A 56772-nucleotide genomic window follows, 5' to 3' on the forward strand; every position below is an offset into this window, starting at 1 on the left:
GCGGGCAATGCACGAGGCCGCGGCGTTAGATTTGGTGGGGTTACAAGAGAATGACCCCAGCCGGGGTAGTGGGGGGGCGGCAGGGGGGGTGCCCCCCCGCCCCCCCCCCGCCCCCGCCGTACTCTGGACCGACCTCGTGCCGCCTCCGCACGTCTCCTAGAATCCGCACGTATCCCCACGTCAGGGCCGCTCCATCGCCGCAGCGCCCACCGCACCGCCAGGACGAGGAGCCCTCCCTCATGGCCGAACACCCCGCCTACCCCGTAGGCCTCCGCCTCACCGGCCGTCGCGTGGTCGTCCTCGGTGGCGGCCAGGTCGCCCAGCGCCGCCTGCCCGCCCTCATCGCGGCGGGCGCGGACATCCGCCTCGTCTCCCCGGAGGCGACCCCGTCGGTGGAGGCCATGGCGGACGCGGGCGAGATCGCCTGGGAGAAGCGCCCGTACGCGGAAGGCGACCTCGCGGACGCCTGGTACGCCCTGATCGCCACCAGCGACACCGAGGCCAACGCCGCCGCCTCCGCCGAGGCCGAGCGGCACCGCGTGTGGTGCGTCCGCTCCGACGACGCCGACCGGGCCACCGCCTGGACCCCGGCGACCGGCCACAGCGAGGGCGTCACCGTCGCCGTGCTCACCACGAACGCCCGCGGCCGCGACCCCCGCCACACCGCCGCCATCCGGGACGCGGTCGTGGAGGGCCTGCGCGACGGTACCCTGGTCGCCCCGCACCACCGCACCCGCACCGCCGGAGTCGCCCTGGTGGGCGGCGGCCCCGGCGACCCGGACCTGATCACCGTCCGGGGCCGCCGTCTGCTCGCCGAGGCCGACGTCGTCATCGCCGACCGGCTCGGCCCGCGCGACCTGCTCGCCGAACTGCCGCCGCACGTGGAGGTCATCGACGCGGCGAAGATCCCGTACGGCCGTTTCATGGCCCAGGAGGCCATCAACAACGCGCTGATCGAGCACGCCAAGCAGGGCAAGGCGGTCGTACGCCTCAAGGGCGGCGACCCGTTCGTCTTCGGCCGGGGCATGGAGGAGGCGCAGGCGCTCGCCGAGGCGGGCATCCCGTGCACCGTCGTCCCCGGCATCTCCAGTTCCATCTCGGTCCCCGGCGCGGCCGGCATCCCGGTCACCCACCGGGGCGTCGCCCACGAGTTCACCGTGGTCAGCGGGCACGTCGCCCCCGACGACGAGCGCTCCCTGGTCGACTGGCCGTCACTCGCCAAACTCACCGGCACGCTCGTGATCCTCATGGGCGTCGACAAGATCGGCCGGATCGCCGAGACCCTCGTCGCGCACGGCAGGTCGCCCGAGACCCCGGTGGCCCTCGTCCAGGAGGGCACGACGGCGGCCCAGCGCCGAGTCGACGCGACCCTGGCCACGGTCGCCGAGACGGTCGTCGCGCAGGAGGTCAGGCCGCCCGCCGTCATCGTCGTCGGCGAGGTCGTCGGCGTCGGCCCGCACGGGACGGCGTGACATGGCCGACCTCATCACGATCGACGAGCCCGACGACCCCCGCCTGCACGACTACACCGGCCTGACCGACGTCGAACTGCGCCGCCGCCGCGAACCCGCCGAAGGCCTGTTCATCGCCGAGGGCGAAAAGGTCATCCGACGGGCCGGCGAAGCGGGCTACGCGATGCGCTCGATGCTGCTCTCGGCCAAGTGGGTCGACACCATGCGCGACATCATCGACGAGGCCCCGGCCCCGGTGTACGTCGTCGACCCCGCGCTCGCCGAACAGGTCACCGGCTACCACGTGCACCGCGGCGCCCTCGCCTCCATGCAGCGCAAGCCGCTTCCCACGGCGGCGGACCTGCTGCGGACCGCCCGCCGTGCCGTCGTCATGGAGTCGGTCAACGACCACACCAACATCGGCGCCATCTTCCGCTCCGCAGCCGCCCTCGGCATGGACGCGGTCCTGCTCTCCCCGGACTGCGCGGACCCCCTGTACCGGCGGAGCGTCAAGGTCTCGATGGGCGCGGTCTTCTCCGTGCCGTACGCCCGCCTCGACACCTGGCCGACCGGCCTGGAGACGGTCCGCGAGGCGGGCTTCACGCTCCTCGCCCTCACCCCCGACGACCGCGCCAAGGCCCTCGACGAGGTCGCCCCACACCGGATGGACCGGGTGGCACTCATGCTGGGCGCCGAGGGTGACGGCCTCTCCCGGCGCGCCCTGGCCGCCTCCGACGAGTGGGTCCGCATCCCGATGTCCCACGGCGTCGACTCCCTCAACGTGGGCGCGGCGGCAGCGGTCGCCTTCTACGCGGTGGCGACGGGCCGACCTTCGGCATAGAACCGGCAGGCCGACCGGCCACCGGGCCCTACGCGTCGGCCACCGGGCCCTACGCGTCGACCACCGGGCCTACGCGTCGACCACCGGGCCCTACGCGTCGACCACCGGGCCCTACGCGTCGACCACCGGGCCCTACGCGTCGACCACCGGCCCTACGCGTCGACCACCGGCCCTACGCGTCGACCACCGGGGCCTACGCGCCGGCCACCGGGCCTACGCGCCGATCACTCGGCCCAGGCCTCGGTCACTCGGGCAGGCCCCGGTCACTCGGCCGAGGACCACGGGCCGATCGCCGTCCGTCCGGACCCGTCGGTCCGCAGCCCGTCGACCGTCCGCACCCCGTCCGTCTACAGCTCGTCAAAGGTCTGCACCCCGTCGATGGTCCGCCCCACCCGACCACTGCCCGTCGACGGTCCGCCCCCCTGTCCCGTCCGCAGCCCGTCGACGGTCCGAACCCCGCCCCGTCTACAGCCCGGACGCCCGGTGTCCGGAAGCATGGTTCCCTACGGCCACCCGCTCCTGCTGCGCCCGTACGCCGCCCCGTTCGTCGCCGAGCCCCCGCGCCGGCCCCTGGCAGCCCTGCGCGGCGGCGATGCCCAGCGCGACCAGCAGCGTCACGACGACGAACACGAACAGACGCTGCCGCAGCAGCCGCGGGTTGGCGGGCCGTCGCCAACGGGTTCCCGTGGTCCTCGGCGCCGTACGGCCGGCTCCGCTGCGCGGCGCGGACCGTCCGCCGCTGTCGTTGCGGGAGGAGTTCCGGCCGGTGGTGTTGCGGGAGGCGGGAGTGGGCCGCGACCCGGACCGCGCCCCCGCTCCGCCGCCGCGCGAGGCGCTGCCGCCCCGGGCGGCGGACCCGTTGCGGGACGGCGTGCCACCGCGCGAGGGTGAGCCGCCGCGCGACGGGTCGGCACCGCGCGACGGATCGCCGCCGCGTGCCGGAGCCGGGCCCCGGCCGCCCCCCGGAGCGCTCCGCGGCGCGGGCGTGCCCTGTGCGCCCGGCCGGCCCTGCGGACGCCGCTGAGCACGCTCCGGGTAGGTGTCGGCGAGCCGCCCCGTGGGCAGGTCCGCCTCTCCGCTGCGCGGCGCGGGCGGCCGTACGTCGGCCAGGCCCTGCGCCTCCCGGGCGGCGATCTCCTTCAGCCGCAGCGACAGTTGCAGCGTGCTGGGGCGCTCCTCGGGGTCCTTGGCCAGGCACGCCCGTACCAGCGGGGCGACGGCGTCGGGGATGCCGTGCAGCTGGGCCTCCTCGTGCACCACGCGGTACAGCATGACCTCGGAACTGCCGTGCCCGAAGGGCGAGTCGCCCATCGAGGCGTACGCCAGTGTGGCGCCGAGCGAGAACACGTCCGTGGCCGGTGTGACCGCCGCCCCGCGCACCTGCTCCGGCGCGAGGAACCCGGGGGAGCCGACCGCGGTGCCGACGTGCGTGAGCGTGGAGGCGCCCGTCGCCCAGGCGATGCCGAAGTCGATGATCCGCGGCCCCTTCGGGGACAGCAGGATGTTGGACGGCTTCAGGTCCCGGTGCACCACCCCGGCCTCGTGCACGGCGACCAGTCCCTCGGACAGGGCGGCGCCCACGGCGGCGACGTCCGCCGCGCCGAGCGGGCCTCCGTCGGCGACCTTGTCGTGCAGGGAGGGGCCGGGCACGTACTGCGTGGCGAACCACGGCCGGTCCGCCTCCAGGTCCGCGGCGACCAGCCGGGCGGTGCAGCCGCCGCGGATGCGCCGGGCCGCCGAGACCTCACGGGCGAACCGCGAGCGGAACTCCTGGTCCTCGGCGAGGTCCGGCCGGATGACCTTCAGCGCGACCCGCTGCCCCTTCTTGTCGGAGCCCAGGTAGACCACGCCCATTCCACCCGCGCCGAGCCGCCTGTGAAGCCTGAACGAGCCGACGACGCGCGGGTCCTCGCGCCTCAGGCGCATCATCGCCATGTTCATCCCCGCTGCCCGGTCCCTGTGACGAGCCACAGCTTACGTTTCCACGGCCGCCCGCGCGCAGAGGCCGCGCCCTCTCGGAACGACGGATTGTCAGTGCCGGGTGCGAGAGTTGAGGAGCGGTCAGGGACCGTGTGAGCGGCTCGGTACCGATCCGACGGTGATCCCAACCGCCCGCCATGGGGCGGGGATTGGACCGGGGGAGGAGGAGCGGGTGGGGGTGGCGGAGGACACCGGGGAGGCGCCCCGCCTCCGCGGCGTGGCGGCGGACGAGGTCGTGCGCGGGGCGGAGACGGGGGTGCGCCCGGACCCGGCGGAAGTGAGCGAAGTCACCGGACGGCGCGGAGATACCGGGGCACGGCGGGCTCCCCCTCCGGGAAGACCCCGAGACCGGGGAGCCGGTCTCCACCCAGGGGAGTACACCGCTGGTGATGGCTCATCCTCCGGGAGGCCCGGCAATCGGTACGAGGGCATGACGTCCGAGGAGCGCCGGACGCCTAGATTTGAGGTCAAGCGGCGGGTGCAGCACTCGTCCCCCGAGGTCAGACGCCCGCCGCTGCCGGAGACAACGGAATCGGTCAGGAGAGGGACCATGGCCCAGACGGTACCGCGGACGCTGGTCCGCACGCGGCGAAGCCGCCGTCAGGGACGTCGCCACCCCGCGGTGGCGACGCTCATGGCCCTGCCCCTGGCGGTCCTGCTCCTCCTCGTCTTCGACGGGTGGGAGACAGTGGCCACACAAGCGTCGTCCGTGGGTGTGATGCTGGGGCGCTGAGCGGCGACCCCAGGCCCGGAAGAGCGGTCCGGGCGGGGACATCCATCCATGAAACCCCGTGGGGACGGGGGTGCGGCGGACGGCAAAATGCCGGCGCAGCTGGGGAGCTGCGCCGGCATTGCTTTTGCCCCCAGGGCTGAGAGGCTGCGGCGGGCGGACGCCTGCGTACCCTCACCCCGTGACAACGGACCACCTCCTGCCCGCCCTGACGGCCCGCGTCAGGGAGACGGCCCACGCCGGCGCCCCGGACTGCCCCTGCGGCGCTGCCCCCCTTGCCGACGCCACCCTCGCCGACCGCCCCGACGCCACCGTCGTCCGGCACGCCGGGATCGTCGCCAAGGCTCACGCGGCGGACGCCGACCCCGCCGAGCTGGCCCTCCGCGTCACCGTCGCCGCCCGCCTCCCCGGCATCCTCCTGCCCCCGCTCGCCCCGGCGCCGGTGGCCCTGCACGGGCGGCTCGTCACGTCCTGGCCGTACGGCACACCCGTGGACCCGGACGATCCGGACGCGGCGCCCTGGGAGGCCGCGGCCACCCTCCTCGCCCGCCTCCACCGGACTCCGGCCCCCACCGCCGTACCCCCCATGCGCGGCCCCGCGAAGGCCGCGCAGGCCGTCGCCCGTCTCCGGACCGCCGCCCCGCACCACCCCGCCACCGCCCCCGTGCTGCACGCCTGGGCCACCCTCCCCGCCTGGGCCCGCGGGGAGGCCGCCATGCCGGACACGACCACGCTCTGCCACGGCGACCTCCACCTCGGCCAGTTCATACGCCACCCCGCGCCCGAGGGGCCCTGGCTGCTGATAGACGTCGACGACCTCGGCACCGGCGTCCCGGCGTGGGACCTGGCCCGCCCGGCGGCCTGGTACGCCTGCGGACTGCTGCCGCCCGACGACTGGCACCGCTTCCTGGGCGCCTATCGCGCGGCCGGCGGCCCGGCCGTCCCGCCGCACGGCGACCCCTGGCCGGCCCTGGACGTCCCGGCCCGCGCCCTCACCGCGCAGACCGCCGCCCGGGCGGTCGCCAAGGCGGTCGCGGCCGACCGGCCCCTGGACGAGGTGGAACGGTCACTGGTCGACGCCTGCGCCCGGATGGCCGCCGTCGGCCCCTGAGCCCCACGAGGTTGAGCCGAAGTTTCGCGAAGTAGGGTGCAACCGACCCGCGGCCGGACAGAGTCTGTCCTGGCGAAACGCGAAGCAGGACCGACCGGCGAGGAGTTGAGCCGAGCATGCAGTGCCCCAAGTGTCACGCACCGATGCACACCTACAACCGCAACGGCGTTCAGATCGAGCAGTGCAGCGGTTGCCGCGGGATCTTTCTCGACTACGGCGAGCTGGAGTCGCTGACCCGCCTGGAAGCCCAGTGGTCCCAGTCCGCTCCGCCGCCGGCCCCGCCCGCCGCGCCGCAGGCCTACCCGGCCGCTCCGGCTCCCGCCTGGGGCGCCCCGCAGCACGGCCACCACGGGCACCACGGTCACCACCGTCAGAAGGGCTTCGGCCGCATGCTCTTCTCCAGCTGAGCGAGCGGACGCACGACGAAGCCCCGACCGTACGGAACGGCCGGGGCTTCGGTGTGTGGACGATACTGGGATTGAACCAGTGACCTCTTCCGTGTCAGGGAAGCGCTCTCCCGCTGAGCTAATCGTCCTGGGAGTGGTGCGAGTGCTGCGTGCGCGATACTGGGATTGAACCAGTGACCTCTTCCGTGTCAGGGAAGCGCTCTCCCGCTGAGCTAATCGCGCGGGGTCCATACGGATCGGTGATCCATACAGGTCGATGATCCTTGCGGATCAGTGGACGATACTGGGATTGAACCAGTGACCTCTTCCGTGTCAGGGAAGCGCTCTCCCGCTGAGCTAATCGTCCTTGGAGGTGGAGACGGGATTTGAACCCGTGTAGACGGCTTTGCAGGCCGTTGCCTCGCCTCTCGGCCACTCCACCAGGAGTGTAGGGGACCCGGGAGGCCCCCTGTTCCTGCGAGCGGACGACGAGGTTCGAACTCGCGACCTCAACCTTGGCAAGGTTGCGCTCTACCAACTGAGCTACGTCCGCCTGTCGGTGCGGTCCGCTTGCGCGTCCCGGCGACGTCATGAACTCTAGCGGATTCCGGGGCCAGTACAAAAACGCGTTTGTGCAGCGTGCTGCGGTGCGTCCGCTCGCGGACCTGGTCAGGGCACCCGGAAGGACAGGTTCGGGTCACCTCCGGGACACCGGCCTAGACTCGACAACGTGCTCGACCTCCCTCCCCTCGCCCGCTTCGGCGACCGCCTCGCCACCGGTCTCCTCGACGTCACGAGCGATCCCGCCGCCCTCGACTCCACGGGTTTCTGGGCCGTCTGCGCGGACTTCGAAGGCCGTCTGACCTGCGCACGCTTCGCCGAGGTGCGGACCGCCCCGGTACCGGCGCCGGTACCGGGCGGGTGGCGGGGACCCGCCGTCGGTGACTGGGCGTCCTCCCTCGACCGCACCGCGTACACGGCGGCCGTACGGCGCATCCGCGAGCACATAGCCGCCGGCGAGGTCTACCAGGCCAACCTCTGCCGGGTCCTCTCGGCGCCCGTCGCCCCCGGCGCCGACGTGGACGCCCTCACCGCCCTGCTGGCCCGCGGCAACCCGGCGCCGTACGCGGGAACGATCCGGCTGCCCGGGCACGGCGTCGAGATCGCCACCGCGTCGCCCGAGCTGTTCCTGCGCCGGGACGGCCGGGTCGTCGAGTGCGGGCCGATCAAGGGGACCGGGCGGACCGAGGCCGATCTGCTGGAGAAGGACTATGCCGAGAACGTGATGATCGTGGACCTGGTCCGCAACGACATCGGACGGGTCTGCGCCACCGGGACCGTGACGGTGCCCGACCTCTGCGCCGTCGAGAAGCACCCGGGTCTCGTGCACCTGGTGTCGTCGGTACGCGGCGAGCTGCGCGCGGGCGCCGGCTGGCCGGAGCTGCTCGACGCGGCCTTTCCGCCCGGTTCCGTCACCGGCGCGCCCAAGTCGAGCGCCCTGCGGATCATCGACGCCCTGGAGACCGCGCCCCGGGGCCCGTACTGCGGGGGCATCGGCTGGGTCGACGCCGACCGGGGGAGCGGTGAGCTGGCCGTAGGCATCCGTACCTTCTGGATCGACCGTGCCGCGGCACTCCTGCGCTTCGGCACCGGCGCCGGCATCACCTGGGGGTCCGACCCCGAGGGGGAGTGGCGGGAGACCGAACTGAAGGCGTCCCGGCTGCTCGCGGTAGCGTCGGGCGCGTACGAGGTGAACGGAAGCGGAGAGGCGCTACTGACGTGAAGATCTGGCTCGACGGCGGGCTGCAGGACATCGAGTCCGCCCGCGTCTCCGTCCTCGACCACGGACTGACCGTGGGCGACGGCATCTTCGAGACGGTGAAGGCGGTGGACGGCAGGCCGTTCGCGCTGACCCGGCACCTCGACCGGCTGACCCGTTCGGCCCGCGGCCTGGGTCTGCCCGATCCCGACCTCGACGAGGTGCGCCGCGGCTGCGCCGCCGTCCTCGAAGCCAACCCCATGCCGCTGGGCCGGCTGCGCGTCACCTACACCGGCGGCCACGGCCCGCTCGGCTCCGACCGCGGCGAGCACGGCCCGACCCTGGTCGTCGCCCTCGGCGAGACCGGCCGCCGCCCCGACTCCACGGCCGTCATCACGGTGCCCTGGACCCGCAACGAGCGCGGCGCGCTCACCGGGCTGAAGACCACCTCCTACGCCGAGAACGTCGTCGCCCTCGCCCGCGCCCGTGAACGGGGCGCCTCGGAGGCGCTGTTCGGCAACACGGTGGGGCAACTGTGCGAGGGCACCGGGTCGAACGTCTTCGTCGTCCTCGACGGCGAGATCCACACCCCACCGGTCGCCTCCGGCTGCCTCGCCGGAATCACCCGGGCCCTTGCCGTCGAGTGGACCGGCGCCCGCGAGACCGATCTGCCGCTGGACGTCCTGGACCGCGCCGACGAGGTCTTCCTGACCTCCACGCTGCGGGACGTGCAGGCCGTGCACCGCGTCGACGACCGTGAACCGCCGGGCGCCCCGGGACCGGTGACCGCGAAGGCCATGAGGATCTTCGAGGAGCGGTCCGGGGACGACCTGGACCCGTAAAGCACGGATATTCGGCTGCACTTCGCACCCCCCGCGGGTAGAACACCCGTGATGACCACGACCCTGCGGCCGACCGAGCCGCTTCAGCGCGCCGCCGACGGAACGCGTTCACGCCACTACCAGGTGTGCGTGAACAGCCGTCCCGTCGGCGCGATACACCTCGGCACCTCGAAGGCCTTCGGTGACTCGGTGGCCGTGATCCACAAACTGCGCATCGACGAACCGGACCGCCGGCGCGGCCGTGGCACGGTGGCCGCCCTCGCGGCCGAGGAGATCGCGCGGGGCTGGGGCTGCGGGCAGATCGAGGCGAGCGTCGCCCCCGACGCCGTGGCGGGCCTGCGGCTCGCCCAGACGCTCGGCTACGTCCTGCGCACCCGCGGCATGACCAAGCCGCTCGGCGACACCCCGCCCGCCCTGCCCGCGGACAGCCGAGCGCGGCCCATGACACCGGACGAGTTCGGCGCCTGGCACGCCTATGGGTCGGAGCAGTACGCCCGGACCTGGATCGAGCGGGGAATGCCCGAGGCGGAGGCCCACGAGAAGGCGCGCCGTGATCACGAGACGCTGCTGCCGCAGGGGCTGGACACGGAGGACATGCTGTTCAGCGTGCTGGAGCACGAGGGGACGCGGGTCGGTGTCCTGTGGCTGGCGCTGTACGAGGGCCGGGCCTACGTCTTCGACGTCGAGGCCGACGCGGCCCACCGGGGCCGGGGACACGGCCGCACGCTGATGCTGCTGGCCGAGGCGCAGGCGATCGCGGCGGGCCGGGCACTGATCGGGCTCAACGTCTTCGCGGGGAACACCGCGGCCGAGCGCCTCTACGAGTCGCTCGGCTACGGGACGACGCGGTACAGCTTCTACAAACCGCTGCTCTGACAGCGGGTGGGGGTGGGGCCGAGGGGAGTGTGCCCGGCTCAGTCCCGCTGTTCGGCCAGCAGCCGGTCCGCGATCTCCTCGACGCGCTCGCGCAGCCCCTCCTGGCTCTTGCCGCCGTCGAGGCGCTCGCCGCCGATCACGTACGTGGGGGTGCCGGTCACGCCGATCGCCTTGCCCTCGGCCTGGTCGGCGTCGACGATCAGGATGTGCCGGCCGTCGATCAGCGCGGTGTCGAACTCCTCCGCGTCCAGCCCCAGATCCCGGGCCACCTCCACCAGGAGGCTTTCCCCCTTGCGGTCCAGCTCCGCCACCCGGTCCAGCACGGCCTCGGCGTACGGCCACCCCTGCCCCTGGGCGACGGCCTCCTCGGCGGCCTGCGCGGCGGCGAAGGAGTGCTTGTGCTTCTCCAGGGGGAAGTGCCGCAGCCGCAGCTCCAGGCGGTCGCCGTAGCGGGCGCGCAGGGCGCGGAGGTCGTCCAGGGCGGTGCGGCAGTCCGGGCACTGGAGCTCGCACCAGACGTCGAGGACGGGCGCGGCGGGACGGGCGGGGGAGGAGTCGCTCATGCTGTCATTCTCCCAGCCGGCGGGACGGCACCCCGACCACCGTCGTAACGGTGGTCGGGGCACCGTCGTACGACGGCCACCGGCACCTGGGGAGGAGCCGACCCCGAGATCTCCCTGATCTCGGGCCGGAGCATGGCCCCACGGCGTCCGGACGGTGCAGGATGGAAGGGACAGAAGTACTCATGCCCGACCGAGCCCAGCCTGGAGGACCGGATGATTGCCGAGACCGTCTGCTCCGCGGTGTCCGCGGCAGGCCTGGGCATCGCGGCGGTCACCGCGTACCGCAGGCGCTTCCTCACCGCGGCCCGCATCGCCGCCTACTCCCTCGTCCCGGTCGGCCTGGTGATGACCGGGGTCGTCGAGTGGCTGGCCGACACGGCCTTCAGCCCGGTCGCCTGGGCCGGCTTCGCGGTGCTGGGTGTGTCCTGGGTGCTGTTCATGACCACGCGCACCGTGGAGCGCCGCCGCGGCGGCACCCGCAAGGAACGCAAGGAGGCCCGCGCCGCCGCACAGCGCGACGCGGTCGCCCCGGCGGCCTCGGAGCCCTCCCTGGGTGCCGGCTCCCGCCCGGCCGCCCGGCCCGAGTCCCGACCTGCGACGACGTCCCGCGGTGAGGACGACTTCAGCGACATCGAGGCGATCCTGAAGAAGCACGGGATCTGACCGTCGGCTGACCGCCGACCGGCCGTCGACGTCCCGGACTGAAACGACACAGCGGTCCGAGGCCGTCAGAGCGTGCTCCGGAATGATCACGATCCGACCGGACAGCGCGACATTCGACGAACACCCGGTCTTTACGGGCGTGTTGATCGCGTAGGCCCGGCGTGCTGCGTCATCATCGCGGCGAGATGCCGGACACCACTCAGCTGGATACCCAGCTGGACCCGAGACAGAGCGAAACCGCGCGGACGCGGAGCGAACCGCGCGGCTGCCTCTTCGCCCTTTCCCAGCCACCGCTCATGATCTTCCTTGCGGTGATCGGGTGTCTGCTGCTCATGGCTTCGTTGCACGATCTGCTGTTGCTGTGAGCCGTACCCGCGTTCCCCGGCGCCACCCGCCGGGGACCGCGTCGCCACCAAGGGCATCGGAGTCCGCGCCGGCCAGGAAGGGCGGCGTCAGCCCGCCGCCTCTTTGCGCCGTGCTCGGTACGCCGCCACGTGCAAGCGGTTTCCGCATGTGCGGCTGTCGCAGTACCGTCGCGAGCGGTTCCGGGACAGGTCGACGAAGGCGCGCCGGCAGTCGGGCGCCTCGCACCGCCGCAGCCGCTCCTGCTCCCCGGCGACGACGAAGAACGCCAGCGCCATTCCGCAGTCGGCGGCCAGGTGGTCCGCGACGGAGGCGCCGGGCGCGAAGTAGTGGATGTGCCAGTCGTAGCCGTCGTGGTCGGTGAGCCGGGGCGTGGTTCCGGCGGCGGCGACCAGGTCGTTGATCAGTCCCGCCGCGGCCCTGGCCTCGGGGGCCGCGAAGACCGCCGCGAACCGACCGCGGATCTTGCGCACCGCCGAGAGGTCGAGCTCCGAGAGCACGCCGACGTCGCTGATTTCGTGCGTTCCCACAAATTCCTGGAGGGCCGCCACATCCGGCAGTCCGTCCGGCGCCGATTCGTCCTCCGGCACGGTGTTCACCAGATCCACCACGGTGTCGAGGGCGCACCGGGTGTCGTGGGTGATCAGCACATTTCGCTCCCTGGCCTGGGGTCGGGCGGGCGCCCGCCGATGCTGGCCGATGGTAGTGGCTTCCGCGGCGGGCCAACCGGCTCCGATCGCGGTCCCGGCCGTCGGTCGCCGGTACAACGGCGACCGGCCTGCCTTCGTTCCCCGGAGAGGCGGCAGGAGGCGGCAGGAGGCGGCGCGAGGCCGGACGTGTGCGGTCCGGGCGCCGCACGCGCACCGGCGCCGCCCCCGCGGAGATCCGCGGCGACGACGCCGGTGTGTGCCGTATGCGGTTGTCCGGGCCCGTGCCGTCACCCCGAGTCGACGGCGACGGGCGGCTTCACGGTGCCTCGCCCTAGCTTTCCGCCAGGATGTGCGAGAGCTCCTGATCGAGATCGAAGTGCCGGTGTTCCGTGCCGGGCGGCACGGCGGCGTCTGTGCGCTTCAGGAAGGACTCCAGGGCCCGTGCCGGGGCCTCGAGCAGCGCCTCGCCCTCCGGGGAACTCAGGGCGATGCACACGACGCCCTGGCCGTGACTGCGCGACGGCCAGACACGGACGTCGCCGGTGCCGGTGGGGCGGTGGAGACCTTCGGCGAGGAGGTCGCGGGCGAACACCCACTCGACGGTCTCCTCGGCTCCGGTGTGGAAGGTGGCGTGCACGGCGTAGGGGTCGGCCGTGTCGTACCGCAGGCCTGCGGGGACAGGCAGGGAGGACTCGCTCGACACAACGAGGCGCAGGTGCAGCTCGCAGCTGACCGTGGTGTTCATAAGCGCCAGGGCCTTTCGCTCAGTGTGCGCTCGGGGATTCGCACGTCGGCGAAATCGACATGCCACCTACGGTGCCGTTGTAAACCCCTCTGAGTGTTTTGCGTGCGTTTACGTAACTCTTCCGGCCGAGAGATCGTTCGGGTCGTGCGCCCATTCCGGTGACAGGTTTCGCTCCGGTAGTGTTTGGCTGTATGAACACGGGGAGTAACACGCCCGGCGAGGCAGTCGTGGCGGAAGACCGTACGGGGACGGACGAGGCCGCGGCCGACCGCGCGCTGGGCTCGCGGGCACCGGAATTCATCAAGGCGCGCCGCGCCCTGCACCTGAGCTGGCAGGTCGGCGTCTTCATCGTCGGCCTCGCGGTCGTGGCGGCCGGCGTCGCCATGCTGGTGCTGCCCGGACCGGGCTGGGTCGTGATCTTCGGCGGCATGGCGATCTGGGCGACCGAGTTCGTCTGGGCCCAGCTGGTCCTGCGCTGGACCAAGCGCAAGGTCACCGAGGCGGCGCAGCGCGCTCTGGATCCCAAGGTGCGGCGCCGGAACATCATCCTGACCTCGATCGGCGTGGTGATCGTGTGCGTGCTGGCCGCGATCTACCTGTACAAGTTCGGGCTCCAGATGCCCTGGAAGATCAAGGACCAGTGATCCGCGGCGGGGGCCCGGCGACCCGGCCCCCGCTGGTCACGGGCACCCCCTGACATGGGGTAATGTTCTTCCTGCGTCCGGGCGATTAGCTCAGTGGGAGAGCGCTTCGTTCACACCGAAGAGGTCACTGGTTCGAACCCAGTATCGCCCACCGGATCATCAGACGGCCCGGCTCACCATCGTGAGCCGGGCCGTTCTGTCGTGCGTGCGCCCGGGCGGTCCCGAGGCGGTCCCGAGGCGGTCCCGATGCGTGCCCGAGCGTCACGCCCGGCGCGACCCCGGCCGGCTCTGCGGCCGTTCCGCTTCCGCGCCTCTTCACCCAACCGTGACCTTCCGTGCCGCCCGCCCCGACGGCCCCATCGGCGTTCGGTCCGTCGGCCACGCCGCGTCGACCTCGGCCTTTTCCGGCGCTGCCGACGGCGCGGCCGGGACGGTCGTCCGCGCCGTCCGCGCCCGGTGTCCATGAATTCCTGTCCGAATCATTGACGCGCCTCCGGGCCCTCCGTAACTTGTGCCAGCAAGCGCTTACTTGAAACGATTCATGAAGCGGACGCGACGTCGCGGGGAGGCTCGTATGCAGCAGGGCGGGAATGCGGAGAGGCGGACCGGGAGGCGCACGATCCTCAAGGCGGCGGGAGCCTCGTTGGCCGTCGCGGGGCTGGGTGCGACGGCCACCGCGTGCGGCGGCGGCAGCGGCTCGGGGGACGGAACGGTGACGATCCGTTACTCATGGTGGGGCGCCGAGGACCGGGCCGAACGTATCAACAAGACCATCGCGCTCTTCGAGAAGAAGTACCCCAAGATCAAGGTCAAGACCGACTTCCAGCCGTACACCGACTTCTGGAAGAAGTTCAACACCCAGGCCTCCGGCGGGAATCCGCCGGACGTCTTCCAGAATGCCATCGGATTTCTCCGGAAATACGACGCCAAGAATGTCCTGCTCGACCTGAGCGAGCAGGCCGAGGCGGGAAACCTCTCCATGGACGGCTTCCGGGCGGGCCTTGAGAAGTTCGGTGAGATCGACGGCAAACTCCTCGGCGTGCCCGTCGGTTCGAATTTGATGGCCCTCGTCATCGACAAGCCCGTCTACACCAGGGCAGGCAGCAAGCCCGAACAGGGCTGGACCTGGGACGACTTCGACGAGGCGATGACGAGGATCCGGGACAGGACCGGCCGCGCCGGGGACAGCGGCATGTACGGCGTCATGTACCTCTACGACCTGTACCTGCGACAGAACGGCAAGGCCTTCTTCACCGAGGACGGGCTCGGCTTCTCCGAGGCCGACCTGACCACCTGGTGGACGAAGGCGGAGAAGGGCGTGAAGTCCGGTCTGTTCGCCGACCCGAAGAAGGTCGCCCAGATCAAGCCCAAGTCGGCGCTCTCCGCGGAGCTCGCCGGCAGCGAGTTCACCTGGGACAACTTCACCGTCCGCTACACCTCCGAGGGCAAGAGCGAGTACGGTCTCGCGCCGATCCCCACCACGGACGGCAAGAGGACGGGCCAGTACCTCGGCTCGCTGATGCTCAGTGCCTACAAGCGCACCGAGCACCCCAAGGAAGTCGCCCAGTTCATCGACTTCATGGTCCACGACCCCGAGGTCGCCAAGATCATGGGCTACGACCGAGGCGTCCCGACGACGCAGGCCCAGTACGACGCGTACCAGCCGACCGACCCGGTCAACAAGGCGATCGCCGCCTACGAGGCGTCCCTCGTCGAGGCGGGCGTCCTGGAGCAGATCACCCCGCACCCGAACGGTGCCGACATCTGCGAGGCCGCCTTCCTGCGCATCGCCGAGGAGATGGCGCTCGGCGAGCGGTCGGTCGAGGACGCCGTGAAGCAGTTCTTCAGCGAGTCGAAGACGGCTCTCGCCGGCTGATGGGAAGCGCAGTGACACACGCCCCTGCGACGGAGGACCTGGCCGAGGACTCCGAGCCGCGGCACGGTCCGGTGAAGCCCCCGCGCCCCGCCGAACTGATGCGGCGGGGCCGCCGGGAGAACCTGGCCGGCTACCTCTTCATGTCCCCCTGGATCGCCGGTTTCCTGCTGCTCACGGCGGGACCGATGGTCGCCTCGCTCTACTTCGCGTTCACCGACTACAACCTGTTCGACGCTCCCAGGTGGATCGGCCTGGACAACTTCTCCGAGATGTTCGGCGACCCGCGCTGGCGCCACTCGGTCCAGGTCACCCTGTGGTACGTCGTCGTCGGCACCCCGATCAAGCTCATCGCGGCGCTCGGCGTCGCACTGCTGCTGGCGCAGAAGCGGCGCGGACAGGCCTTCTACCGGGCCGCCTTCTACGCCCCTTCACTGATCGGCGCGAGCGTGTCCGTCGCCATCGTGTGGAAGGCGATCTTCTCGGACGACGCGGTCGTCGACCGTACGCAGCGGCTTTTCGGGATCGGTGCCGGCGGCTGGACGGGCGACCCGGACCTGATCATCTACAGCCTGGTGGCCCTGACCGTATGGCAGTTCGGTGCCCCCATGGTCATCTTCCTGGCCGGGCTCAAGCAGGTGCCGCGCGAGCTGTACGAGGCGGCCGACGTCGACGGGGCGGGCAAGCTGCGGCAGTTCTGGAACATCACGCTGCCGATGATCTCCCCGGTCCTCTTCTTCAACGTCCTGCTGGAGACCATCCACTCCTTCCAGATCTTCAGCTCGGCCTACATCGTCGGCGGCGGTGCCGGAGGCAACGCCTGTGGTCCCGCGGACGGCACGATGGTCTACACCTGTTATCTGTACGTCCAGGGCTTCGAGAACAGCCGCATGGGCCTGGCCTCCGCCATGGCCTGGATGCTGCTGGTCGCGGTCGCCCTGGTCACCGCGGTGCTGTTCTGGTCGCAGAAGCGCTGGGTGCACTACGAGGAGGGCGGCCGATGAGCGCGCAGGCCACCGACGTCACGCCCGCCCCGCCCGCGAAGGGGGCCCTGCGGCGTAGACTGCCACGCTCGCTCGCCTGGCACATCGGATCGCTGGCGATCCTCGCCGTGATCCTCTACCCGGTGCTCTGGGTGATCGGCGGCTCCTTCAAAGAGAGCGGAGACATCGTCGGCAGCCTGGACCTCTTCCCGGGCGACCCGATCCTCTCCAACTACACGAGCCTCGCCGACGGCATCGCGGACATCTCGATCTCCACGTTCTTCTTCAACTCACTCTTCCTCGCCGTCGGTTCGGTGATCGGGATCGTGGTGTCCTGCTCACTCACCGCCTACGCCTTCGCGAAGATCAGGTTCGCGGGCCGCAATCTCCTGTTCACGCTGATGATCGGCACGCTGCTGCTGCCGTACCACGTGCTCCTCATCCCGCAGTACGTGCTGTTCCGCAACATGGACATGATCAACACGTACACCCCGCTGCTGCTGGGGAAGTACCTGGCCACGGAGGCGTTCTTCGTCTTCCTGATGGTGCAGTTCATGCGCAACCTGCCCAGGGAACTGGACGAGGCCGCGCGTCTCGACGGCTGCGGGCACTTCCGCATCTACTGGTCGATCGTGCTCCCGTTGTGCAGGCCGGCCCTGATCACCAGCGCGATCTTCACCTTCATCAACTCGTGGAACGACTTCATGGGCCCGCTGATCTACCTCAACGAGCCCGGCAAGTACACCGTCTCCCTCGGCCTGAAGATGTTCGTGGACCAGGAAGGGCTGGCGAACTACGGCGGCATGATCGCCATGTCGCTCGTCGCCCTGCTGCCCGTCCTCGCCTTCTTCCTGGCCTTCCAGCGTTATCTGATCGACGGCATGGCGACGTCCGGTCTGAAGGGCTGAGGTGAACCGATGGTGACCGATGCACGCGCCAAGGCCCGCACGGAGCGGGGGGAGTCGCGGTTCGCGCAGGGGTTCGCCCTGTTCGCCGAGTGCCTGCTCACCGGAGTGTGGATCGCGGTGGCCTCGCTGCCGCTGGTCACCTACCCCGCCGCGTTCGCGGCCGGCGCGCGGCATCTCGGACGCCGACTCGCCCACGAGCGCGGTGGCTGGCGGGAGTTCACGGCCGACTTCCGGGCGGCGGTGCGCCGCGGGTGGCTCGTCGGGCTCGCCGGGTGGGCCGCCCTGGCCGCGGTCTGGGTGGATGTGCAGGCCGTACGCAGCGGTCTGCCGGGCGGCCCGTTCGTGGGCGCCGTCGGGGTGCTCGCCCTGATCGGCGCGGCCGTGGCCGGGCTCCGTGCGGCGGCGGCCTGGCGGCCCGGCGCCTCCTGGCGGTCGCTGCTCGCGCAGGCCGGGCGCCGCACCGTGCTCGACCCCGCGGGTTCCTTCCTGATCGTCGGCGGGCTGGCCGTCGTGGTCTGCTCGGCCTGGTTCAGCGCGCCGCTGGCGGTCGCCGTCCTCGGCGCCGTCGCGGCGGCGGCCGTCGCCGTGGAGGAGCGCTACCGGCGCCGCTGACGGCGGCGCGTCCGTCCCAGGGCCGGCGCCCCGGCGCCGCGCCTCTATCTGTCATGCCCTTGACATCTCAGTCGCACGTCAGAGCCATGCCCTTGACACCCCCTGCACCCGCCCCGCCCCCCTCCCTGCCCCGCACGGAACGGAAAGGAAAGGCCATGTCCCCCATCCCCCGCAGGTCCCTCCTCAAGGCGGCCGCCGTCGCTGGCGCCGCCGCCCAGTTCAGCTGGGCACTGGGCGCCGGAAACGCCCAGGCCGCACCCGCCGCCAAGGACGCCGACGCCGACGCCGACGCCGACCCCGTCACCCTGACCTGGCTGGAGGACGGCGGCCTCGGCGCCGCACCCGGCTCCACCGTCGGCGTCCCCTGGCCAAAGGGCACGTACCGGGAGGACCAGGCGTTCGCCGTCACGGACGCGAACGGCAAGGCCGTACCCGCCCAGTCCTGGCCCCTCGCCTACTGGCCGGACGGCTCCCTCAAGTGGACCGCGCACGCCGTCGGCTCCGGCAACGGCAAACTCACCCTGACCGCCGGCACCCCCGCCGCGCCCGCGAAGAAGGTCACCGTCGACCGGCGCGGCGGCACCATCGACATATCGACCGGTGTCATCACCGCGAGGATCGGCAAGTCGGGATCGACGCTGATCAAGTCGGTCACCAGAGGCGCCACCGAGATCGCGAAGAACGGCCGCCTCGTCCTGCTGCGCCAGCCCGAGATCGAGGACGGCGACCAGGGCACGGTCAAGTACGAACGCTTCGACGGCGCCATCGACGAGGTGAAGGTCGAGCAGGACGGCCCGGTCCGCGCCGTCGTCCGCATCGACGGCAAGCACCGCAAGGGAGGCCGCGGCTGGCTGCCCTTCTCCATCCGCCTCTACTTCTACGCGGGCGCCGACTCCTTCCGCATGGTGCACACCATCACGTTCGACGGGAAGCAGGAGCCCGGCAAGGCGAGCGGCGACTTCATCCGCGGCCTCGGCGTCCGCTTCACCGTCCCGATGCGCGACGAGTCCTACGACCGGCACATCCGCATCGGCGGCGAGGGCACCGGCCTGCTGCGCGAGGCCGTCAAGGGCATCACCGGCCTGCGCCGCGACCCCGGCGCGGCCGTGCAGGCGGCGCAGTTCGCGGGGGAGCGGCTGCCCGACCCCGCCACCTGGGACCAGCGGGTCACCACCCGCCTGAAGTACATCCCCGAATGGGGCGACTACACCCTCTCCCAGCTCTCCGCCGACGGCTTCTCCCTGCGCAAGCGCACCAAGAAGGGCCACGGCTGGATCGGTGCCGGCGGCGGCCGGCGCGCCTCCGGTTTCGGCTACGTCGGCGGGACGAGCGGCGGACTCTCCTTCGGCCTGCGCGACTTCTGGGAGAAGCACCCCGCCCAGCTCGACATCCGCGACGCCCAGACCGACGAGGCCGAGGTCACCCTCTGGCTCTGGTCGCCCGAGGCCCAGCCTATGGACCTGCGCTTCTACCACGACGGCATGGGACAGGACACCTTCCCCGAGCAGCTCGAAGGCCTCAACATCACCTATGAGGACTACGAGCCCGGCTTCGGCACCCCCTACGGCATCGCCCGCACCTCGGAACTGCTGTTCTGGGCCAACGCCGCCACCCCGAGCGCCGAGACACTCGCCGAACAGGTCGAGGTCGTACGCGTACTGCCGCAGCTGGCCGCCCCGCCGAAGCAGCTCATCAAGTCCAAGGTCTTCGGCCCCGGCCTCTACTCCGAGCCCGACCGCTCCACCCCCGCCAAGGCGAAGATCGAGGACCACCTCGACTTCCTCTTCACCTACTACAAGGACCAGGTGGAGCAACGCCGTTGGTACGGCTTCTGGGACTACGGCGACATCATGCACACGTACGACACCGCCCGGCACCAGTGGCGCTACGACATCGGCGGCTACGCCTGGGACAACTCCGAACTCTCCCCGGACCTCTGGCTCTGGTACGCCTATCTGCGCTCCGGCCGCGCCGACATCTTCCGCTTCGCCGAGGCCATGACCCGGCACACCGGCGAGGTCGACGTCTACCACCTCGGCGAATGGGCCGGCCTCGGCACCCGCCACGGAGTCCAGCACTACGCCGACAGCGCCAAGCAGCAGCGCATCGCCAACACCACCTACCGGCGCTACTACTACTTCCTCACCGCCGACGAACGCGTCGGCGACCTCATGCACGCCAACGTCGACTCCGACGAGACGTTCCTCGCCCTCGACCCGCTCCGCAAGATCCGCACCGAGCCCTACACGCCCGACCGGCACGCCCTGTCGGTCGGCTTCGGCACCGACTGGAGCGGCCTGGTCTCGGCGTGGCTGACCGAGTGGGAACGCAATGGCCCCAAGTGGGAGAAGGCCAAGGCCCGCGTCCTGTCCACCATGGAGACCATCGCCGCCCAGCCCAACGGCTTCGTCCAGGGCAGCGGCCTGTACGACCTGGACACCGGGAAGTTCGCCGTCGTCGACACCCCGAAGGTCGAGGTGTCCCACCTGTCGGCCGTCTTCGGCCTGAACGAACTGTGCGCCGAACTGATCGACCTGGTCGACATGCCGCAGTTCAACGAGGCGTACTACGACTACTGCCGCTACTTCAACGCCTCCAAGACCGAACAGGCGGCACGGTACGGCAGCAACTTCGGCAGCCTCATCCTCTTCCAGGGCCACTCGCGCCTCGACGCCTACGCGGCCGTACAGACCGGGGACGAGAAGCTCGCCACGCGCGCGTGGCAGAAGTTCTACGGCTCCGACGGCTACAAGGAGTCCGCGCCCTGGCGGACGGAGAAGCTGAGCGGCCCCACCACGCTGGTGCCGGGCAGCGAGGCGAGCTGGGTGTCCACCAACGACACCGCGCTCTACGGCCTCGCGGCGATCGAGAACCTGGCACTTCTGGGGGACAGGATGCCGTAGCCGGCACGTGACGGACGCGGGTGCGGGCACACTCCACAGGTGGACTGGAACCATTACCGCTTCCGCAGCCTGTGGGCGCTGCCCGCGCCCGTCCCGGCCGTCTACCGCGCGCTGGAACGGATCGAGGACTACCCCCGCTGGTGGCCCCAGGTGCGCGAGGTCACCCGGCTCGACGACACCAGCGGGATCGTCCGGTTCCGCTCACTCCTCCCGTACGACCTGACCGCCACCCTGCGCGAGGGACGGCGCGATGCGGGCGCCGGGGTGCTGGAGGTCGCCCTGACCGGCGACATGGAGGGCTGGGCGCGCTGGACGGTCACCCCGCGCGGCTCCGGCGCCCTCGTCCGCTACGACCAGGAGGTCGGCGTACGCAAGCCGCTGCTGCGCCGCCTCGCCGTGCCCGGGCGGCCCCTGTTCCGGGCCAACCACCGGCTGATGATGCGGGCGGGGCGGCGCGGACTGGCCGCCCACCTGGAAAGCGGTCACCAAGCGGTTTGAAGGAAACGTGCCGGGCCCTGTATTGTTCAGTGCGTTCCGGGCGATTAGCTCAGTGGGAGAGCGCTTCGTTCACACCGAAGAGGTCACTGGTTCGAACCCAGTATCGCCCACGTTCGCGAGAGCGACGTGTGTCCGCAGACAACGCGGACCACGTCGCTCTCGTCGTGTTCTGCGCGGCTTCGCCGCGCGAAGTGGGGGCTCCGCCACCCACACCCCCGTGCCCGGCGTTGCTCGCGGCCGGGGTGGTTCGCTCACGCCGCCGCCGGCAGGTCCGGCCGCAGCGGCCAGGCCGGGTCCACCGCCTCCTCCGTCCCGTTGAGCGCGAACCACGCCTGCAGCCCCCGCGCCTGCCCCGCGTGCCAGACCGCCTGGAGCGTGTGCAGCTCGGCGGCGGACAGGCGCTCCAGCCGCCCCGGGAAGCGGCGCCCCACCGCCCGTACGACCTCCAACGCGGCCTGCGCGTCGGCCGCCGCGTCGTGCGCGCCCTCCAGTTCGACGCCGTAGTGCGCGCACAGGTCGGTGAGGGTGCGGCGGCCCTTGCGGTACCGGTCCAGGTGTTTGTCGAGCACACGCGGGTCGAGGACGAGCAGCGACGTCCGCTCCACCCAGCGGCCGAGGGAGGAGGCCCGGTGCCGGCGCAACTCCCGGTCCAGCAGCGTGAGGTCGAACGGCGCGTTCATCACCACGAGCGGACGCCCGGCGCGGGCCTGCTCGGCCAGTGCCTCCGCTATCTCGTACATCACCGGCGCCGGCCAGCGGCCGTGGCGCCGCACATGCTCCTCCGTCAGCCCGTGCACGGCCGTCGCCGCCTCGGGCACCGGCACGCCCGGGTTCACCAGCCACCGGGTCACGCGCGGCCTCAGCCCCGGCGCGTCCTGCACGACGAGGGCCGCCGACACGATCCGGTCGCTCTCGACGTCCACACCCGTCGTCTCCGTGTCGAAGGCCGCCAGCGGCCCCTCGAACCAGCTCGTCATAGGGCACTCAACTCCTCGTCCGAGTACGGCAGCTGACGCGCCGTCTTCTGTCCCGATTCGGTGATACCCGGGCTGTTTGCGGCGTACGCCGGAAGGACACAACAGGAGTACGGGTCTTTGCAGTTCAGCGGCCCGCAGTGGGGATTCACCAGTTCTGGAAGGCTGTTGGCCATGGCCATAGCGCAGCCCGAACGGGGCGGGCTGCTGCCCGAGCGCACGGCACCCTCTCGCGGCTCTCTCGCCACCACCGCCTGCATGGAGACCTTGCAGGTCGGCTACCTCCACGCGGTCGCCGCGGCGGCGGGCTGCTCGCTCTCCCAGCCCTTCCCGGACAACGGCATCGACTGGCACGTCAGCCACAGCGCCGCCGGGCACACGGTCGACGACGAGGTCACCATCAAGGTGCAGCTCAAGGCGACGTACCAGATCCCGCCGAGCCCGCCCGGCCGCTTCTTCTCCTTCACGCTCGACAACGACCACCTGGCGAAACTCGCCCGCACCCCGGTCTCGGTGCACAAGATCCTGGTCGTGATGATCGTCCCCAGGTCCCGTGACCAGTGGCTGCGGGCCGGGCACGACCGGCTCGACCTCAGGCACTGCTGCTACTGGACCAACCTCGCCGGACATCCGGTCACCGGCCGGCGGCGCACCACCGTGCGGATACCGACCGCGCGGGTCTTCGACGACCGGGCGCTGTGCGAGATCATGACGCGGGTCGGGACGGGAGGGAAACCATGACGCACCGCCCGACCGGCGAACCCCTGCGTGCCGTGCGGCCGCACCCCACCGACACCGTCGGCGACCCGGCCTGGGACGACGGCCGCCCGCCCGAGTCCGGCACCGTCGACCCGGCCGTGCTGACCGCCCTGCTCCACCGCCACGGCTGGCGGCGTCGCGGCGGCGCCCCGGGCCGCTACGGCCGCTGGACCCCGCCCGGCCCGGCCGCCGGCGCCACCAGCCTGCTGGTGCCCGTCAGCCGCGCCTTCCCCGACAGCGACGACCTGCTCGGCGAGGCCCTGCTCGCCCTGTCCCGCAGCGGCACGCCCGCCGCCCGCGAGATCCTCGTCTCCCTCGCCGTGCCCAGCGACGAGATCCGCTGGGAGCGCGACGTACCGACCGGGCCCGGCGACACCGCCTCCTGGACCGTGGAGGAACAGCTGCGCTCCGCCGCCCGCCGGATGCTGCTCGCCGGAGCGCTCGCCACGCGCGCGCGTGCGGGCTACTACGGCGCCCGGCACCGGCGCGCCGCCGCCGAGGCCCTGGAGAACGTCCTGGTCGGCGCCGCCCCCGGCGGCCGCCGGCTCACCGCGTTCGTGCCCGTCACCACCGGCCGCCCCCTCGCCGTACGCCTCCACCACGCCCTCTACGCCGCCCGCGAGGCCGTCGACTACCGGCGGGCCACCGGCGGCATGGAGGCCTTCGACACGGCCGTCGCGGCGGGCGTCAGCCACGAGCTCACCGAGGCGCTCGTCGCCCTGGTCCGCGGCACGGAGGGCGCGCGGATCGCCGTCGACTGGGCACCGGCCGCCGGCGTCCCCGAGGGCTGCGCCGCCCTCGCCGAACCCGTCGAGTTCTCGCCCGGCGACCTGCCCGCCCTGCGCGAGGCCGCCGCCCGCTACCTGCGCGCGGAGCCCTCGGTGCCGGTCCGGATCACCGGCACCGTCGTCCGCATGCGCCGTCCCGGGCCACGCGGCGCGGGCACCGTACGGCTGCGGGTGCTGGCCGGGGCGGACGTCCCGCACGTACGGATCACGCTGGACGAGGAGGCCTACCGGATCGCCGGGCACGCCCATCTCGTCGGGCTGCCGGTACGGGTGCTCGGCCGGCTGGAGAGCCGGGGCGGATTCCGCAGGCTCACCGGCGCCTGCGAGATCGCCCCCGTACAGGTCGACGACGCGGAGCGGGACCGGCTGCTGAAGGCGGTCCAGGAGCACGTGGAGGTGGCGGCCTTCTTCGAGGAGACCTGCGGAGGTGACGGCGAGGACGACGGCGACCGCGGGGACTGATTTCGCGGTGAGTGGGCCGGGGTCGGTACGATCGCCCTCATGCGTGCGCTTTGGTATGGCGCCGCAGCCCCACTTCAGTCAGGAGAGACCGGTGTCAGACGTCCGTGTGATCATCCAACGCGATTCCGAGCGGGAAGAACGCGTGGTGACGACGGGCACTACGGCCGCCGAGCTCTTCGCCGGCGAGCGCTCGATCGTCGCCGCCCGCGTGTCCGGTGAGCTGAAGGACCTCGCCCACGAGGTCCAGGACGGCGAGACCGTCGAGGGCGTCGAGATCTCCTCCGAGGACGGCCTGAACATCCTGCGCCACTCCACCGCGCATGTCATGGCGCAGGCCGTGCAGGAGCTGTTCCCCGAGGCCAAGCTGGGCATCGGCCCGCCCGTCAAGGACGGCTTCTACTACGACTTCGACGTCGAGAAGCCCTTCCACCCCGATGACCTCAAGGCCATCGAGAAGAAGATGCAGGAGATCCAGAAGCGCGGCCAGCGCTTCTCGCGCCGCGTGGTCACCGACGACGCCGCCCGCGAGGAGCTCGCCGACGAGCCGTACAAGCTGGAGCTGATCGGCCTCAAGGGCTCCGCCTCGCACGACGACGGCGCGGACGTCGAGGTCGGCGCCGGCGAGCTGACGATCTACGACAACCTGGACGCCAAGACCGGCGACCTGTGCTGGAAGGACCTCTGCCGCGGTCCCCACCTGCCCACCACCCGGAACATCCCGGCGTTCAAGCTGATGCGCAACGCCGCCGCCTACTGGCGCGGCAGCGAGAAGAACCCGATGCTCCAGCGCATCTACGGCACCGCCTGGCCGTCCAAGGACGAGCTGAAGGCGCACCTGGAGTTCCTCGCCGAGGCCGAGAAGCGCGACCACCGCAAGCTCGGCAGCGAGCTGGACCTGTTCTCCGTCCCGGAGCAGATCGGCTCCGGCCTCGCCGTCTTCCACCCCAAGGGCGGCGTGATCCGCCGGGTCATGGAGGACTACTCGCGGCGCCGCCACGAGGAGGAGGGGTACGAGTTCGTCTACACCCCGCACGCGACGAAGGGGAAGCTCTTCGAGACCTCGGGCCACCTGGACTGGTACGCCGACGGCATGTACCCGCCCATGCAGCTCGACGAGGGCGTGGACTACTACCTCAAGCCCATGAACTGCCCGATGCACAACCTGATCTTCGACGCGCGCGGCCGCTCGTACCGTGAACTGCCGCTGCGCCTGTTCGAGTTCGGGACCGTGTACCGGTACGAGAAGTCCGGCGTCGTGCACGGCCTGACCCGGGCCCGCGGCTTCACCCAGGACGACGCGCACATCTACTGCACCCGCGAGCAGATGTCGGATGAGCTCGACAAGACGCTCACCTTCGTGCTGAACCTGCTGCGCGACTACGGCCTGACCGACTTCTACCTGGAGCTGTCCACCAAGGACGAGACGAAGTTCGTCGGAACTGACGAAGCCTGGGAGGAGGCCACCGAGACGCTGCGCCAGGTCGCCGAGAAGCAGGGCCTGCCCCTGGTCCCGGACCCGGGCGGCGCCGCCTTCTACGGCCCGAAGATCTCCGTCCAGACCAAGGACGCCATCGGTCGCACCTGGCAGATGTCGACCATCCAGCTCGACTTCAACCTGCCTGAGCGCTTCAACCTGGAGTACACGGGCGCGGATGGCACCAAGACCCGCCCGGTCATGATCCACCGCGCGCTGTTCGGCTCGATCGAGCGCTTCTTCGCGGTGCTCCTGGAGCACTACGCGGGCGCCTTCCCGGCGTGGCTGGCCCCCGTCCAGGCGGTCGGCATCCCGATCGGCGACGCGCACGTCGAGTACCTGGAGAAGTTCGCCGTGGCGGCCCGCAAGCAGGGTCTGCGCGTCGAGGTCGACTCTTCCTCCGACCGCATGCAGAAGAAGATCCGCAACGCGCAGAAGCAGAAGGTGCCCTTCATGGTCATCGCGGGCGACGAGGACATGGCGAACAACGCCGTCTCCTTCCGCTACCGCGACGGCTCCCAGGAGAACGGCATCCCCGTCGACGAGGCCATCGCGAAGATCAAGAAGGTCGTCGAGGAGCGGGCGCAGGTCTGATCCCAGGGCTGAACAGGGTTCGGCGGGCCCCCGGGGAGATCCGGGGGCCTTTCCCTGTCGCCGCACGCGACGCCATATGCTGCACGTATGACGAGTGAGCCGGAGCAGCAGTTGGGAGTGGGGACCCAGGACGCGTTCCAGCGCCTGTGGACGCCCCACCGGATGGCCTACATCCAGGGCGAGAACAAGCCGAGCGGCCCCGGCGCCGACGATGGCTGCCCCTTCTGCTCGATCCCGGCCAAGTCCGACGAGGACGGGCTGGTCGTCCGGCGCGGCGAGCACGTGTACGCGGTGCTCAACCTGTACCCGTACAACGGCGGTCATCTGATGACCGTGCCGTACCGGCACGTGGCCGACTACACCGAGCTGACCGACGTGGAGACCGCGGAGCTCGCCGAGCTGACCAAGCAGGCGATGACGGCCCTGCGCACCGCGTCGGGCGCCCACGGCTTCAACATCGGCATGAACCAGGGCACCGTGGCCGGCGCGGGCATCGCCGCCCACCTCCACCAGCACGTCGTGCCCCGCTGGGGCGGCGACACCAACTTCATGCCGGTCGTCGGCCACACGAAGGTGCTGCCGCAGCTGCTGGGCGACACCCGCAAGATGCTGGCGGAGGCGTGGCCGGCCGCTTGACACAGCCGGGGTCGGCACATCCCAGCCCGTCCGGCGTTTGAGGACGAGGCCGTTCAGGCCGAAGCGGGGTCCGGGGGCGCAGCTCCCGGCGACGGTCACGCCAACGCCCCCGCCCCACCGCCGGAGGCCTACGCGTTATACAGGTCGGCCTTACCCGGCGTCGGATCCTGCACCGCCGTACTGAGGAACGCCGACCGCGTCCCGAACTTCTCCGTGTCCACCCCGTTCTCCTCCAACACCTTGATCGCCGACGAGTGCACCACCCGCAGCACCGGCGCCGCCGCCCGCAACGCGTCGTCGGCCATGAAGCGGTGGCGCCACGGCTGGTCCGCCCACGCGTGCCGCAGCCCGAACGGCTCCGGCAGGCCGATCGTGCCGCCGAGCCAGTTCAGCAGCGGCGGATACCAGGTGAGCGGGGCGCGGACGGCGAGCCGTACGACCTCGTTCGCGGTGACCAGCGGGAGCATCACCTTGCGCGTCTCCCACGGCTTGAACGACTTGGCGACCTCCTTGGAGGGAGCCTCCGGCTTGGTGGTGAACAGCGGGTTCACCGGGCCCAGGGCATGACCGGTGACCTCGATGCGCAGCGTCTCGTGCAGCACGGTCACCGTGATCAGCATGGTGATGACCAGCTGGCCGTCCCACAGGGTCCACTGGACGCCCAGGTAGTGCCGGTCACCGGCGCCGAACTGCTGCTTGTTGCAGATGTCCTGTATCGCGTGCGACTTGACCTGGTACGCCTCGACGTCCGTGCCCTCCGGACGGGACACCGCCTTGGCGTTCTCCCCGATGGGCGTCACGACCCAGTGCCGTATGGACGGCTTCGTGAAGCCGCCGGTGTTCAGCGGGCCGCGCTCCAGCATGCGCAGCTGGTCGTGGATGGCCCGGACGACGTCCCAGCTGCGGAAGGGATGGATCTCCCGGGTCGGGTCGGCCGGCGCCAGGTTCTCGGCGAGCTGCCAGCTGCCCCAGCGGGTGCCCATGCCGAGTATGCCCTTGGGGCCGGCGTAGAAGACCGAGTTGGACTGCTGCTCGGCGCCGAGCTTGGCCAGTGACTGGCGGAGCTGCTCGGCCGCGGTCTCGCCCGGGTTGCTGGGCACCGCCTCGGGGACCTTGGCGCCGACGCCGCTGCCCGACAGGAGGCCGTCCCAGCGCTCCCGCAGGTCCTTCGCCGTGCCCTCGCAGATCCGTTTGGCCCAGAACCAGCCGACGACGGGCATCACGACCGCTGCGCGCGCGTACCAGGCCCAGAAGCCGGAGAAGGGCATCTTGACGAGGAACAGCACGGCCAGCGCGGCGATCGCCACGAGCACCGCGGTGCCCAGCGCCCCGGCCTGCTTGTTCTCCGCCTTGGCGACGGTGGTGCGGATCTGGAAGCCGAGCAGCCAGACCAGCATGCCGGGCAGGAACAGCAGACCGCACAGCACGATCACCGTGGACAGCCGGGCGTCGCGCGCCTTGCGGATGCCGTTGGCCGCCAGGCAGTGCTCGACGACCACCTGCGGCTCGGCGCCGAAGGACTGGATGAGGGGCTTGCGGCCGCTGCCCAGCATCCGGTCGGCCACCGCGCGGGAGAAGGCCTCGCCGAGGTTGGGACGGAAGATCGTGGCCCAGGACCGGCCCGCGTTGAGGGTCGTCTGGTGCCATTCGTTGTCGGCCTTCTTGATGTCCTTCAGCTCGCTGTCCCGGTAGGCGGCCGAGGCCAGCGCGAAGGTGGCCGTCTGGCCTCCGTCGTCCGTACGCGGCACCTGCGGTCCGAAGAAGTCCGCGTAACCGCCGTCAACGGTCATTCCCGCCCCCGATCGCCACCACTGTCGCTCCTGCGGCCTTCCCGACTTCCCTGCCCGGCACACCTGTTGATCAGGTCATCAGCGTATCCGCCGACACCGACATGCGGCACCGGACGGCCAAAGGCGCCCCCGAGCGCGCGGGTTGCTCCGGTGTTGCGCCGTCGTGCGCCCGGACCCGGCAGAACGGTAACGGGCCGCTTCTCGGCGGGAGTCGAACGCGAGACCGGCGCGGAGCAGGTCCGCGCCGGCTCTCTGCCGTGTACCCCTAGGACGCCGCCCGCAGCTCCTCCCGGAGACGGTCGGCGATCTGCGGCGGCATCGGGTCGTGCCGCGCGTAACGGCGGCCGAAGCGCGCGGTGCCGTGCGTCAGGGAGCGCAGGTCCACCGCGTACCGGCCGATCTCGATCTCCGGTACCTCGGCCCGGATCAGGGTCCGCCCGCCGCTCGTCTGCTCGGTGCCGAGCACCTTGCCGCGCCGTCCGGACAGGTCGCTCATCACGGCGCCCACATAGTCGTCGCCGACCAGCACGCTCACCTCGGCCACCGGCTCCAGCAGATGGATCCTCGCCTGCGCCGCGGCCTCCCGCAGCGCCAGCGCGCCGGCCGTCTGGAAGGCGGCGTCGGAGGAGTCCACCGAGTGCGCCTTGCCGTCCCGCAGCGTGACCCGCACGTCGATCAGCGGATGGCCCGCGGCGACGCCCTTGGCGGCCTGCGCGCGGACGCCCTTCTCGACGGACGGGATGAACTGCCGGGGCACCGCGCCGCCGACCACCTCGTCCACGAATTCGATGCCCGAACCGCCCGGCAGCGGCTCCACCTCGATCTCGCAGATGGCGTACTGACCGTGCCCGCCGGACTGCTTGACGTGCCGCCCGCGCCCGGCCGCCCGGTCCCCGAACGTCTCCCGTAGAGAGACCCGGTGGGGTACGACGTCGACCTGGACGCCGTAGCGGCTGCGCAGCCGTTCGAGCGCCACGTCGGCGTGGGCCTCGCCCAGGCACCACAGGACCACCTGGTGCGTGTCCTGGTTCTGTTCCAGACGCATCGTCGGATCCTCGGCCACCAGCCGCGCGAGCCCCTGGGAGAGCTTGTCCTCGTCGGGCTTGCTGTGCGCCTGGATGGCGAGCGGCAGCAGCGGGTCCGGCATCTCCCACGAGGCCATCAGCAGCGGGTCGTCCTTGGCCGACAGCGTGTCCCCGGTCTCCGCGCGGCTCAGCTTCGCCACGCACGCCAGATCACCCGCGATCACGTGCGAGACCGGCCGCTGCTGCTTGCCGAACGGCGTCGACAGGGCGCCGATCCGCTCGTCGACGTCGTGGTCCTCATGGCCGCGGTCGGCCAGCCCGTGCCCGGAGACGTGCACCGTCTGGTCGGCGCGCAGGGTGCCGGAGAACACGCGGACCAGCGAGATCCGGCCGACGTACGGGTCGGAGGACGTCTTGACGACCTCCGCGACCAGCGACTCGTCGGGATCGCACATCCGCAGCTCGCGCGGAGCGCCGTCGGGCGTGGTGACCCGGGGCGCCTCGCGCTCCAGGGGGGTCGGGAAGCCGCGCGTGATCAGCTCCAGCAGCTCGACCGTGCCGAGCCCCTGCCGGGCGCCCTCGGCCGCGGGGGCGGCGGCCAGGACGGGGAAGAACACCCCGCGCGCCACGGCCCGCTCCAGGTCCTCGATGAGCGTCTTGACGTCGACCTGCTCGCCGCCGAGATAACGCTCCATGAGGGTCTCGTCCTCGCTCTCCGAGATGATCCCCTCGATCAGCATCGAGCGGGCCTCGTCGATCAGCGGGAGCTGCTCCTCGCCCGGCTCGGACTCCTCGCGCTCGCCGGACGCGTAGTCGAACAGCTTCCGCGACAGCAGCCCGATGAGCCCCGTCACGGGTGCGTGCCCGTCGGGCGCCTGCGGCCCGTGCAGCGGCAGGTACAGCGGCAGCACGGCGTCCGGATCGTCCCCGCCGAAAGCCTCCGCGCAGATCCGCGTCGTCTCCTCGAAGTCCGCGCGGGCGGCCTCCAGGTGCGTGATCACGATGGCGCGCGGCATGCCGACGGCGGCGCACTCCTCCCACACCATGCGGGTCGAGCCGTCCACCCCGTCGGAGGCCGAGACGACGAAGAGGGCCGCGTCCGCCGCGCGCAGACCGGCCCTCAGCTCACCGACGAAGTCGGCGTACCCGGGAGTGTCCAGGACGTTGATCTTGATGCCGTCCCATTCGACCGGCACCAGGGAGAGCTGTACGGAGCGCTGCTGCCGGTGCTCCATCTCGTCGTAGTCCGAGACGCAGCCGCCGTCCTCCACGCGGCCCGCCCGGTTCAGTGCTCCCGCCGTCAGCGCGAGAGCTTCCACCAGAGTCGTCTTGCCCGATCCGGAGTGGCCGACCAGCACCACATTCCGTACGGACGTGGGGTGGTCGGCCGCCGTAGCCCTTCCGGCGGCTCCGGGATGGGTGTGTGCCTTGTCGCCCATGTCCTTGCCTCCCGTGCACGGTGAGGTCACTGTGGGCGCGGACACGCGGGACCGCGTGCACTGGCGGCTCCGGCGACGCCCGCGGTCCTTCGAGCTTTCCACTCCCGTCACGCCGCGTCCATACGACGGACCCGATCCCGCCGCCCACCGGTCGCCCACCAGGGGGCCAGGGTGCCCGTCCGTCGCCCACGCGCGCGCGTGGCTACGATGGGCCAGCCGGTGGCCAGCAGGGGCCGCGGCCACACCGACCGTCGGGAAGGCCATGCTGAACAAGTACGCGCGTGCATTTTTTACGCGTGTCCTCACACCGTTCGCCGCGTTTCTCATCCGCCGGGGCGTCAGCCCGGACACGGTCACGCTGATCGGCACCGCCGGTGTGGTCGCGGGTGCGCTGGTCTTCTACCCCATGGGTGAGTTCTTCTGGGGCACGGTCGTGATCACGCTCTTCGTCTTCTCCGACCTCGTCGACGGCAACATGGCCCGCCAGCTCGGCCGCTCCAGCCGCTGGGGCGCCTTCCTGGACTCCACGCTGGACCGGGTCGCCGACGGCGCGATCTTCGGCGGTTTCGCCCTCTGGTACGCGGGCGGCGGTGACGACATCGTGCTGTGCGCCGTGTCGATCTTCTGCCTGGCCAGCGGCCAGGTGGTGTCGTACACCAAGGCGCGCGGCGAGTCGATCGGCCTGCCGGTCGCCGTCAACGGGCTGGTCGAGCGCGCCGAGCGACTCGTCGTCTCGCTGGTCGCGGCCGGTTTCGCGGGGCTGCACAAGTTCGGCGTGCCGGGCATCCAGTACCTCCTGCCGATCGCCCTGTGGATCGTCGCCGTCGGTAGCCTCGTCACGCTGATCCAGCGCGTCGTCACGGTCCGCCGGGAGGCCGCCGAGGCGGACGCCGCCGGCCAGGAGAGCCAGGGCACCGAGGCGGCCAAGTGAGCGCTCGGGACCGGCTGACCGACGGCCTGTACGGCGCCGGCTGGAGCACCGTGAAGAAGCTTCCCGAGCCGGTCGCCGTGCGGCTCGGCCGCACCGTCGCGGACGTCGCCTGGAAGCAGCGCGGCGCGGGCGTACGGCGCCTGGAGAGCAACTACGCGCGCGTGGTGCCGGAGGCGGGTCCCGAGCGGCTCGCCGCCCTCTCGCGCGCGGGCATGCGCTCGTACCTGCGCTACTGGATGGAGTCCTTCCGTCTGCCCGCGTGGAGCACCGAGCGGATCAGGTCCGGCTTCGCGGGCGAGGACCTGCACCACCTCACCGACGGCATGGACGCCGGCAAGGGCGTGGTCCTCGCCCTCCCGCACCTGGCCAACTGGGACCTCGCGGGCGCCTGGGTCACCACCGAGCTGGGCATCCACTTCACCACGGTCGCCGAACGCCTCAAGCCGGAGACCCTCTACGACCGCTTCGTCGCCTACCGCGAGGGCCTCGGCATGGAGGTCCTGCCGCACAGTGGCGGCACGGCGTTCGGCACGCTGGCCCGGCGGCTGCGCGACGGCGGCCTGGTCTGCCTGGTCGCCGACCGGGACCTGTCCGCCTCCGGCGTGGAGGTCGACTTCTTCGGCGAGACGGCCCGGATGCCCGCGGGTCCGGCCCTGCTGGCGCTGCAGACCGGCGCACGGCTGCTGCCGGTGACGCTCTGGTACGACGAGTCGCCCGTCATGAAGGGCCGGGTGCATCCGCCGGTCGAGGTCCCCGAGTCAGGTACCCGGGCCGAGAAGACGTCTGTCATGACACAGGCGCTGGCCGATGCCTTCGCCACGGGGATCGCCGACCACCCGGAGGACTGGCACATGCTCCAGCGCTTGTGGCTGAAGGACCTCGACCCCGCCAAGGCCCCCGCGGCGGCCGACGGGCAGGGCGCCTCGTGAGGATCGGCATCGTCTGCCCGTACTCCTGGGACGTGCCGGGCGGCGTCCAGTTCCACATCCGGGACCTGGCGGAGTACTTCATCCGTCTCGGCCACGAGGTCTCCGTCCTCGCCCCCGCCGACGACGACACCCCGCTGCCGCCGTACGTCGTCTCGGCCGGCCGCGCGGTGCCGGTCCCGTACAACGGCTCGGTGGCCCGGCTGAACTTCGGCTTCCTGTCGGCGGCCCGGGTGCGGCGCTGGCTGCACGACGGCGCCTTCGACGTCATCCACATCCACGAGCCGACCTCGCCCTCGCTCGGCCTGCTCACCTGCTGGGCGGCGCAGGGCCCGATCGTGGCGACCTTCCACACGTCCAACCCGCGCTCCCGCGCGATGATCGCCGCGTACTCGATCCTCCAGGCCGCCCTGGAGAAGATCAGCGCCCGGATCGCGGTGAGCGAGTACGCCCGCCGCACCCTCGTCGAGCACCTCGGCGGGGACGCGGTCGTCATCCCCAACGGCGTCGACGTCGACTTCTTCGCCGACGCCGAGCCGAGGCCCGAGTGGCAGGGGGACACGATCGGCTTCATAGGGCGCATCGACGAACCCCGCAAGGGCCTGCCGGTCCTGATGCGGGCGTTGCCGAAGATCCTCGCCGCCCGCCCGGAGGCCCGGCTGCTGGTCGCCGGGCGCGGCGACGAGAAGGAGGCGGTGGCCTCGCTGCCCGCCGAGCTGCGCTCCCGGGTGGAGTTCCTCGGCATGGTCAGCGACGAGGACAAGGCCCGCTTCCTGCGCAGCGTCGACCTGTACGTGGCCCCCAACACCGGCGGCGAGAGCTTCGGGATCATCCTGGTCGAGGCCATGTCGGCGGGCGCGCCCGTACTCGCCTCCGACCTGGACGCCTTCGCCCAGGTCCTCGACCAGGGCGCGGCCGGTGAGCTGTTCCCCAACGAGGACGCCGACGCACTGGCCGAGGCCGCGGTGCGGCTGCTGGCGGACCCGGAGCGCCGGACCGCGCTCAGGGAGCGCGGCAGCGCCCACGTACGGCGCTTCGACTGGTCCACGGTCGGCGCGGACATCCTCTCGGTCTACGAGACGGTCACGGCGGGCGCGGCGGCGGTGGCGACGGACGACCGGGCGACCGGACTGAGGGCCCGCTTCGGACTGGCCCGGGACTGAGACCGGATCTGTCGGCCGACATCCTCAGCCCGTCCGGCGTTTGAGGACGAGGCCGTCCAGGCCGAAGGGGGGTCTGGGGGCGCAGCCCCCAGTGACGCCCACCGTGAGGTACCCCGCCAACCCAGCGGAGCGCTCCCGTAGGGTTGCGCCCCGTGACCGCAACCCTCATCTGGATCCTGGTCGTCCTCGTCGCGATCGGCCTGTACCTGAGCTGGACGGCGGGGCGGCTGGACCGGCTGCACGCCAGGATCGACGCCGCCCGTGCCGCCCTCGACGCGCAGCTGCTGCGCAGGGCGTCCGTGGCCCAGGAACTCGCCACCTCCGGGGTGCTCGACCCGGCCGCATCCATCGTCCTGTACGAGGCCGCGCACGCCGCCCGGCAGGCCGAGGAGGAGCACCGGGAGGTCGCCGAGAGCGAGCTGAGCCAGGCACTGCGGGCGGTGTTCGCCGACCCGCAGCAGGTGGACGTCCTGCGCGAGGCGCCCGGGGGAGACGAGGCGATCCACGAGCTGGCCGAGGCCGTACGGCGCGTCCCGATGGCCCGGCGCTTCCACAACGACGCGGTGGGAGCCGCGCGCAGGCTGCGCGAGCACCGCAAGGTCCGCTGGTTCCGCCTCGCCGGACACGCTCCCTTCCCGCTGGCCTTCGAGATGGACGACGAGTCGCCGTCGCCCCTGGTGGACAGGGCGGCGTAGAGCCGGCGCCCCCGGTCGCCCGGCGGGCGTTCCGCGCCTTCGGGTCCAAAAGGATCCACCGGCTGTCCATTGGCCCTTGCTGTGGCCTGGTCCATTCGCGTTTCCTCGGAGCTGCACAAACCCCCTTCCTTCAGTGAGGTACCCGTGTCCAGCACGCTCTCCGAGAACCAGACCCCCGAGACCGGCACCGCCCGCGTGAAGCGCGGCATGGCCGAGCAGCTCAAGGGCGGCGTGATCATGGACGTCGTCACGCCGGAGCAGGCGAAGATCGCCGAGGACGCGGGCGCCGTCGCCGTCATGGCCCTGGAGCGGGTCCCCGCCGACATCCGCAAGGACGGCGGCGTGGCCCGGATGTCCGACCCGGACATGATCGAGGGCATCATCGGCGCGGTCTCCATCCCCGTGATGGCCAAGTCCCGCATCGGCCACTTCGTCGAGGCCCAGGTCCTGCAGTCCCTCGGCGTCGACTACATCGACGAGTCCGAGGTCCTCACCCCGGCCGACGAGGTCAACCACAGCGACAAGTTCGCCTTCACCACCCCCTTCGTCTGCGGCGCCACCAACCTCGGTGAGGCCCTGCGCCGCATCGCCGAGGGTGCCGCGATGATCCGCTCCAAGGGCGAGGCCGGTACTGGCAACGTCGTCGAGGCCGTCCGCCACCTGCGCCAGATCAAGAACGAGATCGCCCGGCTGCGCGGCTACGACAACAACGAGCTGTACGCCGCCGCCAAGGAGCTGCGCGCCCCGTACGAGCTGGTCCGGGAGGTCGCCGAGCTGGGCAAGCTCCCCGTGGTCCTCTTCTCCGCCGGTGGCGTCGCCACCCCGGCCGACGCCGCGCTCATGCGCCAGCTCGGCGCCGAGGGCGTCTTCGTCGGCTCCGGCATCTTCAAGTCCGGCGACCCGGCCAAGCGCGCCGCCGCCATCGTGAAGGCGACCACCTTCTACGACGACCCGAAGATCATCGCGGAGGCGTCCCGCAACCTCGGCGAGGCCATGGTCGGCATCAACTGCGACACCCTCCCCGAGACCGAGCGCTACGCGAACCGCGGCTGGTAGGACGAGGACACCGGATCCATGAGCGACACCCCCGTCATCGGCGTCCTGGCCCTCCAGGGCGACGTACGGGAGCACCTCGTCGCCCTGGCCACGGCCGACGCCGTGGCCAGGCCGGTCAGGCGCCCCGAAGAACTCGCCGAGGTCGACGGCCTGGTCCTGCCCGGCGGCGAGTCCACCACCATCTCCAAACTGGCCGTCCTCTTCGGAGTGATGGAGCCCCTCCGCGCGCGCGTGCGGAACGGCCTGCCCGTCTACGGCACCTGCGCCGGCATGATCCTGCTGGCCGACAAGATCCTCGACCCGCGCTCCGGACAGGAGACGGTCGGCGGCATCGACATGATCGTGCGACGCAACGCCTTCGGACGGCAGAACGAGTCCTTCGAGGCGGCCGTCGACATCAAGGGCGTCGAGGGCGATCCTGTGGAGGGCGTGTTCATCCGCGCCCCCTGGGTGGAGTCCGTGGGCGCCGCGGCCGAGGTGCTCGCCGAGCACGAGGGCCACATCGTCGCGGTCCGCCAGGGCAACGCTCTGGCCACGTCGTTCCACCCGGAGCTGACCGGCGACCACCGCGTGCACCGCCTCTTCGCCGACATGGTGCGCGCGTACCGGGCGGCGGAGTCCTTGTAGGATTCCTCCGTTCGTTCGTTCAAAGACGGGTTACGCGAAGGAGACAGGCAGATGTCCGGCCACTCTAAATGGGCCACGACGAAGCACAAGAAGGCCGTCATCGATGCCAAGCGCGGCAAGCTCTTCGCGAAGCTGATCAAGAACATCGAGGTCGCGGCCCGGATGGGGGGCGTCGACATCGAGGGCAACCCGACGCTGTACGACGCCATCCAGAAGGCCAAGAAGCAGTCGGTACCGAACAAGAACATCGACTCCGCGGTCAAGCGCGGCGGTGGCCTCGAAGCCGGCGGCGCCGACTACGAGACGATCATGTACGAGGGTTACGGCCCGAACGGCGTCGCGGTACTCATCGAGTGCCTCACCGACAACCGTAACCGCGCCGCCTCCGACGTCCGCGTCGCCATGACCCGCAACGGCGGCTCCATGGCCGACCCGGGCTCGGTGTCGTACCTGTTCAACCGCAAGGGCGTTGTGATCGTCCCCAAGGGCGAGCTGGGCGAGGACGACGTCCTGGCCGCCGTCCTGGACGCGGGCGCCGAGGAGGTCAACGACCTCGGCGAGACCTTCGAGGTGCTCAGCGAGGCCACCGACCTGGTAGCGGTCCGCACCGCCCTCCAGGCCGCCGGCATCGACTACGAGTCCGCCGACGCCAACTTCGTCCCGACCATGCAGGTCGAGCTGGACGAGGAGGGCGCCCGGAAGATCTTCCGGCTGATCGACGCCCTGGAGGACAGCGACGACGTGCAGAACGTCTTCGCCAACTTCGACGTGAGCGACGAGGTCATGGAGAAGGTCGACGCGTAGCGCCGCCGCGCACCCGACGATTCCGGCGGGCCGGGGACACGTCCCCGGCCCGCCGCCGTTGTCGGTGGCACCCGATAGCCTGCACAAACAGGCGATCGATGTGAGGGGAGCCGTGCGTTGCGCGTACTGGGGGTGGACCCGGGGCTGACCCGCTGCGGGATCGGTGTCGTGGAGGGCGTCGCGGGCCGGCCGCTCACCATGCTCGGCGTCGGAGTGGTCCGTACACCCGCGAACGCCGAACTCGGCCACCGCCTGGTCGCCGTCGAGCAGGGCATCGAGCAGTGGTTGGACGAGCACCGGCCGGAGTACGTCGCCGTGGAGCGCGTCTTCAGCCAGCACAACGTCCGCACGGTCATGGGCACCGCCCAGGCAAGCGCCGTCGCCATCCTGTGCGCCTCCCGCCGCGGCATCCCCGTGGCCCTGCACACCCCCAGCGAGGTCAAGGCCGCCGTCACCGGCAGCGGACGCGCCGACAAGGCGCAGGTCGGTGCCATGGTCACCCGGCTGCTGCGGCTCGCCGAACCGCCCAAGCCCGCCGACGCCGCCGACGCCCTCGCGCTCGCCATCTGCCACATCTGGCGCGCTCCCGCACAGAACCGGCTCCAGCAGGCCGTGGCCCTGCACGCCTCCAAAGCCCCCAAGACCCCTAAAACCCCGACCGCACCGAAAGGCCGTACGACATGATCGCCTTCGTCAGCGGCACGGTCGCCGCCCTCGCCCCCGACGCCGCGGTGGTCGAGGTCGGCGGCGTCGGCATGGCCGTCCAGTGCACGCCGAACACCCTCTCCACCCTCCGCCTCGGCAAGCCCGCCAAGCTCGCCACCTCCCTCGTCGTCCGCGAGGACTCGCTCACCCTGTACGGCTTCGCCGACGACGACGAGCGCCAGGTCTTCGTGCTGCTCCAGACGGCCAGCGGCGTGGGCCCCCGGCTGGCCCAGTCGATGCTCGCCGTGCACAATCCCGACGCCCTGCGCAGAGCCGTCTCCACCGGCGACGAGAAGGCGCTCACCGCCGTCCCCGGTATCGGCAAGAAGGGCGCGCAGAAGCTGCTCCTGGAACTGAAGGACCGGCTCGGCGAGCCCATCGGGGCCCCCGCCGTCGGCGCGCCGGTCAGCACCGGCTGGCGCGACCAGCTGCACGCGGCCCTCATCGGCCTCGGGTACGCGACCCGCGAGGCCGACGAGGCAGTCTCCGCGGTGGCGCCCCAGGCCGACGCCGCCGGGGGCACGCCCCAGGTGGGCCAGCTGCTGAAGGCGGCCCTGCAGACCCTGAACCGCGCCCGATAGCCCGCACCGAGAGCCGAGGCACACCTGATGAACTGGGACGACACGACCGACACGGACGCCGCGGGCGAACGGCTGGTGGGTGCGTCCGCCGACGGCGAGGAACAGGCCGTGGAGGCCGCCCTGCGCCCCAAGGACCTGGGCGAGTTCATCGGCCAGGAGAAGGTCCGCGAGCAGCTCGACCTCGTGCTGCGCGCCGCACGCGCGCGCGGGGCGACCGCCGATCACGTACTGCTCTCCGGCGCCCCCGGCCTCGGCAAGACCACCCTCTCGATGATCATCGCGGCCGAGATGGAAGCCCCCATCCGCATCACCTCGGGCCCCGCCATCCAGCACGCCGGAGACCTCGCGGCGATCCTCTCCTCCCTCCAGGAGGGCGAGGTCCTCTTCCTCGACGAGATCCACCGCATGTCGCGGCCCGCGGAGGAGATGCTCTACATGGCGATGGAGGACTTCCGCGTCGACGTCATCGTCGGCAAAGGCCCGGGCGCCACCGCCATCCCCCTGGAGCTGCCGCCCTTCACCCTGGTCGGCGCCACCACGCGCGCGGGGCTGCTGCCGCCCCCGTTGCGGGACCGCTTCGGCTTCACCGCGCACATGGAGTTCTACGGACCGGCCGAACTGAAACGCGTCATCCACCGCTCGGCGGGCCTGCTCGACGTCGAGATCGACACCGCCGGCGCCGCCGAGATCGCCGGCCGCTCCCGCGGCACCCCCCGCATCGCCAACCGCCTGCTGCGCCGGGTGCGGGACTACGCCCAGGTCAAGGCCGACGGCCTGATCACCCGGGAGATCGCCGGGGCCGCCCTCGCGGTCTACGAGGTCGACGCCCGGGGCCTGGACCGGCTGGACCGGGGTGTGCTTGAGGCCCTGCTCAAGCTGTTCGGCGGCGGGCCGGTCGGCCTGTCCACGCTCGCCGTCGCCGTGGGGGAGGAGCGTGAGACAGTGGAAGAGGTCGCCGAACCCTTCCTCGTCAGAGAGGGTCTGCTCGCGCGCACCCCGCGCGGGCGCGTGGCGACCCCGGCCGCATGGGCGCATCTCGGCCTCACCCCGCCTGGTTCGCAGACTTCCGGAAACGGACAACAGGACTTGTTCGGGGCGTGACGACACCGTCACGAAGAGGACATTCGCCGGAGCAGGAACCCCGGTGCCATGCTGAGCGTTGTTCCATGCGCGCGGACTCGCTTAGACTCCGCCGATGCCGCCCTTGTCGGCGGCGCAAACACCCCCAACCATCAGGCCGCTCACCATCGCGGTCGTGTGAAGGAAGTACCGACCCGTGAGTCTCGTGACCCTCCTCCCGTTCATCGTGCTCATCGGGGCCATGTTCCTGATGACCCGGTCGGCGAAGAAGAAGCAGCAGCAGGCCGCCAACATGCGGAACGAGATGCAGCCCGGTTCCGGGGTCCGCACCATCGGGGGCATGTACGCCACGGTCAAGGAGGTCAGCGAGGACACGGTCCTCCTCGACGCCGGTCCGGGCGTCGAGCTGCTCTTCGCCAAGAACTCCATCGGTGCCGTCCTGAGCGATGAGGAGTACAACCGCATCGTCCACGGCATCGAGCACGACCTGAAGTCCGACGCAGGCGTCGTCCCGGACGACGCCTCCTCCCTCACCGAGACCGACGCCTCCGCCGACGACGCTGCCGCCTCCGACGGCAAGTCCGTCGACCTCGGCAAGAAGGACGCGACCGACGAGCCGGCCGACGAGCCGACGGTCGACGCCGCGTCCGCCGAGGCGAAGACGGACGAGCAGCCGAAGAAGTCCGACGGCGGTTCCGAGGCGAAGTAGCCGTGCTCCGGGGTGCGCGGGTCCTTCCCGCGCACCCGGTGTGACGCGCGGCTCGCACGGATCCGGACACCATGTGATGGCCGCCGGTGACGCCTACCCGGCGCGAAGCGGCCCGAGAGGGAGTACGCAAAGGTGGTAGCACCTAAAAAGGGAAAGAATGCGAGCGCTCAGAGTAAGCCCGGGCGCTCGCTGGCCCTGATTCTGATCGCCATCGTGGCGCTCACCGGAGGCATGTTCGCCTCCGGACACACGACTCCGCGTCTCGGTATCGACCTGGCCGGCGGCACGAGCATCACGCTCCGGGCCGTGCCGGAAGAGGGCCAGGAGTCGGCGATCAACAAGACCAACATGGACACCGCGGTCGAGATCATGAACCGCCGTGTCAATGGTCTGGGTGTTTCCGAGGCCGAGGTCCAGACCCAGGGCGACCGGAACATCATCGTCAACATCCCCAAGGGGACGAACTCGAAGGAAGCCCGGGAGCAGGTCGGCACCACCGCCAAGCTCTACTTCCGCCCGGTCCTCGCCACCGAACTCTCCGGCGCGAACGCGACCGGCAGCCCCTCGCCGAGCGAGACCGGCGGCGCCTCGGACAAGGCGACCGACAAGGCGACCGACAAGGCCACGGACAAGGCCACGGACGGCGCGGCCGACAAGGACAAGGCCACCGACGGGGACAAGTCGAGCGGCTCGCCGTCCGACTCCGCCTCGGCGAGCGCCACCACCCAGGGCCGCGCCGCGAGCGACGCCCTGAAGGCCGACCCCAGCCCGTCCGCCAAGACCTCCGACGGCGCCTCCCCGTCCCCGAGCGCCAGCGCCTCCGGCGACGACGCCACCGCCAAGCTCCAGGCCGAGTACGCGAAGCTCGACTGCACCGACGCGGGCGCCCGCGCCAAGGCCGGCGACGGCTCCAAGCCCGGCGACTCGATGGTGGCCTGCGGTCAGAACTCACAGGGCCAGTGGCAGAAGTACATCCTCGGCCCCGCGGCGGTCGACGGCACCGACGTCGACAAGGCCGAGGCCGTCTTCAACACCCAGACCGCCGCCGGCTGGACCGTGACGATGAAGTTCACGGACGACGGTGCCAAGAAGTTCGCCGACATCACCGGCAAGCTCGCGCAGAACCAGTCCCCGCAGAACCAGTTCGCCATCGTCCTGGACAACGACGTCGTCTCCGACCCGTACGTCAGCCAGGCGCTCACCGGCGGCAGCGCGGAGATCTCCGGCAACTTCGACCAGGAGGAGGCCCAGGGCCTCTCCAACATGCTGTCCTACGGCGCTCTGCCGCTGACCTTCAAGGAGGACAGCGTCACCACCGTCACCGCCGCGCTCGGCGGTGAGCAGCTCAAGGCCGGTCTGATCGCCGGCGCGATCGGCCTCGTCCTGGTCGTGCTGTACCTGCTGGTCTACTACCGCGGGCTGTCGTTCATCGCCGTCGCCTCGCTGCTGGTCTCCGCCGGCCTCACATACGTGATCATGTCGCTGCTCGGCCCGACCATCGGCTTCGCGCTGAACCTGCCGGCCGTGTGCGGTGCCATCGTCGCCATCGGCATCACAGCGGACTCGTTCATCGTGTACTTCGAACGCGTCCGCGACGAGATCCGGGAAGGACGCTCGCTGCGACCCGCCGTCGAGCGGGCCTGGCCGCGCGCCCGCCGCACCATCCTGGTCTCCGACTTCGTGTCCTTCCTCGCCGCCGCGGTGCTCTTCGTCGTCACCGTCGGCAAGGTGCAGGGCTTCGCGTTCACCCTGGGTCTGACCACGCTGCTCGACGTGGTGGTGGTGTTCCTCTTCACCAAGCCGCTGCTGACGCTGATGGCCCGGCGCAGGTTCTTCGCGAGCGGTCACAAGTGGTCCGGCCTCGACCCGAAGAGCCTGGGTGCCAAGCCGCCGCTGCGCCGCACCCGCCGCACCGCCCGTCCCGCCGCCGGCCCTGTCGACCCGAAGGAGGCGTGAGATGGGAAAGCTCGGCAACCTCGGCGCCCGACTGCACCACGGCGAGGTCGGCTACGACTTCGTCAAGAACCGCAAGCTCTGGTACGGCATCTCCATCCTCATCACCATCACGGCCATCGTCGGCCTGGCGGTGCGCGGCCTGCACATGGGCATCGAGTTCCAGGGCGGCGCGGTCTTCACCACTCCGAAGAACATGAGCGCCTCGGTCTCCCAGACCGAGACGTACGCGGAAGAGGCCTCCGGTCACGACGCGATCGTCCAGAAGCTCGGCGACGGCAGCCTCCGCATCCAGATCGCGGGCACCGACACCGAGGCGTCCGACCAGATCAAGGAGAAGCTCTCCAAGGACCTGGACGTTCCGGCGGAGCGGATCAACGCGGACCTGGTCGGCCCCAGTTGGGGTGACCAGATCGCGAACAAGGCCTGGCAGGGCCTCGGGATCTTCATGGTCCTGGTGGTGATCTATCTGGCGATCGCGTTCGAGTGGCGCATGGCGCTCGCCGCGTTCGTCGCGCTGATCCACGACATCACCATCACGGTGGGCATCTACGCCCTCGTCGGGTTCGAGGTCACACCGGGCACGGTGATCGGTCTGCTCACGATCCTCGGTTACTCGCTCTACGACACGGTCGTGGTCTTCGACAGTCTCAAGGAACAGACCAGAGACATCACCAAACAGACCCGCTGGACCTACGCCGAGATCGCCAACCGTTCGATCAACAGTACCCTGGTCCGCTCCATCAACACCACGGTGGTCGCGCTGCTGCCGGTGGGCGGCCTGCTGTTCATCGGCGGCGGTGTCCTCGGCGCCGGCATGCTCAACGACATCTCGCTGTCGCTGTTCGTCGGCCTCGCCGCGGGCGCGTACTCGTCGATCTTCATCGCCACGCCGCTCGTCGCCGACCTCAAGGAGGCCGAGCCGCAGATGAAGGCGCTCAAGAAGCGCGTCCTCGCCAAGCGCGCCCAGGCCGCCGCCAAGGGCGAGCCCGCGGAGAACGCCGTCGACGAGGAGCGCTACGCCGACGACGACGATGACGCCCTCGACGAACCCGAGGACGCGGCGCCCGCGGTCGTCGGCCCCCGCAACCAGCCTGCGTCCCGCAACAGGGGCCGCGGCCGACCCTCGGGGAAGCGCCGATGACCGGGACGACCGACATCACGGAGCTGCTGCTCAGCCGCATCCGGGATGTGGCGGACTATCCGGAGCCGGGCGTGGTGTTCAAGGACATCACCCCGCTCCTGGCCGACCCGGCCGCGTTCGCCGCCCTGACCGACGCGCTCGCGGAGGTCGCCGAGCGCACCGGCGCCACCAAGGTCGTCGGTCTGGAGGCCCGCGGCTTCATCCTCGGCGCCCCGGTGGCGCTGAGGGCCGGCCTCGGCTTCATCCCCGTACGCAAGGCGGGCAAGCTCCCCGGAGCCACCCTCAGCCAGGCGTACGATCTTGAGTACGGCTCGGCCGAGATCGAGGTGCACGCCGAGGACCTGGCCGCCGGTGACCGGGTGCTGGTCGTCGACGACGTCCTCGCCACCGGCGGTACCGCCGAGGCCTCGCTGGAGCTCATCCGCCGGGCGGGCGCGCAGGTCGCGGGCCTCGCCGTCCTGATGGAGCTGGGCTTCCTCGGCGGGCGGGCCCGTCTGGAGCCGGCCCTCGCCGGGGCACCGCTGCGGGCGCTGCTCACGGTCTGACAGCTTTAGGGCCTGTCGTTTGGATCATGCCGGTGTCGCGGGGCGTGGCACGCGCATCTGCGGCGTTGTCGTTGGTTGCCAGGGCTCCGCCCTGTCGCCTTCCTCCGCCTTGCAGCTGCACGCACCACGCCCCGCTCGGGTGGGCTGAAAGGGCGCAGTCTCTCTCAGCCGACCTGATCCAAACGACAGGCCCTGGTCGCACAGCGGAGGCGGGTCCGGAGGAATCCGGCGCCCGCCTCAGGCGTTTCTCGGGTTGACGGCCCTCACAGTGGCCGGAAGGCGATCCCCGGGCGCAGGATCGCTACCATGGGGTTTCCGGAGCCTGACCGGGGGACCCGGATCGCGCACGAGGAGTCCTCTTGCCAGACGAGGCCCAGCCACTGACCGCCGCAAAGCCCGAGTCCGCCTCGGCGCCCGCGGCGAAGCCCGCGCCCAGTTCGCCACAGGCGAAGAACGACACCCGCGGGCCGATCCAGCACGCCCCGGCCGCGCCCGTCGACAAGCCGGCCGATCAGCAGCCACGCCCCAAGCCGATCCCGCCCGAGCGCGAACGGAACGCGCCCGTGGTCCGCGCGCCCTCCGGCCAGCCCGCCCGCTCCGGCTCCTCCAACCGCGTCCGCGCCCGCCTCGCCCGCCTCGGCGTGCAGCGCGCCAACCCGTACAACCCGGTCCTGGAGCCGCTGCTGCGGATAGTGCGCAGCAACGACCCCAAGATCGAGACGGCGACCCTGCGCCAGATCGAGCGCGCCTACCAGGTCGCCGAACGCTGGCACCGCGGCCAGAAGCGCAAGAGCGGCGACCCCTACATCACGCATCCGCTCGCCGTCACCACCATCCTCGCCGAGCTGGGCATGGACCCGGCCACGCTGATGGCCGGACTGCTGCACGACACCGTCGAGGACACGGAGTACGGCCTGGAGGACCTGCGCCGGGACTTCGGCGACGTGGTCACCCTCCTCGTCGACGGCGTCACCAAGCTCGACAAGGTCAAGTTCGGCGAGGCCGCCCAGGCCGAGACCGTACGCAAGATGGTCGTCGCCATGGCGAAGGACCCGCGCGTCCTGGTCATCAAGCTCGCCGACCGCCTGCACAACATGCGCACCATGCGCTATCTCAAGCGCGAGAAGCAGGAGAAGAAGGCGCGCGAGACCCTGGAGATCTACGCGCCGCTCGCCCACCGGCTGGGCATGAACACCATCAAGTGGGAGCTGGAGGACCTCGCCTTCGCGATCCTCTACCCCAAGATGTACGACGAGATCGTCCGCCTGGTCGCCGAGCGCGCCCCCAAGCGCGACGAGTACCTCGCCATCGTGACCGACGAGGTCCAACAGGACCTGCGCGCGGCCCGCATCAAGGCGACCGTCACCGGGCGTCCCAAGCACTACTACAGCGTCTACCAGAAGATGATCGTCCGCGGCCGTGACTTCGCGGAGATCTACGACCTGGTGGGCATCCGCGTACTCGTGGACACCGTCCGCGACTGCTACGCGGCGCTCGGCACCGTGCACGCGCGATGGAACCCGGTCCCCGGCCGGTTCAAGGACTACATCGCGATGCCCAAGTTCAACATGTACCAGTCGCTGCACACGACGGTCATCGGGCCCAACGGCAAGCCGGTCGAGCTGCAGATCCGCACCTTCGACATGCACCGCCGCGCCGAGTACGGCATCGCCGCGCACTGGAAGTACAAGCAGGAGGCCGTCGCCGGCGCCTCCAAGGTCCGCACCGACGCGCCGAAGTCGTCCGGCAAGGGCAAGGACGACCACCTCAACGACATGGCGTGGCTGCGCCAGCTCCTCGACTGGCAGAAGGAGACCGAGGACCCCGGCGAGTTCCTGGAGTCCCTGCGCTTCGACCTCTCGCGCAACGAGGTCTTCGTCTTCACCCCCAAGGGCGACGTCATAGCGCTGCCCGCGAGTGCCACCCCCGTCGACTTCGCGTACGCGGTGCACACCGAGGTCGGCCACCGCACCATAGGGGCGCGGGTCAACGGCCGGCTCGTCCCGCTGGAGTCCACCCTGGACAACGGCGACCTGGTGGAGGTCTTCACCTCCAAGGCGGCCGGCGCGGGCCCCTCCCGCGACTGGCTCGGCTTCGTCAAGTCACCGCGCGCCCGCAACAAGATCCGCGCCTGGTTCTCCAAGGAGCGCCGCGACGAGGCGATCGAGCACGGCAAGGACTCCATCGTCCGCGCCATGCGCAAGCAGAACCTGCCGATCCAGCGCATCCTGACCGGCGACTCCCTGGTCACGCTCGCCCACGAGATGCGCTACTCGGACATCTCCGCGCTGTACGCGGCGATCGGCGAGGGCCATGTCTCCGCGCAGAACATCGTGCAGAAGCTGGTGCAGGCGCTCGGCGGCGAGGAGGCCGCCACCGAGGAGATCGACGAGTCGGTCCCGCCGGCCCGCGGTCGCAAACGCCGGACCAACGCCGACCCGGGCGTCGTCGTCAAGGGCGTCGAGGACGTGTGGATCAAGCTGGCCCGCTGCTGTACGCCCGTCCCAGGTGACCCGATCATCGGCTTCGTCACCCGCGGCAGCGGCGTGTCCGTTCACCGCAGCGACTGTGTGAACGTGGACTCGTTGTCCCGGGAGCCCGAGCGCATCCTCGAGGTCGAGTGGGCCCCCAGCCAGTCCTCCGTCTTCCTGGTCGCCATCCAGGTCGAGGCCCTGGACCGCTCCCGGCTGCTGTCGGACGTCACGCGCGTGCTGTCCGACCAGCACGTCAACATCCTCTCCGCGGCCGTCCAGACCTCCCGCGACCGCGTCGCCACCTCCCGCTTCACCTTCGAGATGGGCGACCCGAAACACCTCGGGCACGTCCTGAAGGCCGTACGGGGCGTCGAGGGCGTCTACGACGTGTACCGGGTGACGTCGGCGCGCAGGCCGTCGTAGCGGCCGTCACACAGGCAGAGGGGCTCCCGTACGGCGTGTACGGGAGCCCCTCTGCGTGTATGCGCGGTGTCAGCCGCCGAACTCGTGCAGACCCTTCAGGGCCTGGTCCAGCAGCGCCTGCCGACCCTCCAGCTCACGCTCCAGCTTGTCGGCCTTCGCGTTGTTGCCCTGGGCGCGAGCCTGCTCGATCTGCGAGCGCAGCTTGTCCACGGCGGACTGGAGCTGACCGGTCAGACCCTCGGCACGCGCGCGTGCCTCCGGGTTGGTCCGGCGCCACTCGGTCTCCTCGGCCTCCTGGAGCGCCCGCTCGACCGCGTGCATCCGTCCCTCGACCTTCGGCCGGGCGTCGCGCGGCACATGGCCGATGGCCTCCCAACGCTCGTTCACCGCGCGGAACGCGGCCCGGGCCGCCTTCAGGTCGGTGACCGGCAGGAGCTTCTCGGCCTCCCCGGCCAGCTCCTCCTTGAGCTTGAGGTTCTCCGTCTGCTCGGCGTCCCGCTCGGCGAAGACCGAGCTGCGGGCGGCGAAGAACACGTCCTGGGCGCCGCGGAAGCGGTTCCACAGATCGTCCTCGTGCTCGCGCTGAGCGCGGCCCGCGGCCTTCCACTCGGACATCAGGTCGCGGTAGCGCGCGGCCGTCGGCCCCCAGTCCGTCGAGTTCGACAGCGCCTCGGCCTCGCCGACCAGCCGTTCCTTGGTCCGGCGGGCCTCCTCGCGCTGCGCGTCCAGCTGCGCGAAGTGCTGCTTGCGGCGCTTGGAGAACGCCGAGCGCGCGTGCGAGAAGCGGTGCCACAGCTCGTCGTCGGACTTGCGGTCCAGGCGCGGCAGGCCCTTCCAGGTGTCCACCAGGGACCGCAGCCGCTCACCGGCCGCCCGCCACTGGTCGGACTGCGCCAACTCCTCGGCCTCGGCGACCAGCGCCTCCTTGGCGCCGCGCGCCTCGTCGGACTGCTTCGCCCGCTGCGCCTTGCGCTCCTCGCGGCGCGTCTCCACCAGCGCGACGAGCTTGTCCAGCCGGGCCCGCAGCGCGTCCAGGTCGCCCACCGCGTGGTGCGCGTCGACCTGTTCCCGCAGATGGTCGACGGCGGTCTGGGCGTCCTTCGCCGACAGGTCGGTGGTCTTCACCCGCTTTTCGAGGAGGCCGATCTCGACAACCAGGCCTTCGTACTTGCGTTCGAAGTAGGCCAGCGCCTCCTCGGGGGAGCCTGCCTGCCAGGAACCGACGACCTGCTCGCCGTCGGCCGTACGCACGTACACGGTCCCCGTCTCATCGACGCGGCCCCACGGGTCGCTGCTCACAGCGCCTCCTCCACATGATGCCGGCGGAGGGCTTCGCTACCCCCCGGGCATCGTCCACAGTTTCGTCACGGCCAACATAGGCGACCGGCGGGCGGCCTGTCCGCATCCCGCGCGACCGAACTTTCGCTGATGAGGGTCAGGATTTCGTGACGGTGGCCTTGTCGATCACGACCGTCGCATTGGGTGCCCCGTCGCCCGCGCCGGTGCTCTCGCCCGCGGCGGCGATCTTCTTCAGTACCGTCATTCCCTCGTCCGAGATGGTGCCGAACGGCGTGTAGCTGGGGGGCAGCGGGCTGTTCTGGTACACGAGGAAGAACTGGCTGCCGCCGGAGTCCGGCTGACCGGTGTTGGCCATCGCCACCGTGCCCGCCGGGTACATGTTCTCCTTCAGGCTCTTGTCCTTCAGGTTCTCGTCCGGGATGTTGTAGCCCGGCCCGCCGTTGCCCTGGCCCGTCGGGTCGCCGCACTGGAGCACGTAGATCCCGTTGGTGGTCAGCCGGTGGCACGGCGTGTGGTCGAAGAAGCCCTTGCCGGCCAGGAAGTTGAACGAGTTGACGGTGTGCGGCGCCGCCGACGTCTTCAGCGCGATGTCTATGTCGCCGCAGGTCGTCGCCAGTTTCATCGTGTACTTCGCGGACTTGTCGATGGTCATCGCAGGTTCCTTCTTCCAGGTCTGCGTCTTGACCTTGCCCTCGGCCGGCTTGTCGCACGGGTCCGGCGCCTTGCTGCTCGGCGAGGCGCTCGGGGTGACCTCCGCGTTGGCGTTCGTCTTGCTGTCGCCGTCGTCCAGGACCACTCCGGTCGTGTACAGCGCGACACTGCCGATCAGAATCACGCCGAGCACCGACGCGATCGCGGCGTTGCGCGTGCGCGCCTTGCGTCGCGCGGAGGTGCGTCGCTGCTGCTGCCGCAAGAACTTCTCCCGGGCGAGCTGACGCCGCCGCTGCTCCTGGGTGACCACCGGGTTCTCTCCTCATGCGTCTTCGTGTGCCGACCGGTACGCGTGGGTGCGATGAGCCGACCGTGGGCGTGTAGCCCCGTACCGTATATGGGTTCGCTGAGGAAACGGCACCGCCGGTAGGCTCTGACCATGGGCGCGGCCCGTTCGCAAGCCCACCCGTACCGACACAAACGAAGGACGATCGTGCTCATTGCCGGGTTCCCCGCCGGGGCCTGGGGGACGAACTGCTATCTCGTCGCCCCCGCCGCCGGTGAGGAGTGCGTGATCATCGACCCCGGCCATCAGGCCGCCCAGGGAGTCGAGGAAGCACTCGCCAAGCATCGGCTCAAGCCCGTCGCCGTCGTCCTCACCCACGGCCACATCGACCACGTGGCCTCGGTCGTCCCGGTGTGCGGCGCCCACGACGTGCCGGCCTGGATCCACCCCGACGACCGCTTCATGATGAGCGACCCCGAGAAGGGGATCGGCCGCACCATCGGCATGCCGCTCATGGGCGAACTGACCGTCGGGGAGCCGGACGACGTCAAGGAACTGACCGACGGCGCGAAGCTGGAGCTGGCGGGCATGGAACTGACCGTCGCGCACGCGCCGGGCCATACCAAGGGGTCGGTGACCTTCGGCCTGCCCGAGGCGGCGGACATCCCGCCGATCATGTTCTCGGGCGACCTGCTGTTCGCCGGCTCCATCGGACGCACCGACTTCCCCGGTGGCTCCATGGACGACATGCTCGAGTCCCTGGCACGCGTGTGCCTGCCGCTCGACGACTCGACCGTGGTGCTGTCCGGACACGGCCCCCAGACGACCATCGGCCAGGAGCGCGCCACCAACCCGTATCTGCGGCAGGTGGCGGCCGGCCAGGGAGCTGCTGAGGCTCCCCGACGAGGAATGTGACGAGAGACCTCCCGTGAGCACCTTCAAGGCCCCCAGGGGCACGTACGACCTGCTGCCGCCGGACTCCGCCAAGTACCTGGCGGTCCGCGAGGCGATCGCCGCCCCGCTGCGCAACTCCGGCTACGGCTACATCGAGACGCCCGGTTTCGAGAACGTCGAGCTCTTCGCGCGCGGTGTCGGCGAGTCCACCGACATCGTGACCAAGGAGATGTACGTCTTCGAGACCAAGGGCGGTGACCGGCTCGCCCTGCGCCCGGAGACGACGGCTCCCGTGCTGCGCGCGGTCCTGGAGGCCAACCTGCACAAGGCGGGCAACCTGCCGGTGAAGGTCTGGTACTCGGGCTCGCAGTACCGCTACGAGCGCCCGCAGAAGGGCCGTTACCGCCACTTCTCCCAGGTCGGTGCCGAGGCGATCGGCGCCGAGGACCCGGCGCTGGACGCCGAACTGATCATCCTCGCCGACCAGTCGTACCGCTCGCTGGGCCTGCGGGACTTCCGCATCCTGCTCAACTCCCTCGGCGACCAGGAGTGCCGCCCGGTCTACCGCGCGGCGCTCCAGGACTTCCTGCGCGGCCTCGACCTGGACGAGGAGACGCTGCGCCGCGCCGACATCAACCCGCTGCGCGTCCTGGACGACAAGCGCCCGGAGGTGCAGAAGCAGCTGACCGACGCCCCGCTGCTGCGCGACTACCTGTGCGACGCCTGCAAGGCGTACCACGAGGAGGTGCGCGAGCTGATCACGGCGGCCGGCGTGGTCTTCGAGGACGACCCGAAGCTGGTGCGCGGCCTCGACTACTACACGCGCACGACCTTCGAGTTCGTCCACGACGGGCTGGGCTCCCAGTCCGCGGTGGGCGGCGGCGGCCGCTACGACGGACTGTCCGAGATGATCGGCGGCCCGTCCCTGCCGTCCGTGGGCTGGGCCCTCGGCGTCGACCGCACCGTCCTCGCCCTGGAGGCGGAGGGCATCGAACTGGACATCCCGTCCGTCACCTCCGTCTTCGCGGTACCGCTCGGCGAGGAGGCCCGCCGGATCCTCTTCGCCAAGGTCACCGAGCTGCGCAAGAACGGCGTCGCCGCCGACTTCTCCTACGGCGGCAAGGGCCTGAAGGCCGCGATGAAGGCGGCCAACCGCTCGGGCGCGCGCTACGCCCTGGTCCTGGGCGAGCGTGACCTGGCCGAAGGCGTCGTCCAGCTGAAGGACATGGAGTCCGGCGAGCAGGCGGCGATCGGCGTGAACGAGATCGTCGCCGAGCTGGAGTCGCGGCTCGGCTAGCGGAGCGACACCCCCCAGGGACACGCGCGTTCGCTCGCGCGTGCCCCTGGGGAACGGGTGGTGGCCCGAACGCACCGCTCAGGAGTGATCGCCGGTCCGTTCATAGGTTCATCGAACGGTGGTCATACAGGTCCGTGCGGCACAATGGCCCCTGCCCGAAGCAGGTCCGACCCTTCAGTGACGGAATCGGCGTGATGAGCAAGACGACAGTGAAGGACGTCTCGACCGTGGCAGAGTCCGCGCCGGATCCCGGCGCCCGTACCCCGCGCGCCGAGGGCGGCAGCCGCGTCCTCGCACTACTGCTGGTGATCACGGGTGCGGCCGGTCTGCTCGCTGCCTGGGTCATCACGATCGACAAGCAGAAGATCCTCGAGGCCAAGATCGCCGGCACCACGTTCACGCCCGGTTGCAGCCTCAATCCGGTCGTCTCCTGCGGCAACATCATGGAGAGCGACCAGGCCTCCGTCTTCGGCTTCTCCAACCCGATGCTCGGCCTCGTCGCCTACGGCATGGTCATCTGCGTCGGCATGAGCCTGCTCGGGCGTGCCCGCTTCCCGCGCTGGTACTGGCTCACCTTCAACGCCGGCTGCCTCTTCGGCGTCGGGTTCGTCACCTGGCTGCAGTTCCAGTCCCTGTACCGGATCAACTCGCTGTGCCTGTGGTGCTGCCTCGCCTGGGTCGCGACGATCGTGATGTTCTGGTACGTGACGTCCTTCAACGTCCGCAAGGGCTTCCTGCCCGCGCCGAACTGGCTCAAGGGCTTCTTCGGCGAGTTCACCTGGGTCCTGCCGGTACTGCACATCGGCATCATCGGCATGATGATCCTGACCCGCTGGTGGGACTTCTGGACCAGCTGACGGGCGCCCGCCCTGTTGTCAGTGCCGTCATTTAGGGTTCAGAGCGTGGAGCCCGACCTGTTCACCGCCGCAGCCGAAGAACGCCAGGAGAAGGACCCGACCGGCAGCCCCCTCGCCGTGCGGATGCGCCCGCGCACCCTCGACGAGGTCGTCGGTCAGCAGCACCTGCTCAAGCCCGGATCACCCCTGCGCCGACTGGTCGGCGAGGGCGCCTCCGGCCCCGCGGGGCCCTCCTCGGTCATCCTCTGGGGCCCGCCGGGCACCGGCAAGACCACCCTGGCGTACGTCGTCTCCAAGGCCACCAACAAGCGCTTCGTGGAGCTGTCGGCGATCACCGCGGGCGTCAAGGAGGTCCGCGCGGTCATCGACGGCGCCCGCCGCGCGGTCGGGGGATACGGCAAGGAGACCGTCCTCTTCCTCGACGAGATCCACCGCTTCAGCAAGGCCCAGCAGGACTCCCTGCTCCCGGCCGTCGAGAACCGCTGGGTCACCCTGATCGCCGCCACCACCGAGAACCCGTACTTCTCGATCATCTCCCCCCTGCTCTCCCGTTCCCTCCTCCTCACCCTCGAACCCCTCACCGACGACGACGTCCGGGGCCTGCTCCGCCGGGCCCTGACCGACGAGCGCGGCCTGAAGGAGGCCGTCGGCCTCCCCGAGGACACCGAGGAGCACCTGCTGCGCATCGCCGGCGGCGACGCCCGCCGCGCCCTGACCGCGCTGGAGGCCGCCGCCGGGGCCGCCCTGGACAAGGGCGAGGCCGAGGTCACCCTGGCGACGCTGGAGGAGACGGTCGACCGGGCCGCGGTGAAGTACGACCGCGACGGCGACCAGCACTACGACGTCGCCAGCGCCCTGATCAAGTCCATCCGCGGCTCCGACGTGGACGCCGCCCTGCACTACCTGGCCCGGATGGTCGAGGCCGGCGAGGACCCCCGGTTCATCGCGCGGCGTCTGATGATCTCCGCCAGCGAGGACATCGGCCTCGCCGACCCGAACGCCCTGCCGATCGCCGTCGCCGCCGCCCAGGCCGTCGCCATGATCGGCTTCCCCGAGGCAGGGCTCACCCTCAGCCACGCGACCATCGCCCTGGCCCTCGCCCCCAAGTCCAACGCCGCGACCACCGCCATCGGCGCCGCCCTGGACGACGTACGCAAGGGGCACGCCGGACCGGTCCCCTCGCACCTGCGCGACAGTCACTACAAGGGCGCGGGCAAGCTCGGGCACGGTCAGGGGTACGTGTACCCGCACGACCTGCCGGAGGGTATCGCCGCCCAGCAGTACGCCCCGGACGAACTGAAGGACCGGACGTACTACACGCCGACCCGGCACGGCGCCGAGGCCCGATACGCGGACGCGGTGGAGTGGACCCGCGGGCACCTCGGTCGCAAGCGGTCCTGAGCAGCCTGTAGAATCGCTCGGAGCGCCGAGTCCCGCGCAGTCAGAACGGGACAACCGGCCGGAACCCCTCGGGGTTCCAGGAGCGTCGCGCACCGTCGATCGGTGTCGCGGGCAGCCCACCACCACCCGGCTTTTGGGAGCGGTCGGTGGGCCACTCGCGTGCTGCACGTATGTGCCCAGACCAGGGGAGCGGCTGCCCGGCAGGTCCCACGCGGACCAGGCGGGTTTTCCCGGCTGCGGATTGCGACCTCCCTCAACCCTGACAAGCCGGATACTCAGAAAAGAGACACAGACAGTGGCGAACCAGCCCCGTCCCAAGGTCAAGAAGTCGCGTGCCCTCGGCATCGCGCTGACCCCGAAGGCCGTCAAGTACTTCGAGGCCCGCCCCTACCCGCCGGGCGAGCACGGCCGCGGCCGCAAGCAGAACTCGGACTACAAGGTCCGTCTGCTCGAGAAGCAGCGTCTGCGCGCGCAGTACGACCTCAGCGAGCGCCAGCTCGTCCGCGCCTACGAGCGCGCCTCCAAGACCAACATGAAGACCGGCGAGGCCCTGGTCATCGAGCTGGAGCGCCGTCTCGACGCGCTGGTCCTGCGTTCGGGCATCGCCCGCACGATCTACCAGGCCCGCCAGATGGTCGTCCACGGCCACATCCAGGTCAACGGTCAGAAGGTCGACAAGCCGTCCTTCCGCGTCCGTCCGGACGACGTCGTGCAGGTGCGCGACCGCTCCAAGGAGAAGACGCTCTTCACCATCGCCCGCGAGGGTGGCTTCGCCCCCGACGGCGAGACCCCGCGCTACCTCCAGGTGAACCTCAAGGCCCTGGCGTTCCGCCTGGACCGCGAGCCGAACCGCAAGGAGATCCCGGTGATCTGCGACGAGCAGCTCGTCGTCGAGTACTACGCCCGCTGACCCCAGCCCCGGCGCAGTACCAGCACCTCAGCCCGCCGTCTCCCCGCCCTTCCGGGTGGGCGAGGCGGCGGGCTTCGCCGTCCGCGCGTCCGCCGTGGCACGCCGCCCGCTCCCACGCGGCGCCGGCGGCGAGGCCGGCGCCCCGGGCCGCCGCAGCGCCCGCGACACCGCCTCCCGGCGGCCGAGCCGCGCCCCGTGCCGCACGCACTCCTCGTACCGCTCGTCGCCCAGCTGCTCCCGGGCCGCCGCCTCGCACAGCTCGTGCGGCGCGTTGTAGTGCGCCGAGCCGAACAACGGCAGCCCCACCGACGGCCACATCCGCCCCGCCGCGCCCTGCAGCACCGCGGCCTCCGCCGCGTTCCCGTCCGCCACGGTGACCAGGGCCAGCAGTTCCAGCGCCAGCACCGAGCCGAGCTGGTCCCGGAAACGGTGCGCACCCGCCAGGCAGTCGGCCAGCAGCTCGCGGGCACGCCCCGGCTCGCCGTCGCTCCACGCCGCGTAAGCCAGCACGTACAGGGCGTAACCCCGGGTCCAGCGCTCGCCGTGGTCCTCGCACACCTGGCGCACGTCCTCGCACAACCGCACCGCTTCCGGCAGATCGCCCTGGAACGCCCGCGTCATCGCCAGCTCCACCTGGCCCATCAGGACGTTGCTGTTGAGTTCGCCGATCTCCCGGTACCGCCGCAGCGCGGAGCGCAGCAGCGTCTCCGCACGCGGCATGTCGTCCGTGACCAGTGCCAGACATCCGGTGCGGTGCTCCGCGTAGGCCACCGCCGTGGGATTCGCCGACCGCTCGGCCTCCTCCCGGCACTCCTGGAGCGCCGCCAGCGCGGGCACCGTGTCGCCCTGCAGGATCGCCACGTAGCCGAGCACCCACAGCGCCTTCAGCCGGGACTGCTCGCCGGCCGTCCCCTCCACGTCCAGCCGCACCGCCTGCTCCAGCCAGCGCCGCCCCTCCGACAGCCGTCCGCAGCCGACCCAGTGGAACCACAGCGCGCCCGCCAGGTACTGGCCCAGGTGAGCCTCGTCCGGCTCGGTCAGGCAGTGCTCCAGGGCGCTGCGCAGATTCGGCAGCTCCGCGTTCACCCGCGCGGCGACCTCGCGCTGGCGCGGCGAGAACCACTCCAGCTCGCACCAGGTCGCCAGGCCCATGTACCAGTCCCGGTGCCGTCGCCGCAGCCGTGTCGCGTCACCCGTCGCCTCCAGCCAGTCGGCGCCGTACGCCCGCACCGTGTCGAGCATCCGGTAGCGCACCCCGGTCGGGGCCTCCTCGCGGGTCAGCACGGACTGCGCGAGCAGCGCGGAGAGCACGTCGAGGACATCGTCGGCGGGCAGCCCCTCGCCGCTGCACACGTACTCGGCGGCCTCCAGGTCGAACGGCCCCGCGAACACCGAGAGCCGTGCCCACAGCAGCCGCTCCGCCGGCGTGCACAGCTCATGGCTCCAGCCGATCGCCGTGCGCAGCGTGCGGTGCCGGGGCAGCGAGGTGCGGCCTCCGCCGGTCAGCAGGCGGAAGCGGTCGTCCAGCCGTTGCAGCACCTGTCCCGGCGACAGCGCGTCCAGCCGCCCCGCCGCCAGTTCGATCGCCAGCGGGATCCCGTCCAGGCGCCGGCACAGTTCGCGCACCTCCCCGGACTCCTCTTCAAGGTCGGCGTCGTGCCCGTACGCAAGGTGCCGCTGCCCCGCGCGGACCGTCAGCAGGTCCACCGCCTCCTCCGGGCTCAACGGCGCCAGCGGAAACCGCCGTTCCCCGGCCACGCCCAGCGGCCTGCGCCCCACCGCCAGCACCCGCAGCCCCGGAGCGCGGCCCAGCAGGTCGGTCGCCAGTGCGGCACAGGCGTCCACCAGGTGCTCGACCCCGTCGAGGACCAGGAGCAACTCCCGCTCGGCGAGGTGCGCGAGCAGCGCCTCGCGCGGCAGCCGGGTCGTGTGGTCGGTCAGGCCCAGCGCCTCCACGACCGCGTAGTCGACGAACTCCTCGTCGCGCACCGGCGCCAGTTCCACCCGCCACACCCCGTCCCGGGGTGCGCACCGCGCGG

Annotated in this window: 51 protein-coding genes and 7 tRNA genes (1 of these 58 running past the window's edge); 43 read left to right on the forward strand and 15 right to left on the reverse strand. The window is 71.2% G+C overall.

Features of this window, described 5'->3' with window-relative positions; all coding sequences use genetic code 11:
* Nucleotides 1–239: 239 nt before the first annotated feature.
* Together cobA and ACFCZF_RS13220 are read left to right on the forward strand one after the other, a co-directional pair.
* Nucleotides 240–1472: a uroporphyrinogen-III C-methyltransferase gene (gene cobA / locus ACFCZF_RS13215; RefSeq protein WP_376671736.1), complete on the forward strand. Its 1233-nt coding sequence runs from the start codon at nt 240–242 to the stop codon at nt 1470–1472.
* 1 nt (nt 1473) lies between these two features.
* The gene (locus ACFCZF_RS13220; RefSeq protein ID WP_376671737.1) at nt 1474–2292 is read left to right on the forward strand and encodes a TrmH family RNA methyltransferase; all 819 of its coding nucleotides are present in this window, start codon (nt 1474–1476) and stop codon (nt 2290–2292) included.
* Between the two features lie 465 nt (nt 2293–2757).
* Here the strand turns inward: ACFCZF_RS13220 and ACFCZF_RS13225 are convergent, their stop codons facing one another.
* Nucleotides 2758–4233, reverse strand: a complete 1476-nt coding sequence (locus tag ACFCZF_RS13225; protein WP_376671782.1) for a protein kinase — start codon at nt 4231–4233, stop codon at nt 2758–2760.
* Nucleotides 4234–4822: 589 nt separating this feature from the next.
* Here ACFCZF_RS13225 and ACFCZF_RS13230 point away from each other — a divergent pair.
* The 3 genes from ACFCZF_RS13230 (at nt 4823) to ACFCZF_RS13240 (ending at nt 6520) form a co-directional block, all read left to right on the forward strand.
* Complete coding sequence (locus ACFCZF_RS13230) at nt 4823–5005, forward strand: hypothetical protein (RefSeq protein ID WP_310874268.1); 183 nt, start codon at nt 4823–4825, stop codon at nt 5003–5005.
* A 178-nt stretch (nt 5006–5183) separates the two neighbouring features.
* On the forward strand, nt 5184–6113 hold the full coding sequence (locus ACFCZF_RS13235; RefSeq protein WP_376671738.1) for a phosphotransferase family protein: 930 nt from the start codon (nt 5184–5186) through the stop codon (nt 6111–6113).
* Nucleotides 6114–6229: 116 nt separating this feature from the next.
* Complete coding sequence (locus ACFCZF_RS13240; protein WP_375917847.1) at nt 6230–6520, forward strand: zf-TFIIB domain-containing protein; 291 nt, start codon at nt 6230–6232, stop codon at nt 6518–6520.
* A 56-nt stretch (nt 6521–6576) separates the two neighbouring features.
* On the opposite strand, the gene ACFCZF_RS13245 is transcribed toward ACFCZF_RS13240, so the two are convergent.
* The 5 genes from ACFCZF_RS13245 to ACFCZF_RS13265 all read right to left on the reverse strand — a co-directional run bounded on the left by ACFCZF_RS13245 (nt 6577) and on the right by ACFCZF_RS13265 (nt 7052).
* A tRNA-Val gene (locus tag ACFCZF_RS13245) sits at nt 6577–6648 on the reverse strand.
* A 22-nt stretch (nt 6649–6670) separates the two neighbouring features.
* Nucleotides 6671–6742 (reverse strand) — tRNA-Val (locus ACFCZF_RS13250).
* A 52-nt stretch (nt 6743–6794) separates the two neighbouring features.
* Nucleotides 6795–6866: transfer RNA gene (locus ACFCZF_RS13255), tRNA-Val, on the reverse strand.
* Nucleotide 6867: 1 nt separating this feature from the next.
* Nucleotides 6868–6941: transfer RNA gene (locus tag ACFCZF_RS13260), tRNA-Cys, on the reverse strand.
* Between the two features lie 38 nt (nt 6942–6979).
* A tRNA-Gly gene (locus tag ACFCZF_RS13265) sits at nt 6980–7052 on the reverse strand.
* A 177-nt stretch (nt 7053–7229) separates the two neighbouring features.
* Between ACFCZF_RS13265 and ACFCZF_RS13270 the strand changes: the two genes are divergently transcribed.
* From ACFCZF_RS13270 to ACFCZF_RS13280, 3 genes are read left to right on the forward strand one after another with little or no spacing between them, the layout of a single operon-like run.
* Nucleotides 7230–8282, forward strand: coding sequence for a chorismate-binding protein (locus ACFCZF_RS13270; protein ID WP_376671739.1), 1053 nt, complete (start codon nt 7230–7232; stop codon nt 8280–8282).
* Complete coding sequence (locus ACFCZF_RS13275) at nt 8279–9100, forward strand: aminotransferase class IV (RefSeq protein ID WP_376671740.1); 822 nt, start codon at nt 8279–8281, stop codon at nt 9098–9100. Before ACFCZF_RS13270 ends, ACFCZF_RS13275 begins: the two co-directional genes overlap by 4 nt.
* 51 nt (nt 9101–9151) lie before the next feature.
* Nucleotides 9152–9976, forward strand: coding sequence for a GNAT family N-acetyltransferase (locus tag ACFCZF_RS13280; RefSeq protein WP_376671741.1), 825 nt, complete (start codon nt 9152–9154; stop codon nt 9974–9976).
* 38 nt (nt 9977–10014) lie between these two features.
* On the opposite strand, the gene ACFCZF_RS13285 is transcribed toward ACFCZF_RS13280, so the two are convergent.
* Complete coding sequence (locus tag ACFCZF_RS13285) at nt 10015–10539, reverse strand: DsbA family protein (protein ID WP_376671742.1); 525 nt, start codon at nt 10537–10539, stop codon at nt 10015–10017.
* 213 nt (nt 10540–10752) lie between these two features.
* Between ACFCZF_RS13285 and ACFCZF_RS13290 the strand changes: the two genes are divergently transcribed.
* Nucleotides 10753–11202, forward strand: coding sequence for a hypothetical protein (locus tag ACFCZF_RS13290; protein ID WP_375917924.1), 450 nt, complete (start codon nt 10753–10755; stop codon nt 11200–11202).
* Nucleotides 11203–11387: 185 nt separating this feature from the next.
* Complete coding sequence (locus tag ACFCZF_RS13295) at nt 11388–11567, forward strand: hypothetical protein (protein WP_375917862.1); 180 nt, start codon at nt 11388–11390, stop codon at nt 11565–11567.
* An 87-nt stretch (nt 11568–11654) separates the two neighbouring features.
* On the opposite strand, the gene ACFCZF_RS13300 is transcribed toward ACFCZF_RS13295, so the two are convergent.
* Together ACFCZF_RS13300 and ACFCZF_RS13305 are read right to left on the reverse strand one after the other, a co-directional pair.
* The gene (locus tag ACFCZF_RS13300) at nt 11655–12215 is read right to left on the reverse strand and encodes a CGNR zinc finger domain-containing protein (RefSeq protein WP_210961498.1); all 561 of its coding nucleotides are present in this window, start codon (nt 12213–12215) and stop codon (nt 11655–11657) included.
* Nucleotides 12216–12546: 331 nt separating this feature from the next.
* Nucleotides 12547–12960, reverse strand: a complete 414-nt coding sequence (locus ACFCZF_RS13305) for an SsgA family sporulation/cell division regulator (protein ID WP_004002642.1) — start codon at nt 12958–12960, stop codon at nt 12547–12549.
* Between the two features lie 191 nt (nt 12961–13151).
* On the opposite strand from ACFCZF_RS13305, the gene ACFCZF_RS13310 reads away from it, so the two are divergent.
* From ACFCZF_RS13310 to ACFCZF_RS13350, 9 genes are all read left to right on the forward strand, one after another.
* The gene (locus ACFCZF_RS13310; protein WP_376671743.1) at nt 13152–13604 is read left to right on the forward strand and encodes a TIGR02611 family protein; all 453 of its coding nucleotides are present in this window, start codon (nt 13152–13154) and stop codon (nt 13602–13604) included.
* Nucleotides 13605–13683: 79 nt separating this feature from the next.
* Nucleotides 13684–13755, forward strand: a tRNA-Val gene (locus tag ACFCZF_RS13315).
* Nucleotides 13756–14178: 423 nt separating this feature from the next.
* Nucleotides 14179–15480, forward strand: a complete 1302-nt coding sequence (locus tag ACFCZF_RS13320; protein WP_376671744.1) for an ABC transporter substrate-binding protein — start codon at nt 14179–14181, stop codon at nt 15478–15480.
* Nucleotides 15480–16481, forward strand: a complete 1002-nt coding sequence (locus ACFCZF_RS13325; RefSeq protein WP_376671745.1) for a carbohydrate ABC transporter permease — start codon at nt 15480–15482, stop codon at nt 16479–16481. The genes ACFCZF_RS13320 and ACFCZF_RS13325 overlap by 1 nt, the downstream gene beginning before the upstream one ends.
* Nucleotides 16478–17368: a carbohydrate ABC transporter permease gene (locus ACFCZF_RS13330; RefSeq protein ID WP_376671746.1), complete on the forward strand. Its 891-nt coding sequence runs from the start codon at nt 16478–16480 to the stop codon at nt 17366–17368. The genes ACFCZF_RS13325 and ACFCZF_RS13330 overlap by 4 nt, the downstream gene beginning before the upstream one ends.
* Nucleotides 17369–17377: 9 nt before the next feature.
* Complete coding sequence (locus tag ACFCZF_RS13335) at nt 17378–17980, forward strand: hypothetical protein (RefSeq protein WP_376671747.1); 603 nt, start codon at nt 17378–17380, stop codon at nt 17978–17980.
* 155 nt (nt 17981–18135) lie between these two features.
* Complete coding sequence (locus ACFCZF_RS13340; protein ID WP_376671748.1) at nt 18136–20883, forward strand: Tat pathway signal sequence domain protein; 2748 nt, start codon at nt 18136–18138, stop codon at nt 20881–20883.
* A 39-nt stretch (nt 20884–20922) separates the two neighbouring features.
* Nucleotides 20923–21381: an SRPBCC family protein gene (locus ACFCZF_RS13345; protein WP_376671749.1), complete on the forward strand. Its 459-nt coding sequence runs from the start codon at nt 20923–20925 to the stop codon at nt 21379–21381.
* A gap of 38 nt (nt 21382–21419) precedes the next feature.
* Nucleotides 21420–21491: transfer RNA gene (locus ACFCZF_RS13350), tRNA-Val, on the forward strand.
* A gap of 141 nt (nt 21492–21632) precedes the next feature.
* Here ACFCZF_RS13350 and ACFCZF_RS13355 read toward each other — a convergent pair.
* Nucleotides 21633–22358: a 3'-5' exonuclease gene (locus ACFCZF_RS13355; RefSeq protein ID WP_375917891.1), complete on the reverse strand. Its 726-nt coding sequence runs from the start codon at nt 22356–22358 to the stop codon at nt 21633–21635.
* Between the two features lie 171 nt (nt 22359–22529).
* On the opposite strand from ACFCZF_RS13355, the gene ACFCZF_RS13360 reads away from it, so the two are divergent.
* The 4 genes from ACFCZF_RS13360 (at nt 22530) to ACFCZF_RS13375 (ending at nt 27068) form a co-directional block, all read left to right on the forward strand.
* Nucleotides 22530–23096 carry a DUF4365 domain-containing protein gene (locus tag ACFCZF_RS13360; protein ID WP_376671750.1) on the forward strand — a complete coding sequence of 189 codons (567 nt, stop codon included), beginning with the start codon at nt 22530–22532 and terminating at the stop codon, nt 23094–23096.
* Nucleotides 23093–24364 (forward strand): hypothetical protein, encoded by a 1272-nt coding sequence (locus ACFCZF_RS13365; protein ID WP_376671751.1) that lies wholly within the window; start codon nt 23093–23095, stop codon nt 24362–24364. The genes ACFCZF_RS13360 and ACFCZF_RS13365 overlap by 4 nt, the downstream gene beginning before the upstream one ends.
* Nucleotides 24365–24455: 91 nt before the next feature.
* Nucleotides 24456–26432: a threonine--tRNA ligase gene (gene thrS, locus ACFCZF_RS13370; protein ID WP_376671752.1), complete on the forward strand. Its 1977-nt coding sequence runs from the start codon at nt 24456–24458 to the stop codon at nt 26430–26432.
* An 87-nt stretch (nt 26433–26519) separates the two neighbouring features.
* Entirely contained in the window at nt 26520–27068 is a 549-nt protein-coding gene (locus tag ACFCZF_RS13375) for an HIT domain-containing protein (RefSeq protein WP_376671753.1), read from the forward strand.
* 128 nt (nt 27069–27196) lie between these two features.
* On the opposite strand, the gene ACFCZF_RS13380 is transcribed toward ACFCZF_RS13375, so the two are convergent.
* Nucleotides 27197–28858: a hypothetical protein gene (locus ACFCZF_RS13380; protein WP_376671754.1), complete on the reverse strand. Its 1662-nt coding sequence runs from the start codon at nt 28856–28858 to the stop codon at nt 27197–27199.
* Between the two features lie 265 nt (nt 28859–29123).
* Nucleotides 29124–31322: an elongation factor G-like protein EF-G2 gene (locus ACFCZF_RS13385; RefSeq protein ID WP_376671755.1), complete on the reverse strand. Its 2199-nt coding sequence runs from the start codon at nt 31320–31322 to the stop codon at nt 29124–29126.
* Nucleotides 31323–31584: 262 nt separating this feature from the next.
* Between ACFCZF_RS13385 and pgsA the strand changes: the two genes are divergently transcribed.
* The 15 genes from pgsA (at nt 31585) to relA (ending at nt 47138) form a co-directional block, all read left to right on the forward strand.
* Nucleotides 31585–32253: a phosphatidylinositol phosphate synthase gene (gene pgsA, locus ACFCZF_RS13390; protein ID WP_376671756.1), complete on the forward strand. Its 669-nt coding sequence runs from the start codon at nt 31585–31587 to the stop codon at nt 32251–32253.
* The gene (locus ACFCZF_RS13395; protein ID WP_376671757.1) at nt 32250–33182 is read left to right on the forward strand and encodes a phosphatidylinositol mannoside acyltransferase; all 933 of its coding nucleotides are present in this window, start codon (nt 32250–32252) and stop codon (nt 33180–33182) included. The genes pgsA and ACFCZF_RS13395 overlap by 4 nt, the downstream gene beginning before the upstream one ends.
* Nucleotides 33179–34342, forward strand: a complete 1164-nt coding sequence (locus ACFCZF_RS13400) for a glycosyltransferase family 4 protein (RefSeq protein ID WP_376671758.1) — start codon at nt 33179–33181, stop codon at nt 34340–34342. The genes ACFCZF_RS13395 and ACFCZF_RS13400 overlap by 4 nt, the downstream gene beginning before the upstream one ends.
* A 152-nt stretch (nt 34343–34494) precedes the next feature.
* Complete coding sequence (locus ACFCZF_RS13405) at nt 34495–35037, forward strand: hypothetical protein (RefSeq protein ID WP_376671759.1); 543 nt, start codon at nt 34495–34497, stop codon at nt 35035–35037.
* Between the two features lie 144 nt (nt 35038–35181).
* On the forward strand, nt 35182–36093 hold the full coding sequence (pdxS, locus tag ACFCZF_RS13410) for a pyridoxal 5'-phosphate synthase lyase subunit PdxS (RefSeq protein WP_121745928.1): 912 nt from the start codon (nt 35182–35184) through the stop codon (nt 36091–36093).
* An 18-nt stretch (nt 36094–36111) separates the two neighbouring features.
* Complete coding sequence (pdxT, locus tag ACFCZF_RS13415; RefSeq protein ID WP_376671760.1) at nt 36112–36720, forward strand: pyridoxal 5'-phosphate synthase glutaminase subunit PdxT; 609 nt, start codon at nt 36112–36114, stop codon at nt 36718–36720.
* A 51-nt stretch (nt 36721–36771) separates the two neighbouring features.
* Nucleotides 36772–37524 (forward strand): YebC/PmpR family DNA-binding transcriptional regulator, encoded by a 753-nt coding sequence (locus ACFCZF_RS13420; RefSeq protein WP_376671761.1) that lies wholly within the window; start codon nt 36772–36774, stop codon nt 37522–37524.
* 117 nt (nt 37525–37641) lie between these two features.
* The gene (gene ruvC, locus ACFCZF_RS13425) at nt 37642–38208 is read left to right on the forward strand and encodes a crossover junction endodeoxyribonuclease RuvC (protein ID WP_375921338.1); all 567 of its coding nucleotides are present in this window, start codon (nt 37642–37644) and stop codon (nt 38206–38208) included.
* Entirely contained in the window at nt 38205–38810 is a 606-nt protein-coding gene (gene ruvA / locus ACFCZF_RS13430) for a Holliday junction branch migration protein RuvA (protein ID WP_376671762.1), read from the forward strand. Before ruvC ends, ruvA begins: the two co-directional genes overlap by 4 nt.
* 27 nt (nt 38811–38837) lie before the next feature.
* Nucleotides 38838–39911 (forward strand): Holliday junction branch migration DNA helicase RuvB, encoded by a 1074-nt coding sequence (gene ruvB, locus ACFCZF_RS13435; RefSeq protein ID WP_376671763.1) that lies wholly within the window; start codon nt 38838–38840, stop codon nt 39909–39911.
* 175 nt (nt 39912–40086) lie between these two features.
* The gene (gene yajC / locus ACFCZF_RS13440; protein WP_375921347.1) at nt 40087–40599 is read left to right on the forward strand and encodes a preprotein translocase subunit YajC; all 513 of its coding nucleotides are present in this window, start codon (nt 40087–40089) and stop codon (nt 40597–40599) included.
* A gap of 132 nt (nt 40600–40731) precedes the next feature.
* Nucleotides 40732–42555, forward strand: coding sequence for a protein translocase subunit SecD (gene secD, locus ACFCZF_RS13445; protein WP_376671764.1), 1824 nt, complete (start codon nt 40732–40734; stop codon nt 42553–42555).
* A 1-nt stretch (nt 42556) separates the two neighbouring features.
* Nucleotides 42557–43696 (forward strand): protein translocase subunit SecF, encoded by a 1140-nt coding sequence (gene secF / locus ACFCZF_RS13450; RefSeq protein ID WP_376671765.1) that lies wholly within the window; start codon nt 42557–42559, stop codon nt 43694–43696.
* Nucleotides 43693–44241: an adenine phosphoribosyltransferase gene (locus tag ACFCZF_RS13455; RefSeq protein WP_376671766.1), complete on the forward strand. Its 549-nt coding sequence runs from the start codon at nt 43693–43695 to the stop codon at nt 44239–44241. Before secF ends, ACFCZF_RS13455 begins: the two co-directional genes overlap by 4 nt.
* A gap of 359 nt (nt 44242–44600) precedes the next feature.
* Entirely contained in the window at nt 44601–47138 is a 2538-nt protein-coding gene (gene relA / locus ACFCZF_RS13460; RefSeq protein ID WP_375921359.1) for a GTP pyrophosphokinase, read from the forward strand.
* A gap of 69 nt (nt 47139–47207) precedes the next feature.
* On the opposite strand, the gene ACFCZF_RS13465 is transcribed toward relA, so the two are convergent.
* Together ACFCZF_RS13465 and ACFCZF_RS13470 are read right to left on the reverse strand one after the other, a co-directional pair.
* Nucleotides 47208–48437 carry a DUF349 domain-containing protein gene (locus ACFCZF_RS13465; protein ID WP_375921362.1) on the reverse strand — a complete coding sequence of 410 codons (1230 nt, stop codon included), beginning with the start codon at nt 48435–48437 and terminating at the stop codon, nt 47208–47210.
* A gap of 136 nt (nt 48438–48573) precedes the next feature.
* Nucleotides 48574–49398, reverse strand: coding sequence for a peptidylprolyl isomerase (locus ACFCZF_RS13470; RefSeq protein WP_375921365.1), 825 nt, complete (start codon nt 49396–49398; stop codon nt 48574–48576).
* 183 nt (nt 49399–49581) lie between these two features.
* On the opposite strand from ACFCZF_RS13470, the gene ACFCZF_RS13475 reads away from it, so the two are divergent.
* From ACFCZF_RS13475 to rpsD, 5 genes are all read left to right on the forward strand, one after another.
* Entirely contained in the window at nt 49582–50289 is a 708-nt protein-coding gene (locus tag ACFCZF_RS13475; protein WP_376671767.1) for an MBL fold metallo-hydrolase, read from the forward strand.
* A gap of 13 nt (nt 50290–50302) precedes the next feature.
* On the forward strand, nt 50303–51565 hold the full coding sequence (hisS, locus tag ACFCZF_RS13480) for a histidine--tRNA ligase (protein ID WP_375921371.1): 1263 nt from the start codon (nt 50303–50305) through the stop codon (nt 51563–51565).
* Between the two features lie 194 nt (nt 51566–51759).
* Nucleotides 51760–52422: a vitamin K epoxide reductase family protein gene (locus tag ACFCZF_RS13485; RefSeq protein WP_376671768.1), complete on the forward strand. Its 663-nt coding sequence runs from the start codon at nt 51760–51762 to the stop codon at nt 52420–52422.
* A 45-nt stretch (nt 52423–52467) separates the two neighbouring features.
* Complete coding sequence (locus ACFCZF_RS13490) at nt 52468–53823, forward strand: replication-associated recombination protein A (protein WP_376671769.1); 1356 nt, start codon at nt 52468–52470, stop codon at nt 53821–53823.
* Nucleotides 53824–54118: 295 nt separating this feature from the next.
* On the forward strand, nt 54119–54733 hold the full coding sequence (gene rpsD / locus ACFCZF_RS13495) for a 30S ribosomal protein S4 (protein ID WP_031035730.1): 615 nt from the start codon (nt 54119–54121) through the stop codon (nt 54731–54733).
* 27 nt (nt 54734–54760) lie between these two features.
* Here the strand turns inward: rpsD and ACFCZF_RS13500 are convergent, their stop codons facing one another.
* Nucleotides 54761–56772, reverse strand: the 3' portion of a protein-coding gene (locus ACFCZF_RS13500; RefSeq protein WP_376671770.1) for a regulator. Its footprint extends 175 nt past the window's final position; 2012 of the gene's 2187 nt are visible here — the last part of the coding sequence; its start codon lies beyond the right edge, outside the window; the stop codon is at nt 54761–54763.

Source organism: Streptomyces sp. NPDC056296, from assembly GCF_042268605.1.
GTDB lineage: Bacteria > Actinomycetota > Actinomycetes > Streptomycetales > Streptomycetaceae > Streptomyces.

Coding starts and splice junctions, on each gene's coding strand:
- secF (WP_376671765.1), top strand. CDS start 42,557: ATGGGAAAGCTCGGCAACCTCGGCGCCCGACTGCACCACGGCGAGGTC.
- ACFCZF_RS13380 (WP_376671754.1), bottom strand. CDS start 28,858: ATGACCGTTGACGGCGGTTACGCGGACTTCTTCGGACCGCAGGTGCCG.
- ruvB (WP_376671763.1), top strand. CDS start 38,838: ATGAACTGGGACGACACGACCGACACGGACGCCGCGGGCGAACGGCTG.
- ACFCZF_RS13230 (WP_310874268.1), top strand. CDS start 4,823: ATGGCCCAGACGGTACCGCGGACGCTGGTCCGCACGCGGCGAAGCCGC.
- ACFCZF_RS13340 (WP_376671748.1), top strand. CDS start 18,136: ATGTCCCCCATCCCCCGCAGGTCCCTCCTCAAGGCGGCCGCCGTCGCT.
- ACFCZF_RS13325 (WP_376671745.1), top strand. CDS start 15,480: ATGGGAAGCGCAGTGACACACGCCCCTGCGACGGAGGACCTGGCCGAG.
- ACFCZF_RS13290 (WP_375917924.1), top strand. CDS start 10,753: ATGATTGCCGAGACCGTCTGCTCCGCGGTGTCCGCGGCAGGCCTGGGC.
- ACFCZF_RS13320 (WP_376671744.1), top strand. CDS start 14,179: ATGCAGCAGGGCGGGAATGCGGAGAGGCGGACCGGGAGGCGCACGATC.
- ACFCZF_RS13365 (WP_376671751.1), top strand. CDS start 23,093: ATGACGCACCGCCCGACCGGCGAACCCCTGCGTGCCGTGCGGCCGCAC.
- ACFCZF_RS13360 (WP_376671750.1), top strand. CDS start 22,530: ATGGCCATAGCGCAGCCCGAACGGGGCGGGCTGCTGCCCGAGCGCACG.
- ACFCZF_RS13330 (WP_376671746.1), top strand. CDS start 16,478: ATGAGCGCGCAGGCCACCGACGTCACGCCCGCCCCGCCCGCGAAGGGG.
- ACFCZF_RS13305 (WP_004002642.1), bottom strand. CDS start 12,960: ATGAACACCACGGTCAGCTGCGAGCTGCACCTGCGCCTCGTTGTGTCG.
- ACFCZF_RS13385 (WP_376671755.1), bottom strand. CDS start 31,322: ATGGGCGACAAGGCACACACCCATCCCGGAGCCGCCGGAAGGGCTACG.
- ACFCZF_RS13335 (WP_376671747.1), top strand. CDS start 17,378: ATGGTGACCGATGCACGCGCCAAGGCCCGCACGGAGCGGGGGGAGTCG.
- ACFCZF_RS13420 (WP_376671761.1), top strand. CDS start 36,772: ATGTCCGGCCACTCTAAATGGGCCACGACGAAGCACAAGAAGGCCGTC.
- ACFCZF_RS13310 (WP_376671743.1), top strand. CDS start 13,152: ATGAACACGGGGAGTAACACGCCCGGCGAGGCAGTCGTGGCGGAAGAC.
- ruvA (WP_376671762.1), top strand. CDS start 38,205: ATGATCGCCTTCGTCAGCGGCACGGTCGCCGCCCTCGCCCCCGACGCC.
- ACFCZF_RS13455 (WP_376671766.1), top strand. CDS start 43,693: ATGACCGGGACGACCGACATCACGGAGCTGCTGCTCAGCCGCATCCGG.
- ACFCZF_RS13220 (WP_376671737.1), top strand. CDS start 1,474: ATGGCCGACCTCATCACGATCGACGAGCCCGACGACCCCCGCCTGCAC.
- pdxT (WP_376671760.1), top strand. CDS start 36,112: ATGAGCGACACCCCCGTCATCGGCGTCCTGGCCCTCCAGGGCGACGTA.
- ACFCZF_RS13295 (WP_375917862.1), top strand. CDS start 11,388: ATGCCGGACACCACTCAGCTGGATACCCAGCTGGACCCGAGACAGAGC.
- ACFCZF_RS13280 (WP_376671741.1), top strand. CDS start 9,152: ATGACCACGACCCTGCGGCCGACCGAGCCGCTTCAGCGCGCCGCCGAC.
- ACFCZF_RS13485 (WP_376671768.1), top strand. CDS start 51,760: ATGAGCAAGACGACAGTGAAGGACGTCTCGACCGTGGCAGAGTCCGCG.
- ACFCZF_RS13375 (WP_376671753.1), top strand. CDS start 26,520: ATGACGAGTGAGCCGGAGCAGCAGTTGGGAGTGGGGACCCAGGACGCG.
- pgsA (WP_376671756.1), top strand. CDS start 31,585: ATGCTGAACAAGTACGCGCGTGCATTTTTTACGCGTGTCCTCACACCG.
- ACFCZF_RS13355 (WP_375917891.1), bottom strand. CDS start 22,358: ATGACGAGCTGGTTCGAGGGGCCGCTGGCGGCCTTCGACACGGAGACG.
- cobA (WP_376671736.1), top strand. CDS start 240: ATGGCCGAACACCCCGCCTACCCCGTAGGCCTCCGCCTCACCGGCCGT.
- ACFCZF_RS13285 (WP_376671742.1), bottom strand. CDS start 10,539: ATGAGCGACTCCTCCCCCGCCCGTCCCGCCGCGCCCGTCCTCGACGTC.
- ACFCZF_RS13240 (WP_375917847.1), top strand. CDS start 6,230: ATGCAGTGCCCCAAGTGTCACGCACCGATGCACACCTACAACCGCAAC.
- ACFCZF_RS13225 (WP_376671782.1), bottom strand. CDS start 4,233: ATGAACATGGCGATGATGCGCCTGAGGCGCGAGGACCCGCGCGTCGTC.